Source organism: Duganella fentianensis (assembly GCF_964031615.1).
In the GTDB taxonomy this organism is placed as follows: Bacteria; Pseudomonadota; Gammaproteobacteria; order Burkholderiales; family Burkholderiaceae_D; genus Rugamonas; species Rugamonas fentianensis_A.
On sequence record NZ_CAXIQN010000020.1, the window covers coordinates 401,552 to 459,222 of the forward strand.

Genomic DNA, 57,671 nt, shown 5'->3' on the forward strand with positions numbered 1-57,671 from the left:
GGAACACCATCCTGCCGAGCAGACCCGCAAACTGCGTCTGCTGCGCTTCAAGGATCTGCCGCATGGGGCGGAGCGCTACCTGATGTGCAATCAGGCCACGCCCGATGCTTACATCGAGCGGCTCAACGCGGCCATCGCCAGCTCCGCCCATTAAACCCCAAATAGCGCCCTCAGGCAGCAGACAGCGCCCCCGCTAGCCGTGGCGGAAGCGTTCGATCGCCGCTGCCACCATGCCTTCGGCACTGCCGCTGCGGGCGAACTGCTGGCGCAGGTAATGGGCGTCGCTGCCCTCGTGGGTCACCGCCACCAGATGTTCGAGTCCGGCCGTGCCGCCCAGTGCGGCGCCATACGGCGCCATCCTGCGCAGCGTGGTCAGGATATCTTCGCGCAGTGATAGGCTGTCGTAGCTTTGCGGATGCACCAGCGTACCATCGAGGCCGAAGCGGCAGGCCTGAAAGCGGTTGTAGTTATACACCAGATAGTCGTCCTCCTGCGGCGCGGCCGAGCGCCGTTCCAGCAGATAGGCACACAGCGCCTGCAGATAGCTGGCCAGTGCGGCCGCGCGCGCCACCGTCAGCGGGGTATCGCACACGCGCAGTTCGATGGTGCCGTATTCGGGCTTGGGGCGGATATCCCAGTAGAAGTCCTTCATGCTGCTGATCACGCCCGTGTGTTCCATCTTGGCGAAATAGTCGCGCTCGAAGCTGGCCCAGTCGAGCAGGAACGGCGCGCGCCCGCTCATGGGAAAAGCAAACACGGAGTTCAGCCGCGCCGAGTTAAACAGCGTATCGCTGGCCTGCACGAAGGGCGACGACGACGACAGCGCAATGAAGTGCGGCACGTAGCGGCTCAGTGCATGCAGCAGATACAGCGCATCGTCACCCGACGCGCAGCCGATGTGCACATGCTGGCCGAAGATGGTGAACTGCTTGGCCAGATAGCCATACAGCGCCGAGACCTGCTTGAAGCGGGGCTTGGCATAGATGCGCCGTTCGCTCCATTTCTGGAACGGGTGAGTGCCGCCGCCGCAGATGCCGATATTCAGCCGCTCGCCGGCCTGCACCAGCGTATCGCGCACCAGTTCCAGCTGCGCCAGCAGCGCATCGTGGCCGTGCTGCACATCGCTGTTTATCTCGATCATGCTCTCGGTGATCTCCGGCGTGACATTGCCGGGAAACGGCTTGCGCTCGAGCAGATGCAGCAGGTCGGGGCTGGAGGCGGTCAGGTCATAGTCGGACAGGCTGACTAACTGTAGTTCCAGTTCCACCCCCATGCTGAGCGGAGTGGACGATTTAAACGGTGGTAAAGGCATTCAGTGTTCCTCCTCGGCGGGGGTTTCGTGCGCCCAGATCAGCGCGCGCTGGGTCAGCACGGGGCCCAGCACTTCCAGCAGCAGTGTCATGGCGGCCAGCGCGGCCAGTTCATCCACCAGCACGATGCCCACATAGCGCGTCTGCTCCAGCAGCAGCGTCACGAACACCGACATGGGCGCTAGCGCCACGCCCGTCAGCAAGCCCTTGCGCCAGCTGATGCCGCCCACGCGGGCAAACAGCATCACCGCAGCGGTCTTAACGAGAAAGCGCGCCAGCACCAGCACGGCACCCAGTGCGGCGCCAGCCAGCACGCGCTCCCATTCCAGCGCAGTGGCGGCGAAGACGAACAGCAGCACGGCCAGCAGTTCGCCGATGGCGCCGAAATTGCGCTCGGTGCGGCTCAGCATTACGCGGCTGTGGCGCGCGGCCAGTCCGAACGTCAGCGTGGCCAGTACGGGCGAGACATCGAGTGCATGGGCCAGCAGCACCAGCAGCATCACGCCCATGGCAAAGGCCAGCGTGCCATCGCGCGCCAGAGCCCCGAGCTGGCGCAGCAGCGCCGGCACCAGCCAGCCTAGCAGCCCGCCCAGCACGGCCGCGCCGCCCAGTTCGATCAGACTATGCGACACCGCCTGTGGCAGGCTGCCGGAAGTCTGGAACACCCAGAAGCCCACCACCACTTTGAAGACGAACAGCGCCAGCACGCAGTTGATGGCCACCAGATGCAGCACCCGTTCCGTCACCTGCCCCGCGCTATCGGCTTCGTTAATCACCCGCAGCACCGCAGCCGGCGAGCTGGACATGGCCAGCGCCGCCAGCAGCAGCGAAGTCAGCGGCGGCATCTGGGTCAGATGGGAAATCAGATAGACCACGCCGAAAGTGGCGGCCGATTCGGCCAGTCCGCTGACGGCGATCCACGGATTGATGCGCAGCCAGTGCAGATTGATGCGGTAGCCAAACTCGAACAGAATCAGGCCGAACGCCAGATTGGCCAGCAGCGTCACCGTACTCGAAGCCCCGCTGGCAAAGCTGTCCGGCATCAGCTGCGCCATCACAAAGCCCACCAGCCCGTACAGGCTGATGCGCGGCAGCCGCGTGCAGCGGTGCAGCACTTCGCCGGCCAGCCATGCCAAAATGATGGCCAGCGGCCAGCCCATCGCCGTAATGATGCGGGAAATTTCCGCCATGCCCACCTCCGCCGTTAGAAACTTGTACAATTCTGGCGGGGCGGCAGGGTTTCTACTGTGCGCCAGAATACATATGGAACACAGCAGAGATAAAGGGTAGCCCATGCTTGAACTACTAAGCGAACACGTGTGCTTCGGCGGCGTACAGCGTTTTTACCGGCATACTTCGCAGAGTACCGGCCTGCCTATGCGCTTTGGCGTGTTCCTGCCGCCGGCCGCGCACCATGCGGGCGCACAGGTGCCGGCGCTGTTCTTTCTGGCCGGCCTGACCTGCACCGAAGAGACTTTCATGATCAAGGCGGGTGCCCAGCGCGCCGCGGCCGAAGCGGGCATGGCGCTGATTACGCCCGATACCAGCCCCCGTGGCGCCGGCATTGACGGCGAGGCAGCGCACTGGGATTTCGGCGTCGGTGCCGGCTTCTATCTGGATGCCAGCGTCCAGCCGTGGGCGCAGCACTACCGCATGGAAAGCTATATCCACGAACTGCAGCAGCTGGTGGTGAAGGAACTGCCCATCCATCCGCGCCGCATCGGCATCAGCGGCCATTCCATGGGCGGCCACGGTGCGCTCACGCTGGCGCTGCGCCGGCCCGATATCTTCCGTAGCGTATCGGCCTTCGCGCCGATTGCCGCACCGTCGCGCTGCCCGTGGGGCGTGAAGGCGTTCAGCGGCTATCTGGGCGAGGACCGCAAGCAGTGGGCCGCGCATGACGCCAGCCTGCTGATGGAACAGGAGCAGACGCCCTTCCCCGACGGCATACTGATCGATCAGGGGCTGGGCGATAAATTCCTCGCCGAGCAGCTCTATCCGGAAGAATTCGAAGCGGCCTGCATCAACGCGCGCCAGCCTATCCAGCTGCGCCGCCATGCCGGCTATGACCACGGCTACTATTTCATCGCCAGCTTCATCGAAGACCACATCCGCTTCCACGCCCGCAATCTGGCCGGCAAATAGCGCGAGCCAGCACCAAACAACAGGGGCCGTGATGTCGCCATCACGGCCCCTGCGTATTTTGACTGCGGGCAGGCTTACAGCGCTGCTTTGCTCAGTACGTTACGGATGGTGGTCGCCAGATCTTCTGCCGAGAATTTGGCTACGTAGGCATCGGCGCCCACGCCTTTGACGTGGTCTTCGTTGGTCTTGCCCGACAGCGAAGAGTGGATCACCACGGGAATCTTGGAGAAGCGCGCATCCTGCTTGATCAGACGGGTCAGCGTGAAACCGTCCATTTCCGGCATTTCAAGGTCGGTCAGCACCATGGCGATACGGTCATGGATCTGGATGCCTTCGGCCTTGGTGCCTTCATAGATGGCCTGCAGACGCTCCCACGCTTCCTTGCCGGACTTGGTCATGATGAAGTGCGCGCCCATGGCTTCCAGACCTTTTTCGATCAGGTTACGGGCTACCACCGAATCATCCGCTGCCAGTACCACGGCGCCCTGCTTCATGTGCAGTTTAGGACCGATGGTTTCCGGATCGACGTCATCGCTTTCGGATGGCGTCAGGTCGCGCAGAATGGTTTCCACGTCCAGCACCTGGGCCAGACGGGTGTTCTGCACATCGCCGTCGACGCGGGCGATACTGGTGACCTTGCCGCCGGCCGTACCTTCGGCCGTCAGCACCTGACTCCAGTCCAGACGCACGATCTCATCCACCGATTCCACCGCAAACGCTTGCGTGGTACGGGCAAATTCCGTCACCAGCATGATGTTCAGGCCGGTCTTGGGCTTGACGCCGACGATGCCCGGCAAATCCAGCACGGTGATGATCTGGCCGCGCAGATTGACCACGCCCAGCATGTGCTCGGGCGAACCGGCCACGGCGGTGACTTCCGGCATCGCGACTATCTCGCGGATTTTGAAGACGTTAATACCAAACAACTCAGAATGTTCACCATTGGCATCGGCGCCAAGGCGGAACAATAGCAGTTCGAATTTATTGGAGTTGGTCAGATTACTGCGCTCATCAACTTCCTGCTGAACTGATTTCATAGATTTCGTCTCCGAAGGTGGTCCGCTAACCAGCAGTCGCCCTGATGGGGCAACTCTGCCATTACGCCTCAGTATAACGTTTGCCAGTGGGATAAGTCACATTTTGACCAGCAAAGTATTGATTTACAGCACGATTTACAACGCTGGCAAGGAAATTAGCCAAAAAAAAAGAAGCCCGCAGGCTTCTTTTTTGATGTACTACCGAATTCTGGAGCGGGAGAAGAGTCTCGAACTCTCGACCTCAACCTTGGCAAGGTTGCGCTCTACCAACTGAGCTACTCCCGCAGAAGGCAAGATTATGACAGATGCACGAAAAAAATACCAGCCCCTTTTCCCCGCTTCTCATTGCTGCCTCATCATGGTGTACAGTAAGACCGGTTTTGCAATATTGAAAGTAGTGAAATGGATGCTGTAGAAGTCATTTTGATCATGCTGCTGGCGGTGGTGGCCAGCGCCTATATTTCCCGCCTGCTGCCGCGCGCCGTGCCGCTGCCGCTAGTACAGATCACACTGGGGGCGCTGATCGCCGCCAAATCCAGCCACGGCGTAGAACTCGATCCCGAACTGTTCTTTCTGGCCTTCCTGCCGCCGCTGCTGTTTCTGGACGGCTGGCGCATTCCCAAAAGCGGCCTGCTGCGCGACAAGGGCATGATCCTCGAACTGGCACTGGGGCTGGTGATCTTCACCGTGATCGGCGCCGGTTTCCTGATCCACTGGCTGATACCCGCCATGCCGCTGCCCGTCGCCTTTGCGCTGGCCGCCATCGTTTCGCCCACAGACCCGGTGGCCGTTAGCGCCATCGCCGCCAGCACACCGATTCCGAAACGCCTGATGCACATCCTCGAAGGCGAATCGCTGCTCAACGATGCCAGCGGTCTGGTGTGCTTCCGCTTTGCTGTCGTGGCTGCGCTGACGGGTGCCTTCTCCCCAGCCAGCGCCGCCATGACCTTTGTCTGGCTGGTGCTGGCCGGGATTGCCGCCGGTGTCACCGTGACACTACTGGTAACGGGCGTACAGCGCTGGCTGACGCGCCGCTTCGGCGAACCGGTCGGCTCGCCCATACTGGTCAACCTGCTGCTGCCGTTCGGTGCCTATCTGGTAGCAGAACGCCTGCATGGCTCCGGCATCCTGGCGGCCGTGGCCGCCGGCATCACCATGAGCTATGTGGAACTCAGTGGCCACGCGCTGGCCCACACCCGCATCCAGCGCTCGGCCGTGTGGGACACCGTGCAGTTCGCCCTCAATGGTGTGATGTTTGTGCTGCTGGGCGAACAGCTGCCCGATGTGTTCCGCGATGCCCGCGCCACCATCGCCGAAAGCGGCCACCTCAATCCGTGGTGGCTGGCCGTGTACGCACTGGCCATCAATGCCGGCCTGCTGCTGTTGCGCATGCTGTGGGTGTGGGCTTCGCTGCGCCTGACCATCTTCAAGCAGCGCATGCGCCACCAGCCGCGCATCAAGATCAATCCGCGCCTGCTGCTGGCCACCACACTGGCCGGCGCGCGCGGTACCATCACGCTGGCCGGTGTGCTGACGCTACCCCTGCTGATGCCCGACGGCCGCCCCTTCCCTGCCCGCGCCCTGACGATTTTCCTCGCCTGCTCGGTCATCCTCGTGTCGCTGCTGATCGCCAGCATAGGCCTGCCGCGCCTGCTGGCAGGCGTGAGCTTCCCCGCCGAGACGGAAGAACAGCGCGAAGAAGATTTGGCGCGCCGCGCTGCCGCCAAGGCCGCCATTAGCGCCATCGAACAGACCCAGATCACGCTGATGGAAGCAGAAAGCTGCGTCGATCCGGAAGTCTATCCGCAGGCCGCAGCGCGGGTGATCGCCTTCTACGAGCACCGCCTGAAAGAAGTCGATCCGGCCGCCGAAGCAGCATGGCGCAAGACTGACCATGCCGAGCAGGAGCTGCGCATCGCCGCGCTGACGGCCGAGCGCCAGACCGTCTTCAATCTGGCCCGCCATGACCATATTTCCGATGAAATTTCGCGCAAGCTGGTACGCGAAATCGACCTGATGGAAGCCCGCTTCCGCTAAGCCTATGCAGAAAACCCGCACCATTGTTGCCATCGCCTGGGCCCTGTTCTGGGTGCTGATGATTTCCACCTCGGTGCAGGAATACCTGCGCGGGCACGATGAGGGCGTATGGAAGCCGGTACTGTGGGAGACCACCTCGGCGCTGACCGGCACCATGCTGCTGTTGCTGCAGCGGCGCTACACCCGCCAGTACGATGCTCTGGTTGCCACGCCGCTGCGCTGGTTCTTGCGCCAGCTAGTCTGGCTGCCGGCCTACTGGATAGCCTTCGTGCCGATCGCCTTCGGCATGCGCCATGCAGTCTATGGCCTGATGGGCGAACCCTATCCGCACGAGAGCTGGGCCAGCGTGTATCTGTACGAGGACATCAAGATGACGGTGTTCTTCTCGCTGTTCACGGCGATTACCTTCGGCATCCTGTCGTTCCATGCCATGCTGAACGAGCGGCTGCGGGTGGAGCGTGCCAGCAGCGCGCTACGGCAGGCGCAGTTGCTGCGCCTGAGCCAGCAGATGCAGCCGCACTTCCTGTTCAATGCCCTCAACACCATCTCCTCCCTCATGCATAGTAATGTGGCCAGGGCTGACAGCATGCTGGTGCAGCTATCCGACGTGCTGCGCGCCACGCTGGATGTGGGCGAGCGCCATCTGGTGCCGCTGCAGACGGAGTTGCGCATCGTGCGCGGCTATGCTGCCCTGATGGGCGAACGCTTTGCCGAGAGAGTCAGTATTCGCTGGGAGGTGGACCAGGCGGCACTGGCTTGCGAAGTCCCTGTCATGAGCCTGCAGCCACTGCTGGAAAACGTCTTCAAGCATACGGTGGAACAGCGCCGACAGCCGGTGGCCATCCAGATCACGGCAGTACGCCAGCACGACATGCTGCTGCTCGCCGTGCAGGACGACAGCGGCAGCTTGCCGGCCAATGCTGCGGCAAGCGTTGCGACGGGCGGCATCAGCCTGGGCAATCTGCGCGAGCGGCTGGCCGCACTGTACGGCGAGCGTGCCACGCTAGACCTGCGGCAACTGGCGCCGGCCGGTGTGCGCGCCGAAGTGAGGCTGCCGTGCGCATCCTGATCGTCGACGACGAGCGGCCTGCGCGGGAAAAGCTGCGCCGCATGCTGGCAGCGGAATCCGGCATCAGTGCCATCGAAGAGGCGCGCGATGGCATCGAAGCACTGGAGCGCCTGCCCGCCTTTGCACCCGATCTGCTACTGCTGGATATCCAGATGCCGGAAATCAGCGGCCTCGATGTTGCCGCTTCGCTGCCAGCGCCTGCCCCCTGCGTGGTGTTCGTCACCGCCTACGACGAATATGCCATCCGTGCCTTCGATGCCAACGCCATCGACTACCTGCTCAAGCCCTACGACCAGCCACGCCTGCAACGCGCGCTGCAGCGGGCACGCGACCGCCTCGTTCTGGCAGCAGCGCTGGCGCCGGCGACACCAGTGCATAGCCACGCCGCGCCACAGATGCAGGCGCTGGAACTTGCACCAGCGGCCAGCCCGCCCCTGCCTGCCATCAGCCAGTTGCTGATACCGGAACGCGGCGGCACGCGCGTGCTCAGGATCGACGACATCCTGTGGATAGAAACCGCCGACAATTACGTCATCCTGCATACGCAGGAGGCCGCACCACTGATGCGCCAGACGCTGGCCGGCCTGCTGGACAAGCTCGCCCCCCGCTTCATCCGCTGCCACCGCCGCGCCGCCGTCAGGGTGGATGCCATCGCCAGCATCACCAGCCTTGATAAGGGCGACGGCGAAATCCTGTTGCGCAACGGCAGCCGCGCGCCACTGAGTCGCCAGTACCGCGCCGCCCTCGAAGCCCACCTGAACGGCAACTGAACGGCGCCTGACTGCCAGCCGCGCGCCCATCTATCCGGTTCGCCCCACGCCACACCCGTTTCGCCCCAAACTGTTGGACGCCGAGGTAGGCAGACTCTAATCTGGCGCCATTAACAAGGAGCTAACGATGAACCATAACCGCCTGTATTTCCTCGACTGGATACGCATCTTCGCCTTCTGCCTGCTCATCTTCTATCACACCGGCATGTACTACGTGAGCTGGGACTGGCACGTGAAAAGCCCGTTTGCCAGCGACGCCATCGAACCGCTGATGATCCTGTCCTCGCCTTGGCGGCTAGGTCTGCTGTTCATGATCTCCGGCGTCGCCACCGCCTTCATGCTGCAGAAACTCCGCGTCGGCACGCTACTACGCCAGCGCAGCTGGCGCCTGCTGCTGCCACTGGTATTCGGCATGTTCGTCATCGTGCCGCCGCAAGCGTATTTCGAGGTGGTGGAAAAAGTCGCCTATCAGGGCGGTTATGCCGAATTCATGCGCCTGTATGTGCAGGGTTATCACGGCTTCTGCCGCGGCAGCGATTGCCTGACGATGCCAACCTGGAACCACCTGTGGTTCGTCGCCTACCTGTGGGTCTACACCCTGCTGGGGGGGCTGCTGGTCTGGTTGCTGGGTTCGCGCTGGCAGGCGCTGTCGGATGGGCTGGGCCGCCTGCTGAGCGGCTGGCGCATTGTGGTCCTGCCCGTCGCCGTGCTGGCCGCCGCCCGCTTCGGGCTGGCCGAGCGCTACCCCAGCACCCACGCGCTGGCCGGTGACTGGTACAACCACGCCCAGTATTTCTTCCTGTTTGTGCTGGGGGCGCTGCTGGCCACGCAGACGGGATTGTGGCGTCAGGTAGCCGCATTGCGCTGGACCAGTCTGGGTCTGTGGCTGGCCAGCTGGGCGCTGATCGTGTGCTACTGGTCGATACCGGATGCGCTGGCAGGCAGCGCCGAAGTGCAGCAATGGAAGCCGCTGATGCGCACCATCTACTGCCTTTGCCAGTGGACGCCCATCCTGACCGTGTGCGGCTTCGGCCAGCGCCACCTGAACTTCGACAGCGCCAAACGACGCTATCTGACGCAAGCCGTATTCCCCGTCTACATCCTGCACCAGACCCTGATCGTCAGCATGGCACACTGGCTCAAACCAGTGCAGCTGGCGCCCGCCACCGAAGGCCTGATCCTGCTCGTGCTAACCTTTACCATCAGCTTCGGCGGCTTTGAACTGGTGCGCCGCATCGCGCTGCTGCGCCCCCTGTTCGGCCTCGCTGCGCTTACTTCACAAACGTCAGCGTATGCTGGGCAGGACCCGGCAGCAGCGGCGTCGGGCGGCCATGGACCCAGTCATCCCGACCATCAAGGAAGTATGGCGACAGCGGGTGGCCACTCTGGCCACCGGGCAGGTTGAAGATGCCCTTGTCTTCATGGCCGGGCGAAACCGACAGCCGCTCGGACTGGCCGAAGTTAGGGCCCGATACACGCGGCATGTGCTGGTCGCCGGGCAGCATGTCGGGTGCCACTTTCAGGAAGCGGCCCAGCAGCGGCACGGCAGCTGCCATCGGGTGGGCGCTGCTGGCGGTGTTGCGTTCGCCCCAGCTGGCACTGGCCAGCGGCTTGCCATCCTTGGTCAGACTGGCGACGACGCGATCGATTGCGGCCAGATGCAGCGCCTGCCAGCTGGCGTATTGCGGCGGCAGCCACGCTGCCGGCTGCAGGTCCAGCACGCGCGCCACCACCACCGGCCAGCGCGAGGTGATCGAGGCCACGCTGGCTTTCGGATCGATGGCGGCCAGCTGCTCGTTGGCGTTCTCGAACAGCAGGTCATACAGCGCATACATATAGCCGCGCGTAATACGGTAGCCGACCGAATCCACGCTGGCCTTGCCGGTCCAGCTATCCTTCAGCAGTTTCAGCACTTCGGCCCGCTGCGGCTGGTCAGCAATGGCCCTGGCATCGAGTGCCGCCATGGCACGTTCGCGCCAGCTGGTCATGAAAATGGCGCGGTCATCCAGACCGATCTCGTAGACTTTCTGCACATCGGTTTTGGCGCCCAGCGCCGTCAGGCCTTCGCGCACCTGATGGGTACGGGCACCCAGATCGAAGCCGCCATCGCCCAGCTTGTCCGAACCGGCGTTGAGCAGCTGGCGGCTGTTGGCCGTGTACAGCTGGCCGGAGGCAGGATTGACCACCTTGGGATATTCCTCCGGTGCCAGCCAGCCCGTCCACACGCCGGCTGCTTCGCTAACGGCCATCGGATAGGTGGTGATATTGCCGCTGGCCGCGCGACGCGGCAGCGGGCCGGCGATGGTCCAGCCGATATTGCCCTTGTCGTCACCGCCGACGAAGTTCTGCGCTGGTATGCCCAGCGTAGGCGCTATCGCCAGCGCCTGATCCAGCGTGTCGGCCCATTCCAGCTTTTGCGCATTCACATTGACGGCGCGCGCCGTATGCGCCACCCAGTGCACCGCATAGCTGCGGCCACGCGATACACGGATAGGCCCCAGCGTGGTCTCGCGCACTGCCAGCTTTTCTGCCGGCGCGCCTTTAACGAGGATGGTTTCTTCATGCAGCACCGGGGTTTCCCAGCCTGCCTGGGTGCGCACCTGCCCCGGCTTGGCGGCATCCGTATCGAGCGCAATCAGGTCGACATAATCGCCATAGCTGTTGGTGAAGCCCCACGCTACGTGGCCGTTACTGCCCACCACTACCACGGGCGCACCGGGCAGTGTCACACCGACGATGCGGCGCTGGCCGCCCTTCCCGTCGGGGAATTGCAGCGCGGCGCGGTACCAGATGGCCGGCAGCGAGATGCCGAGGTGCATATCGTCGGCCACGATGGCGGCGCCCGTGTCACTACGGCTACCGGCCACGGCCCAGTTATTGCTGCCTACCGTGTTCAGCATATCTGCGCCAGGTGCGCCGGACGAGATCAGGTCTGCCCGTGCCAGCTTGCTATCAAACAGCGCACGCACGCTGGCCGCCTTCGGATCGGTCAGCGCGGTCACACCTGCCGCCTTCGGTTTGCCCCACCAGACTGGCGGTGCATCGGGGATGGTGCTGGTGCCAGCCAGCGGCGAAACGTCGTCCAGCGGGGCATCCCAGTGGGTCGCTTCGGGCGCGAGGAACACGCGCTGGGCCGGACTGGCGTTTTCGGCCAGCCAGCCGCGCGCCAGTTCGCGTGCCTCCTGACTGCCCTGCAGATCGAAATACATGGCCCAGATCACCAGCAGCGAATCATCGGCCGACCACGGGCGCGGGGTCATGCCGACCAGTGCATATTCGAACGGACGGGCGCGCAGTTGCGCCAGCCCCGCGTTCACGCCTTCGGCATAGCGTTCCAGCAGGGTGCGGTCGGCGGCGGGCAGTTCCTTGAGTGCCTGTGCGGCACGGGCGCGGAAGCGGTGCAGGCGGTGCGATTTGTCCACATTCAGCGCCCGTTCGCCGAACAGCTCCGCCAGTTCACCGGCCGCCACGCGGCGCAGCAGATCCATCTGGAAGTAGCGTTCCTGTGCATGCACAAAGCCCGTGGCGTAGGCCACATCGAGCCGCGAGCCGCCGCTGATCAGCGGAACGCCATGCGCATCGCGCGCTACGCTGGCCGTGGTTTCCAGTCCCGCCACCTGCTGGGTACCGTCCAGCTGCGCCAGACTGCCGCGCAGATACAGCCAGCCACCAGCCACCGACAGGGCTACAACCCCGGTCACACCCACGGCTACCCGCTTGGACCAGCGCGCCACTTTGCTTCGATTCATGCTTACCTCATCCGTTGTCTAACTTACATGACGGTGAGTTTGCCAGAAGCGGCATGCATGGCGCAAGCATGCAGTTTCAGATCACCCCAGCTCGCGCGCCACTTCCCGCACGGACTTCAGCAGCAGGCTGGCGCCGGGCGACATGATATGCCCCTCCACCGTGATGATGCCGTAGGCATCCATGCGGCATGGCAGTTCGATCGGCAGGATATTCAGCACGCCCTGCGATTCGTAGTATTTGGCCACCGCCACCGGCATCACGTTGAGCGCGTCGGTCTGTTGCAGCAGCGGCGTGACCAGCAGCACGGCGGTAGTATCGATCACGTTGATCGGCACTTCGAGGCCGGCGCGGCGGAACATCAGTTCGCAGCGCGCGCGCAGAATACTGCCTTGCGGCGGCAATATCCAGGCCTGACTGGCCAGCTCGCGCAGACTCAGTTTGCGCGCCGACAGCAGCGGGTGGCCGGGGCGCACCACCGCACATGCCGGTTCGTCGCCCAGTTCTTCGTAGCTCAGACCTTCCGAGCTATGCCGCTCGGGAATGCGGCCTATCATGAAGTCCAGCCGGCCCCGTTGTAGCTGTTCGAGCAGGATGTTGGACTGTTCCATCTCCACCCCGATACGCAGGCGCGGTGCCTGCTGCTTGGTGCGGGTGATCGCCTTGGGCAGCAGCTCTATGCCGGGCGTCATGATGGTGCCGATATCCACCTGCCCGGCCAGACCAGCCTTGATGGCGACGATATCTTCGTGCGCCAGCGACAGGCTGGTAAGCGCCATGCGGGCATGGCGGATCATGGTTTCGCCATAGATGGTCGGTTCCATGCCGCGCGGCAGACGGTCGAACAACTGCACGCCCAGCATTTCCTCCAGATCCTTGAGCTGCTTGGAGGCGGCCGGTTGTGTCATGTGCAGCTCTTCCGAGGCACGGTGAATATTGCGTTGTTCGTCCAGCGCGATCAGCAGCAACAGCTGACGCGTTTTCAGGCGCGCGCGCAGGAACCAGTTCGGGTTAGTATCCATGGAAAAATGATATCACAATCAGTATTACTAAAGACCTCTAATATACCGATTGAGTATCACTTGCAGGCAGGCGAAGGATTGGCCGCAGGGCCTTCCTTGGTCTGGGCAATGAACGGAATGGTGCCATCAGCGTTGTACTTGAACTCTTCCACCGCTACCGAACGACGGAACTCGCCGCCACCGGGCAGCTTGGCGTTGTGGTAGAAGATGTAGGATTTGCCGTTGAAGTCGACGATGGCCTGATGGATGGTCTTCACCTTGGCGTTTTTCGACATGATCACACCGCGATAGTGCCATGGGCCGGTCGGGCTAGGCCCCGTCATATACGCTGTCTCCTCAGGGAAGTTGCGCGAGTAGGACAGGTAGTAGGTGCCGTTATGCTTGTGCAGATAGGACGCTTCCGTGAACATATCCATGCCCACGGTCTGGATAGGACCGTCGAATTCGATCATATTCGGTTTCAGCTTGGCGTATTTGAGCACCGTATTGCCCCAGTACAGATAGGCCTGACCGTCGTCATCCTGAAATACGGCGGGATCGATGTCGTCCCATGCAATCGGTGCCTGTAGCGTCATATCGTTGGTCACCAGCGCCGAACCACGCGCGTCCACGAACGGGCCTTCCGGACGGTCAGCCACGGCCACGCCGATGGCATGCCCGGGGATGGTGGCATGGTCCACCGTCGAATAGAAGTAGTACTTGCCGTCGCGCTTGGTGATATCCGCTGCCCACGCATGGCCCTTGGCCCATTTGAAGGTGGCGGCCTGCACGGGCGAGCCGCGATCCGTCCAGTTCTTCATGTCGCAGCTAGTGTAGAGACGCCACTCGTTCATCACGTAATCGGGGCTTTTCGGCGTGGCTTCGTCGTGGCCCACGTACAGATACACCGTGCCGTTCTCCACATAGGCCGACGGGTCAGCCGTGAACAGCTTAGGGAACAGCGGATTGGCCGCCTGCGCCAGCGGCGCAGCCAGCGCCGCTGCGGTCAGCATGGTCAGCGTTATAGGCTTCAGATATTTTTTCAAAACAGTCTCCTTGTAAATCCTAGCGACGTGCGCCCAGCGCCAGTGCGCGCTGAACCACACAGAATACGAACAGCAGTGCACCGATGACGATCTTGGTCCACCACGAACTGAGCGTGCCATCGAAGGCGATCAGGGTCTGGATGGTGCCCAGCACCAGCACACCGGACAGCGCACCGGCCACATAGCCGTAGCCGCCACTGAGCAGCGTACCGCCGATTACCACGGCAGCAATCGCATCGAGTTCCGTGCCCTGCGCGTGCAGGCCGTAGCCCGACAGCATATAGAACGAGAACAGTACACCGGACAGCGCAGCGCAGAAGCCACTGAAAGCGTAGATCAGCACTTTGGTGCGCGCTACGCGCAACCCCATCATGCGGGCCGACTGCTCGTTGCCGCCCACCGCGTAGATGGCGCGCCCGAACGGCGTGCAGTGCGCCACATAGATGGCGGCGGCCAGCGTCAGCAAGGCAATCAGCGCAGATGGCGACAGATAGCCGTCCAGCACCGGCAACTGGGTCTGCGACATGCTGACGAACAGCGGCTGGTCGATGGTGATCGAGTTAATGCTGATCAGGTAGCACAGGCCGCGCGCCAGAAACATGCCGGCCAGCGTGACGATGAAAGGCTGCAGCTTGAAATAATGGATCATGGCGCCCATCAATGCACCGAAGCAGGTGCCGACCAGCAGCACGATGGCAATCGCCAGCAGCGGCGGCCAGTGCCACACCTGCACCATCCATGCGGCCATCATGGTGGTCAGCGCCAGTACGGAACCCACCGACAGGTCGATACCGCCCGAGATAATCACGAAACTCATGCCGACGGCGATCACCAGCAGGAAGGCGTTATCGATCAGCAGATTAAGCAGCACCTGCAGCGACAGGAAGCCCGGATAGGCTGCGCCGCCTGCACCGAGCAGCACTGCCAGCAGGACCACCGTCGCCAGTGAAGTGAAATACGGCGACGCCATCGCCGCACGGCCACGCATTACCAGAGCGCTCATGCTGCGTCCCCTTCCGTTTTAGCGGCGCGCGTGCGCAGTGCGCTCCACATCGTCTTGAATTCAGCCGATTGCGACAGGCAGACCAGGAACACCACCACCGATTTGACCACCATATTGATTTCGGGCGGCAGGCCGAGGGAATAGATGGTGTAGGTCAGCGTCTGGATAATCAGCGCGCCCACCACGCTGCCGACCAGACTGAATTTGCCGCCCGCCAGCGAAGTGCCGCCCAGCGTCACGGCCAGAATCGCATCCAGTTCCAGCAGCAGCCCCGCGTTGTTCGCATCGGCGCTTTTGATATTCGCGCTGATGATCAGTCCAGACAGGCCAGCGCAGGCACTGCAGAATACATACACGAAGAAGATCAGCACCGCCGTGCGCAGACCGGCCAGCCGCGCCGCCACGGGATTGATGCCCACCGTCTGGATGAACAGGCCCAGTGCCGTTTTGCGCATCAGCAGCGCGGTCAGCGCAAACACGCCAGCGACCAGATACAGCGAGAACGGCAACCCGAACAGATAGCCGCTACCGATGAAGAAATACGGCTGGTAGTAGACCGTGATGATCTGGCCGTCCGTGAACAATTGCGCCAAACCGCGCCCGGCCACCATCAGGATCAGCGTGGCGACGATGGGCTGCAGACCGAGACCGGCCACCAGCACGCCGTTCCATGCGCCGCACAGCAGCGCCGCGCCCATGGCGGCACACAGCGCCCATACCATAGGCGTATTCGCCACGTAAGTCGGCACGCCATCCTGCATCACCATGGTGCCGCCGATCAGCATGGAAGCTACGGTGGCGCTGATGGCCACCACGGCACCGACCGAGATATCGATGCCGCGTGTGGCAATCACCAGCGTCATGCCCAGCGCCGCCAGTATCAGCGGCGCGGCGCGGTTGAGGATGTCGATCAGACTGCCGTACAAATGGCCGTCCTTGATTTCGAGGTGGAAGAAGCCGGGAATCAGCAGCAAGTCGAGCAACAGCAGCAAGACCAGCGCCGCCACGGGGCGGAATAAGGGATGGTGCACAAACATAGTGGAGCTTCCGGTTTTCGGCACAGCGGCAGGCTGCCGCAGGGTCAGACTAGGCATGCTGCTCTCCCGCTGCGATTACCTGCAGCACCGAGCTTTCGTCGAGCGCATTACGGGGATATTCGCCGGCCGTCTTGCGGTCGCGCATAACCACAATGCGGTCACTCACGCGCAGCACTTCGGGCAGTTCGGACGAAATGAACAGGATGGACATCCCCTTGCGGCACAGGCCCGCCACGTAATCCATGATTTCCTGCTTGGCACGCACATCGATGCCGCGCGTAGGCTCGTCGAGAATCAGCATCTCCGGCTCATTCACCAGCCAGCGCGCCAGCAGCACTTTCTGCTGGTTGCCGCCGGATAGTGCACCGATCGGGGTTTCGATGCTGGCCGTCTTGATGCCGAGCGCCTTCACATAGTGCTGCGCCAGTTCCTGCTGGCGTTTGAGCGGAATGGCGCGCAGTATGCCCAGGCGCGCCTGCAGTGCCAGCATCATGTTCTCGCGCACCGACAGTTCCAGCACCGCGCCTTCATGCTTGCGGTCTTCCGAGCAGAAGCCTATGCCGGCGGCGATAGCATCGCGTGGCGTGGCGATCTGGCGCTGCTTGCCGTGGATGGCGATCTTGCCGCTATCGGCGCGGTCGGCTCCGAACAGCAATCGTGCCAGCTCGGTGCGGCCGGAACCCAGCAGACCGGCCAGCCCGAGCAACTCACCCTTGCGCACTGCCAGATCGACCGGCGCCAGCGAACCGCGCCGCCCCAGACCCAGCGCCTGCAAAAATGCTGGCAATGCGCCCGTCTGGCTGGGGGGCGCGTCGGGCGCAACACTGCTGGCGGCATCCACTGCTTGCGTCTGTACGGCTGCGGGAGCCCCCACCATCTTGTTGACCAGTTCCACGCGCGACAATTCGCTGCAGGTGTATTCGCCTTCGCGCTCGCCGTTGCGCATCACCGTGATACGGTCGGAAATGGCATAGGTCTGATCGAGGAAATGGGTGACGAACAGAATCGCCATGCCCTGCTGGCGCAGATCGCGCAGCACGGCAAACAGCAGTTCCACTTCCTTCTCGTCGAGACTGGAAGTGGGTTCATCCAGTATCAGCACCTTGGCCGAACCGAGCAAGGCGCGCGAAATCGCCACCATCTGCTGTACGGCCAGCGGATACGAGGCCAGCGCGCGGTTCACATCGATCCGCACTTGCAGCCGTTCCAGCAGCACGCTGGCCTGCTGGCTCATGCCCTGCCAGTCGATGCGGCCAGCCTTGTGCGGATAGCGGCCTATGAAGATATTCTCTGCCACCGACAGATTCGGGCACAGATTCACTTCCTGATACACGGTACTGATGCCCAGATTCTGCGCATCAAGCGTGGAAGCGGGACGAATCGCGCGGCCTTGCAGCAGTATCTCGCCCTGATCTGGCGTGTACACGCCCGTCAGCACCTTGATCAGGGTGGATTTGCCCGCGCCATTCTGCCCCATCAGCGTATGCACTTCGCCCGGATACAGCGTGAGCGAAACCCCGTTCAGCGCCTGCACACCCGTGAACGCCTTGCTGATGCCGCGCAGTTGCAATACTGGCGCCACCGGCGCGGCAGCCGCCATCATTGAGCTACCCATGGTGTCAGTATTTACGGTTCGGGAATTCTTTGGCCGCCACTTCGGCAGGGAACACGCCCTCCACGGTGGTGATACGGCGCGGCACCGGCTTGCCCGCAACGATATCGCGCGCCAGTTGCATCAACTGTGGGCCCAGCAGCGGGCTGCATTCCACCGTGACGTTGAGCTTACCGGCCAGCATAGCCTCGAACGCGCCCTTCACGCCGTCGATGGAGATCACCAGAATGTCCTTGCCCGGTTTCAGGCCCGCTTCTTCGATAGCCTGGATCGCACCAATCGCCATGTCGTCATTGTGCGCATACAGCACGTTGATCTTCTTGCCTTCCGCCTTGAGGAAAGCTTCCATCACTTCCTTGCCCTTGGCGCGCGTGAAGTCGCCCGTCTGCGAGCGGATCACTTTGAGCTTGGCATTACCCGCGATGACTTCCTCGAAGCCTTTCTTGCGGTCCAGCGCCGGTGCCGAACCCACAGTGCCCTGTAGTTCAACGATGTTGATGACGGGATTAGGCAGCTTGGCGGTACGCTCGAGCAGCCAGCGGCCAGCGCGACGACCTTCTTCGACGAAATCGGAACCGATAAAGGTGACGTACAGGCTAGGATCGCTGACATTGACAGCACGATCGGTCAGTACCACGGGAATCTTGGCGGCTTTGGCTTCGCGCAGCACGGTATCCCAGCCCGATTCCACCACCGGCGAGAACGCGATCAGATCGACGCGCTGGGCGATGAACGAGCGGATCGCCTTGACCTGATTTTCCTGCTTCTGCTGGGCGTCGGCAAACTTCAGCGTGATGCCGTCTTTCTTGGCCGCGTCCTTGATCGATACCGTATTGGCGGTGCGCCATTCACTTTCGGCGCCCACCTGCGAGAAGCCGATCACCAGCGGTTTGGCGGCGAATGCGGCTGGGGTGGTGAAGCAGGCGGCCAGACAGGCCGCCGCGAGCAGGGTTCTGCGTTTGGATTGCATAGCAAAGTCTCCAGATGGATTTTTATGTATCTTCTGCCATCCATACTATGAGAATCTCAAATATCTATCCAATCACATTTTCACCAACTTCGATAACATTTTTGATATCATCGTAGCAGGCGCAAACCATACAGGCCACCGGCCAGCGAGCCAGCGCGCGCTTCGAAGCGTACCTCCCACTTTTCTGCTGCCGGCAAGTCGGCAGGCAGCGGATAGTCCACCGTGTAGAACTCTTCCGCCGCGTCAGCCGTCAGCGTCACTTCGGCCAGCACTGCGCCGTTCAGACGGATCGCAAAGCGCCGCCCGGCATCGCCACGGGCAAAAGTCAGTCGCAGCACCCGTGCTTCGCGCTTGGCATCGTTCAGCTGGTAACTGAACCAGCCGCTCGCATGGCGCCAGTGGCGGCCCTGATTGAGTCCCGCGTCGGCGCCTACACCACGGAAACCGTGGTCCGATTCCGGCTGCTGCTCGCCCGGCGCCACCTGATCGATGGTACGGGCATCCAGTGCCAGCCGCGCCGCCTCGTTCTGCGCTGTCTGCTGTCTGAGTCCCGCCAGATCGGCCGGGGTGGAATACGGCCAGTAGATCACGTAGCGCGAGTCGTGCAGGCGATAGAACGGCATAAAGGTGACGCTGGCATCGGGCTTCTGCTGCGCTCCCTGCACCAGTCCCGCCGCGCTAAACGTCAGCGGCTGGCCGGCCACGGGACGCAAGCGCTGCAGGAAATCCTTGCTATCGCTAACCAGCATGGGGCTGGCCTCCAGCGGGCACACGGGCCCCTGTGCCACGTGGCCCATGCGTGATTCGTCGGCGAGGAAATTCAGCTTCTCGTCTCCGAAAGGCTGGGTCTTCGCTGCCAGCACGACGGGGCCGTGCAGTAGCGCATAGTAATTGCTTTTATCCGGCATCTGCTCGAGACGCGTCGTCATCGGCAGCGTCAGTTCGACCTGATCGCCGTCGCGCCACTGGCGCCGCAGGCTGACATAATGGTCGCTATCGAGTTGCACCGGCACGGCCTTGCCATTCACCCGCAACTGCAGGGCGCCGGGCGCCACCCAGGCGGGATAGCGTAGCTTCAGGGTGAAGCGGGCCTTGCCACTGATGCGCAAGGTGCTGCGTTCCTCTTCGGGGAAGCGGCCATACTGGGTCACGCTGATGCCGCGCTCGCGCCAGTTCAGCGTGGATGGGATGAACAGGTTGACATACAGTTCGTCGCCACGGTGGGCATAGATAAATTCGCCATACTTGGCGTGGCTCTCGATACCGGAGCCGACGCAGCACCACATGCCCTTGTCTACCTGCGAATACACGCGGTAGTGATTCGGCCGCATCGGCGTGAAATACACGAAGCCACCCGTATCGGGCCGCTGCGATGACAGGATGTGGTTGTACAGCGCGCGCTCGTAATAATCGGCATAGCTGGCGCGCCCAGTGCGCTGGCCGGACTGGCCGTGCTGATATAGCAGTGCCGTCAGCTTGAGCATATTGTAGGTATTGCAGGTTTCCGGCCCCTCTACCTCGTTAATCATGGGCGAGAAATCGTGCGCATCATGGAAGTGCTCTTTGACGCTGTTGCCGCCGATAGCCACCGTGCGGTGATCGTGCACGGTCTGCCAGAAGAATTGTGCGGCCTGCTGCCATTCTGCGTCGCCCGTCATGCTGGCGATGCGCTGATAGCCGATGACCTTGGGGATCTGGGTATTCGCGTGCATGCCCGTCAGCTGATCCTGCCCATGCGCGAGCGGCTGCATGAGCGCGGGTTGCGAGAAGCGGATCGCCAGATCCAGATATTTACGCTGACCGGTCAGTTGCGCTACGTCGGCCAGCACTTCGTTCATGCCGCCATGTTCGCTGCGCAGCATGGCCTGCATCTGCGCTTCGCTCAGGTGACTGGTCAGTTCCAGCGCCCAGTCGGCCATGGCCACCAGCATCTCGCGCGCATCGGCATTGCCGCCATACTGGTAAGCGTCGCGCAGACCGGCATACAGCTTGTGCAGGTTATACCACGGCACCCACTTGCCGTTGACGGAGAAGTTGTCGGCATGTAGTTCACCGCGCGCAATGGCCTGCCATGCGGCGCTGCCGTCGGGGATGCCGCCGATATAGCCGTTACCGTTCTGCTGCTGGCAGCGTTTCAGTTCGGCCACGAAGTAATTCATCCGCCGCAGCACTTCGGCGTCGCCCGTGGAGGCATACATCAGCGCCAGCGCCGACAGGTAGTGGCCGCCCAGATGGCCATCGAGGCCGCTGGACTCCCAGTTGTCGTAGCTGGCCTGCTTGGGCGGCAGACCCGCTTCGCGCAGGAATGGCGCCAGCAGCCGGTCCGGCTCCATGTCGAGGATGTAGCGCAGGTCGGTACGCTGGGCATCCAGAAACGGGCTGGCGCCCAGCCGCACATCGGCCAGCGGGAATAGCTGCAACGGCGCGGCAGGGCGAGCCACGCTGACACCGGCAGCAGCAGCGGCAGAAGCGCTGCTAGCCGCAACGGGCAGCAGCACTACCAGCAACCATCCCGTGCACAGCGCAAGACGACGCAGTGGCAGCTTCATTTGGGCGCTATGATGCTGCTGCGGTAGCGCTCGAGGTCGGCCGGATCAACCACTGGCCAGCCCGCGCTATCCCAGCGGATTTCCATGACCTTCAGCTTCTGCAGGAAATCGTCCGCTGTTTCATAGGCGTGCATCACCAGATAGTCCTTGCCGTCAAACGTGTAAGTACCGTTGTGACCCAGACCACGCCAGGCCTTGGTGCCAGCGATCACCGTGCTACCGCCGCCCTTCATCATATCTACGCCAGCCTTATCCAGATACGGCCCCGCCACACTCTTAGAGCGCCCCACTACCACATGGTAAGTGCTGTCGCCCTTGCGGCAGCAGTAGCCGAACGAGGCGAACTGATAGAAATATTCGCCCTTGCGGAAAATGAACGGCGCTTCGATATCGTCGCTGCCAGCCGCAGCGCCCGCCGGCGCAGCCGCTGCAGGAACAGTGGTGCGACTGGCAATCGCATGCCACTCCTGCGGTTCGGCCAGTGCCGTGCGCTGTTCGTTCAGCCGCACCAGCTTGATGCCGCTCCAGAACGAACCGAATGCGAGCCATGCACCACCCTTGCCATCTTCAACGATATTCGGGTCGATCGCATTCCAGTTATCGCGTAGCGGCACTGATTGCAGTACCAGCCCCTGATCTTCCCAGCGATAGTCGGGCGAACGGGGATCGAGCGTCTTGTTGACGGTCACCGCGATGCCGGACGTATTCTTGCCAAAGCCGGATACCGAGTAATACAGATAGTAGCGGCCATTATGGAAGTGCACATCGGGCGCCCAGATATGACCGTCAAAGGTCGGTGCTACCTTGCGCGCCCACGCAGGCGGCTGGGCAAATACCTGCCCTTCCGGCTGCCAGTCGCGCATATTCTTCGAGCTGTAGAACGGGATACCGGGCCCCGTGCTGAACAGATACCAGGTGTCGCCCTGCTTGATCATGACGGGATCATGCACGCTGACCTGCTGGCCCACCGCGTTCGGCTGGGTGGCGGCATGGGCCAGCATGGTGCTGGCACCGCCTATGCCGATCAGCACTCCCATGCTGAAAAGTACGGCCAGCGACGATGGCGCCGTCAGCAGTTTGTTTAACAATTTTTGCCGCATCTTAGCTCCCTGTCCGTGCGCCCCAGATCGACACGCCCTCTACCGATTGTGCCGTCCAGGTGACCACAAATGCGCTGGCATTGCTATTCCACTGGCGCGACAGCACGCCATTGAAAGTACCGGCGCTGCCCAGCGCGATGGTGATTTTATTTCCGCCATTATGCTTCCAAGTGCCGCTGGCCGCACCGGACACGGTGCCGTCAGCCGCCAGCCGGATATTCTGCGAAGCCTTGATGCTGGCCGAAATATCCTTGCCGTGATTGATCATCTTGTAGGCACCGGCCGCTTCGGCCGGCGTCACTTCGGCTGCCAGCGGCGTGGCATTCTTGCTCAGCGGCGCGTAGCGGAACGGTGCGACCACCATCCAGCCATCCTCGTTGATAAACATTTCGTGCACGCGGATCTGGTGCAGTTCGCCCGTACCGGGGAAGCGCGTGTGGAAGATCAGGAAGTACTGTCCCGTGGACGCCTCGTAATAGGCCGAGTTATGGCCGGGCGAGACATAGCCCAGTGGCGTGCCCGTTTCGCCGTCCGCCAGTGCGAACTGGTGGTTGCCCATGATCTTCTGGCCGTACGGGGCGATGCTGACGTCATCGAACAGCGGCAGTGCCGGATTCGATTTGACGTTGACCATGTCGTTGCCCTTGGCGTCCAGATACGGCCCGTCCGGATTGAGCGAACGGGCTACTCGCATGTTGTAGGCGCCATTCGCATCGAGTCCGCCGAACGAGGTGAACAAGTAGTAGTACTTGCTCTGCGGGCTGTACAGAATGTAGGCGCCTTCGATGCGGCTGTGATTACCACCCATCAGGCGCTTGCCGTAGCCCTGCCCCGGTTTCTGCAGGCCGGTGGCCGGATCAAGCGCAAGGATGAAGATGCCGCCCGAGTACGAGCCGTACACCATCCACAGCTTGCCGTCCTTATCGAAGAAGGTGGCCGGATCGACCGCATTCGGCATGGTCAGCGCATCGTAGACGTTGACACCGTCTTCGCTGGTCTGGCCCCACATGCCGGATTTCAGCATGATCTGCTTGTTCACATACGGGCCTTCGATCTTGTCGGCCACGGCCACACCCAGCGCCGAGCGGGGCGAATCGCCTTTGCAGGCGTCATAGTAGAAGTAGTACTTGCCATCGGCCAGACGGATCACGTCGGGCGCCCACAAATCGGTCACCTGCGCCCACGAGAAGGTGTCGCCCAGCGCCGTGGTGACGTTGTTGAACAGCGGATTGCTGTTGTTGACACCATCGGCGATTTTGCTCCAGTTCATCAGGTCGGTCGACTTGGCCGCCGCCAGATGGGAACCGAATACGTAGTAGGTGCCATCCACGCGGATCACGGCTGGATCGTGTACCGAGGCGTCGGCGAAGCTGATGCTGGTCGGCGTTGGCGTCGGCGTCGGCGTCGGCGTTGGCGTCGGCGTTGGCGTCGGCGTTACTGCAGCCGTGCTGCCGCCACCACCACCGCCGCAGCCGGCCAGTAGCAGCGCCACGCCGCCAGCGATGGCCTTGCGGCGCGAGAGGCTGATATCGTGCTCGTTCATATTCTTACTCCACTGCGACCACGACCACCGACTTGGCCGGAATCTGCACACTCAGTTTGCCGTCCACTGCCTTGGCGCTGAACGGTGCCGGTTTCACCGCCTGCGGAGCGGCAAAGGTGTTGTGGGCGTCCATCGCCGCCGCTGTCAGCACACGGCCACGCACGCCCTGCACCTGCTGGCCCGGCAGCGCAAGCGCTACATCCGCCGCCTCACGTGGATTGGTATTGACCAGCGCCAGATAGACTTTGCCATCGGTGGCACGGGCCGCCGTCGCGCTAATTTCGGGTATGCTGGCGCCATCGAGTGCGTACTGGCGGTTGTTACTTAGCGTCACCGGCAGGAAGGTGGCGTTCTGGAACGGCACATACATTTCGAACGCGTGGTAGGTCGGCGTCAGCAGCATCTTGTCTTTATCGGTGATGATCATGGCCTGCAGCACATTCACCATCTGGGCGATATTGGTCATACGCACGCGGTCAGCATGGGCATGGAAGATGTTGAAGTTAAGCGCCGCAACAAGCGCATCGCGCAGGGTGTTCTGCTGAAACAGGAAGCCCGCATTGGTGCCCTTCTCGACGTCGTACCAGGTGCCCCACTCGTCCACGAACAGACCCAGTTTCTTCTCCGGATCGTGCTTGTCCATGGCCGCAGCATTGCGCTGCATGTGCTGTTCCATGCGCAGCGTGTTGGCCAGCGTGGAGATCCATTCCTTTTCGGCGAAGCCGGTGGCGGCGCCCTTGACTTCCCATTTACCGGTCGGGATGGTGTAGTAGTGGAAGCTGATGCCGTCGGTCTGGCGCTTGAGGCGCTTGCTCAGCACATCCGACCAGCTAATGTCGTTGTCATTGCCGCCGCTGGCGATCATCTTCGGACGATATTGCGCCGGTGCGCGCAGGAAGGTTTCGACATTGCGGTACAGATCGGCGTAGTGGTCCGGCGACATATTGCCGCCACAGCCCCAGGCTTCGTTACCGATGGCGAAGTAGGCTACCTTGAACGGCTTGTCGCGCCCGTTCTTGCGGCGCAGATTGGCCAGCGTGGACTTGCTATCCGAGGTCATGTACTCGATCCATTCCGACATTTCCTGCGCACTGCCGGTGCCCAGATTGCCGTTCACATAGGCGTCGGCGCCCAGCATTTCCACCAGATCGAAGAACTCGTGGGTACCGACAGCGTTGGATTCCTCTACCCCGCCCCAGTTGGTGTTGACCTTCACGGGGCGCTTGTCGCGCGCGCCGATGCCGTCTTTCCAGTGGTATTCGTCGGCGAAGCAGCCGCCCGGCCAGCGCACCAGTGGCACGTGCATGGCTTTCAGTGCGCCCACAACGTCGTTACGCCAGCCTTTGGTGTTGGGGATCTTCGAGTTCGGGCCGACCCACAGGCCGCCATAGATGCCGGTGCCGAGGTGCTCGGCGAACTGGCCATAGATATCCTTGTTGATGACAGGGCCCGGTTTGGCCGTATCGATGCTGACGCCAACCGGTTCGGCTGCATACACCGCGCCCGCTGCCAGCAGCGACAGAGTCAGTACGCTACGCTTGAAATAGTTCATGCTTGTCTCCTAATTTTAGAGGTTTTGGGATGGCTGTCTTAAAGTTGAATCAGGAAGCCGCCATGCGGCTCGATGGTGATCTCGACCTGCTTGTCATTGCTGATGGGGCGCTGCTCGAAGCTGCGTCCGGCCGCACCGGCACCGGCACCGGCACCGGCACCGGCACCGTCAGTAATGATGCTGCCGTGGCGCTGACCGGCAAACGATAGATCGAGCCGCACCGTACGGGCGCTGTCGCCCGCATTGATACCGGCGATATACCAGTGCTGACCGGCGCGCCGCGCCATCACTACGTACTGGCCCGGATAGCCATCCAGCAGCCGGCTGTCATCCCAGCTACGGGGCAGCTCCTGCAGCAGCGTCTTCACATAGGCCGGCACGGTAGACATGCCTTCCGGCGTCTCGGCAAAGTGCTGGATACCGGACAGGTACAGCACCGAGGTGGCCAGTTCGAAGCCGTTGCTGGCGCTGCGACGGATATTCGGAATCTCGCCAAACACCATGGGCGTGAAATCCATCGGGTCGAACAGGTTGCGCGTGAACGGCAACATCGCAGCGTGGGTCGGCATACGGTCTTCGTCTACCTGCTCGAAGGTGGTGAACTCCATGCCGCGCACGGCTTCCATGGTCATCAGATTCGGATAGGTACGGGCCCAGCCCCGCGGCAGCGTGGCGCCGTGGAAGTTGACCAGCAGTCCCGCATCGGCGGCATCGCGCAGAATATCGACGTAGTAGGCGATCATCGACTGGCCATCGCCGCCGAAGAAGTCGATCTTCACGCCTTTCACGCCCAGCGCGCGCAGGCGGGCAAATTCGGCAACGCGCTGTTCGTGGGTCAGCAGCTTGCTCTTGGGTGAATACTCGGTGGTGTTCCAAGCGCCCGAGGAGTTATACCAGAGCAGGATGCCGACCTGTTTCGCGGCGGCGTACTGCACCAGTTCGCGCACTTTGTCATAGCCTATCTTGCGGTCCCAATCGGCATCGATCAGGGTGTAGTCCCAATGCATATCGGCCGCATAGTCGATGAACTTCTTCTGCACTTCGTACACCGTGGCATCATCCTTGAGCAGCGCCCAGCTCCACGAGGCATGGCCGGGCTGCACCAGCGCGCGCGGGAAGGTAATGGCCGGCGCCGCCAGATCGGTACCCAGCGTGGAATTAGTGACCGTGGCCAGCGAGCCCAGTGCCAGCACGCGCCATGGCGTGGTCAGCGTGCCACTCACGTCGGCCAGCAGGCCGCCGCCGGTATAGACTTCGGCCGCCATTGGCTGGCCGATGCGGTATTCGCCGCCTTCCGAACTGGCAGCCAGACGCGAAGCCTGATAGCTGCCATCCATGCCGGCCTCGCTCACTGCCAGCCAGTTGTCGCCCGTCTTGAACAGCGCGGGGAATACCCAGCCGGCGGCAGTCGGTGCCGGCGTGCCGGCGGCGATGTCCATTTTGTAGTGTTCTTCATACGACGGATTGGTATTGCTCCATCCCGTCTGCGCCACCGACATCGGCTGCAGCCATGCGCGCGCTGCGGCCGGCAGTGCAAAACTGGTCTGCTCGGCGATCAGCTGTTTGCGCGCCAGCGCCGGCTCGCGCACGCGGTAGCGCAACGCCACGCCATCGTTAGAAACGCGCAGGCTGATTTCCATGCGCTGACCGGCAGGATTGCGCACGGTAGCAGTCTGCTCGACGGCACGGTAGCTGATCTTGCGGCGTTTGCCGACGGCCATCTCGTAATCCTCGTGCACCGCCTGCGCGCGACTGACGTGACTCACGCTCAGTTGCTGCGACAGATCGGCGCCCCGCAACTGCAAGCCCAGTCGCGATGGCAGCAGCACGAGCTGGCCGTCGCGCGCCACGCTGTACTGCAGCGTGCCGTTGGCGGCAGTTTCCAGCGTTACGCTGATGTGACGATCGGGGCTGCGCAGCAGCGTGATCGGCGCGGCGCTGGCCGGCACTGCCGTCAAGGCCGCCAGCAGCAGCGCAGGGTAAGCTATCTTCACCATATTGACACCTCGTTGTAGAAAGTGGCCGGCCGCGCAGGCGCGCTGCGTGCCGGATGCCAGGGATTAAACCCAGCCTGCATCGACAATGAATTCCTGCGCCGTACACATGGCGCCATCGTCGGCCGCGAGGAACAGCACCATCGAGGCGATATGCTGCGGCATCAGCTTGGTGGGGATGCACTGATTACGTTTGATTTCAGCTTCGCCGGCGTCATCCAGCCACAGGTCGATCTGGCGCTGGGTCATTACCCAGCCCGGCGTGACGGTGTTGACGCGGATACCGTGCGCGCCGAATTCGCGCGCCAGTCCGCGCGTGAGGCCATGCACGGCCGCCTTGGAGGTGGCGTACACGGGATAGCCGGCATTCTTCACATGCCACGAGATCGAGCCGACGTTAATGATGGAGCCGGCACCCTTCTTTTTCATGCCTTCGTACACGGCCTGACAGGTAAAGAACATGGGACGCTGGTTAATCGCGATGCGCTCGTTCCAGTAGTCGAGCGTGACGTCGGAAGTTTCATGGCGCTGGTCGTTGGCAGCGTTATTCACCAGAATATCGAAGTCGCCGATGAGGCCGGCCAGTTCGGCCATGGTGGCCTGCAACGCGGCGATGTCGGTGATGTCGCACTGACGGAACAGCGGCTCGGGATAACCGGCTTCCCTGACGCGGCGTGCCAGCGCAAAGCTGGCGTCGCGCGCGATGTCGACGAAAGCCACATGGGCGCCCTGCTCTGCAAACGAGATCACCATGGCTTCGCCTATGCCGGTTCCGCCACCGGTGATGAATACACGTTTGCCACGCAGGCTACCGAATTTAGCCAGTTGGGTCATACAGTCTCCGGATATTTTTTTTTAATGTTTTATAGCCACCGGCCCACCATTCGAGTGATGGCAGCGCGGTGGCTAGGTACTACAGGATCAAAGGCAAATTAGCGCGTCAGCACGCCTTCGCGCCGGTGCCAGCGCTGGGCGCCGGCGAGCGATGCATCACCGGCCACGCCACTGTCGCGCAGCACTTCCGGCAGCAGAGCCTGCGCCAGATTCTGGTAGCACACGGGACGCAGGAAGCGGCTGATTGCACCGGTACCCACCGACGTGCTGCGGCCGTCCGAAGTGGACGGGAACGGCCCGCCGTGCACCATGGCGCTGCACACTTCCACGCCAGTCGGATAGCCATTGGCCAGGATCCGGCCAGCTTTACGTTCGAGCAGCGGCAGCAGCGCCTGTGCTGCAGCCAGGTCAGCTTCATCCATCTGCAGCGTGGCCGTCAGCTGGCCTTCCAGACTCTCGGCCACCTGATGCAGTTCGGTCAGATCGCGGCAGGCCACCACCAGCGAGGCCGGGCCGAACACTTCGTCCGACAGCGCATGCTGCGACAGGAAGGCGGCAGCCGTGGTGCGGAACAGCGCCGGTGCGCCCTTGCCCTGCTCCTGTGGCGCCAGCGCCAGCGTGCTCACAGCGTCGTGCTGCTGCAGTTGCTGGATGCCGCGCTGATAGCTGCCGGCGATACCGGACGACAGCATGGCGCAGGCGGCACCACCGGCCAGCGCCTTTGCTGCCGTGTTCGTGAAGCGTTCCAGATCGGGGCCGTCGATGGCGATTACCAGACCGGGGTTGGTACAGAACTGCCCCACGCCCAGCACCAGCGAACCAGCAAAGCCTTGTGCGATGTCTTCGGCGCGCGCGGCCAGTGCCTGCGGCAGCAGGAACACAGGATTAATCGAACTCATTTCGGCATACACGGGAATCGGTACAGGGCGTGCAGCCGCCACCGCCATCAGCGCCGTGCCGCCACTACGCGAGCCGGTAAAACCGACCGCCTTGATGGCCGGATGGCGCACCAGTTCCTGCCCGATGCCATTGCCGCTGCCCGTGAGCAGTGCGAACACGCCGGCCGGCAGGCCGCACAACTGGGCTGCCTTGACGATGGCGCGGCCAACCAGTTCCGAGGTGCCGGGGTGTGCCGAGTGAGCTTTGAGCACCACCGGGCAGCCCGCTGCCAGCGCCGATGCCGTGTCGCCGCCCGCCACCGAGAACGCCAGCGGGAAGTTACTGGCAGCGAAAACTGCCACCGGACCCAGCGGGATCATGCGCATGCGCAGTTCTGGCCGCGGCGGCGTACGTTCCGGCAGTGCGGGATCGACGCGCACGTCATGCCACGAACCTTCGCGCAGCAGGTTGGCGAACAATTTCAGCTGCCCTACGGTGCGGCCACGCTCGCCCTCGATACGCATACGGGGCAGGCCGCTTTCGGCCATCACGCGCTCCACCAGCGTTTCGCCCAGCGCCATGATCTGCTCGGCGATGGTTTCGAGGAACACCGCGCGCTGCTCGTCGCCGAGTGCGCGGAACTGGTCAAACGCTGCGTCGGCCAGACGGCAGGCCTGATCGATCTGGGTCAGATCGACGGCATGGAAAGCCGGCTCGAGCTGCTGCTGGGTCGCAGGGTTGAAGCCGTACACCGCGCTGCCATGGCCCTTGACGGCCACGCCGCCTATCAGGGCATCGCCCGTAATCAGTGCGATATCGCTCATAGTGGCAGCACCTTGGCCACTTCGGTGGCGTACACGGACAGCTTGTTGCGCAGCGCCGGGCCGAACTGGGGCGCTTCGATTTCGAAGGTTTCACCGGGCTGCACCACGATGTTGTCGGCCACGCTCAGCGTAGCAGTGCCAAAGAAATGGATGTGCACATCACCGGCGCGCTTGAACAGCGGGTATTTGAAGTGGTGGTGTTCCAGATTGGCCAGCGTGTGCGACATATTCTGTTCGCCGCTGAAGAAAGCTTTTTCCCAGCGCAGCTTGCCCTCTTTATCGTAGATGCGCGAAGTGCCTTCGATATGCGCCGGCGCTTCGCCCACCAGCAGTGCCGGACCAAGGCCGCAGGCGCGCAGCTTGGAGTGCGCCAGATACAGATAGTTCTGGCGTTCCGTCACGTGGTCGGAGAATTCGTTACCGATGGCATAGCCTACGCGGTAAGGCTGACCGTCGTCGCCGATCACGTACAGACCGGCCACTTCCGGCTCCTCGCCACCGTCGAGCGCGAAGTCCGGCATGGCCAGATCGGCACCGCTAGCCGCGACGATGGAACCGTCACCTTTGTAGAACCATTCAGGCTGCACGCCAGCCACACCGGCAGCGGGCTTGCCGCCTTCCACGCCCATGCGGAACATCTTCATGGAATCACTGAGCGATTCCACATCGCCGCCGATTTTCTTGTGCATGGCGTCGCGCGTATCGGCGCTGCCCAGATGGGTCAGACCCGTACCCGTTACATAGCAGTGCGCCGGGTCGGCATGGTCTATCGGTGGCAGCAGACGGCCCTCTGCCAGCACGGCATCAAAGGCCAGCTCGGTTTTGCCCTGTGCGGCATTGGCCAGCGCGGCCAGACTCTGCTTCTGGCGTATCGCAGCCTGCGCTAAAGCGTAGGTGGTTTCGTAACCTTCGATAACGCGGATGGTGTTCTGTTCCAGCACGCCGATCTGGCGGCCTCCCTGAACATTCTTGAATTGGACGAGCAGCATGACTTCTCCGGATTTCTGTATTCAGTTGATACGATGAGTGTGAGGGTGCAACGCTGGCCCGCTGTGCATCGCCATACGATGGCCTGCCGGCGGGCCGCAAACTTGCAGCGATCAGTGCGAGTGACGCGGCACGGCCGAGCCGCGGTTACCGACCAGGAAGTCGAAGTCGCAGCCTTCGTCGGCCTGCAGCACGTGTTCGATATACAGTTGCTGGTAGCCCGTCTTCGGACCCGGCGCACTGCCGCGCTTGCGCGCTGCCTGACGCTGGGCCATTTCCTCGTCGGAGATTTCCAGATTCAGTACGCCACCGGCACAATCAAGAGTGATCCAGTCGCCATCCTTGACGATGCCCAGCGGGCCACCGGCCATGGCTTCCGGTGCGACGTGCAGTACCACCGTACCGTAGGCCGTGCCGCTCATACGCGCGTCGGAGATACGCACCATGTCTTTCACACCAGCGGCCAGCAGCTTCGGTGGCAAGCCCATATTGCCCACTTCGGCCATGCCGGGATAGCCTTTCGGGCCACAGTTCTTCATCACCAGCACCGAGTTGGCATCCACTTCCAGATTCGGATCGACGATGGCAGCCTTGTAATGCTCGAAGTCTTCGAATACCACGGCACGGCCACGGTGCTGCATCAGTTCCGGCGTTGCTGCCGAAGGTTTCAGCACAGCGCCGCGTGGCGCCAGATTGCCGCGCAGGATGCAGATGCCGCCATCCTTGAGCAGCGGCTTGTCGAGCGGACGCACTACTTCGTCGTCGTAGATAGGCGCGTCCTTGCAGTTTTCCCACAGCGTCTTGCCGTTGACCGTCAGTGCATCCGGATTTGGTACCAGATTGCCCTCGCCCATGCGGCGGATCACGGCAGGCAGACCGCCAGCGTAGTAGAACTCTTCCATCAGGAAGCGGCCCGAAGGCAGCAGATCGACGATGGTCGGCGTACCGCGGCCGACACGGGTCCAGTCTTCCAGCTCCAGATCGACGCCGATACGGCCAGCGATGGCTTTCAGGTGGATCACGGCATTGGTCGAGCCACCGATGGCCGCATTCACGCGGATGGCGTTCTCGAAGTTTTCGCGCTTGAGCACTTTGGACAGCTTCAGGTCTTCCTTGACCATGTCGACGATGCGGATACCGGACATGTGGGCGAGGATGTAGCGGCGCGAATCCACCGCAGGAATCGCGGCATTGTGCGGCAGCGAAGTACCCAGTGCTTCGGCCATGCAGGCCATGGTGGACGCCGTACCCATGGTGTTGCAGGTACCGGCCGAGCGCGAGTGGCCCGATTCCGCCGACATGAATTCGTGCATGGAGATTTCACCAGCCTTGACCTGCTCGTGCAACTGCCATACGGCCGTGCCGGAACCGATGTTCTTGCCGTTCAGCTTACCGTTCAGCATAGGGCCACCGCTCACGACGATGGTAGGAATATCCACCGAAGCTGCACCCATCAGCAGCGCTGGCGTGGTCTTGTCGCAACCGACCAGCAGCACCACGCCGTCCATCGGATTGCCGCGGATCGATTCTTCCACGTCCATACTGGCCAGATTGCGGGTCAGCATGGCGGTCGGGCGCAGATTCGATTCGCCGTTCGAGAATACGGGGAATTCAACGGGGAAGCCACCGGCTTCCAGAATGCCGCGCTTGACGTGCTCGGCCAGTTTGCGGAAATGTGCATTGCAAGGGGTCAGCTCGGACCACGTGTTGCAGATGCCGATGATGGGTTTGCCCTGGAATTCATGATCGGGGATGCCCTGATTCTTCATCCAGCTGCGGTACATGAAACCGTTCTTGTCCTGCGTACCAAACCACTCGGCCGAGCGTAACTTGACCTTCTTGTCGTTCTCAGACATGCATATCTCCTCAGTATGTTTCTGCACGGGGACGTGCTTGTCATGCCCCCGCATCGATAAGCCATACTAAGATGTACAGAGATATCTTTCCAATAAAATATTATTCGACTTTGATATCGAAATTAATATCTCAGGCACCTGCCGCACCCGCCGCCGCATCCGTCGTGAAACGATATTCCATCTGCGTACGGTAGACGGCATCAGGGCGCAGGATGGTGGAGGCAAATTGCGGCTGGTTAGGCGCGTCAGGAAAATGCTGCGGCTCCAGACAGAAACCGCTGCGCAAATCATACACACGACCCTTGCCGCGCACGGCGTCGGAGAGGAAATTGCCGCTGTAGAACTGCACGCCGGGCTCCTGTGTCCAGACTTCCAGTACACGGCCAGACACGGGTTCGCGCACCCGTGCTGCCAGTTCCAGCGCACCATCTTGCTGACGGTTCAGCGCAAAGTTATGGTCATAGCCGGAGCCATGCTGCAGTTGCTGATCACTGGCGCCGATGCGGGCACCAATCGCGTGCGGTGCGCGGAAATCGAACGCCGTGCCCTGCACGGGGCGTAGCTCGCCGGTCGGTATCAATCCCGCATCCACGGGCGTGTAGGCATCGGCCGGTATGGTCAGCTCATGGCCGAGAATATCGCCCTGCCCCGCCAGATTGAAATAGGCGTGGTTGGTCAGGTTGACGGGCGTGGCTTGATCCGTGACAGCATGGAAAGCAATACGCAATGCATTATCGCCACCCAGTTCATAGCGCACCGTCACATCGAGGTTGCCGGGATAACCCTGCTCGCCATCAGGACTACGGTAGCGCAGCGTCAGCGTCGCCGTATCCGCGCTGCTAGCGGCCTCCGCCTGCCACAGCTGGCGATGAAAGCCCTCACGGCCGCCATGCAGATGATTGATACCGTTATTGACATCAAGCTGATAGCGTTTGCCATCCAGTTCGAATTGCCCTTGTGCGATGCGGTTGCCGTAGCGGCCTATCAGCGCGCCGAAATAATGCGATTCCCCCATATAGGCCGTCGCATCATCGAATCCCAGACAGACATCGCCCAGTTGCCCGCTACGGTCAGGCGCCAGTATGGAAGTAATCACGCCACCCAGATCGCTGATGCAGACCTGCATGCCATGCTGGTTGGTCAGCGTATAAAGCGTGGCGGCACGGCCATCCGGCAGTTGGCCAAAAGGAGAACTGGAAATACTTGCTTGCATAGGGAGCTTTCTGGGCGTGCGCGACAGAGGGTCGCGACCTTGGACTAAATGAATGCGTGAGGCATTCGTACTCGTTTGTATGTCTCGTTGTGTCTCGTTCTGTCTCGTTTTGTCGCGTCAGCCCCGCCAGACGGCAGAAGAGACAAAACGAGACAAAACGAGTACAAACGAGACAGCTAAACGAGACAGGATGCTATACGGTTAGGCGATGGATGGCTTGCCGAACACGGGCATGCCTTGCGCATCCCACTTGAGCGGCTTCACATAGGTATGGCGGTCAGGATTCCACAGCGGATCGCCGACGATTTCCGTATAGGTACGGGCGTGGTACACCAGCAGCGTCTCGCCATCTTCACCGGTGGTGAAGCTGTTATGGCCGGGGCCATACACGCCATGCTCGAAGCAGGTCTGCAGCACTGGCTGGGGCAACTTGGTCCACGCAGCCGGATCGAGCAGATCGGCATTCTCGTCCGCCCACAGCAGCCCCATGGCATAGTTCTCGTCGGTGGCGCTGGCCGAATAGCTGATAAAGATCTTGCCATTCTTCTTCAGCACAGACGGTCCTTCATTGACCCAGAAGCCGCGGATTTCCCAGTCAAATTCCGGCTTGCTCAGCATGACAGGCGCACCGCCCAGCTGCCACGGCGTCTTCATTGGAGCGATATACAGATTGGAATTGCCTTCGATCGCCACATCCTTCTGTGCCCACAGATAGTACAGCTGGCCTTTATGCGTGAAAGTGGTGGCATCGAGGCAGAAAGTATCGATGCCCGTATCGATCTGGCCCATGAACTCCCACTGCCCTTCCAGCGGATTGGCATTGGTATTGCGGATCGCATACATACGGTGCTGGAACAGCTTGTACTTGATTTCGCGGCTAGGCGCAGCGGCAAAATACACATACCACGCACCGTCGTTAAAGTGCAATTCCGGTGCCCACACCAGTTCGCTGTATGGCCCCGTCTCCGGCTTATGCCAGACATCCACCTTCTGCGCGTCTACCAGTCCGGCCACCGTGCTAGCGCGACGCAGTTCGATGCGGTCATACTGCGGCACCGAGGCGGTGAAGTAGTAGTATCCGTCGCTGTGACGGTAGATATGGGGATCGGCGCGCTGTTCGATCAGCGGCTTGAGTACATTTACAGTTTCCATGCTTTACAAGATAAAAAAGGTTCAGTGGGTGGCGTAGCCGAGCGCACGCATTTCTTGCTTGACCTGACCGTAATAGCTATCGCTGATGCGGTACTTGAACATCAACAGGCCCATAATCAGATGGAAGCAGCCCGGTATCACCGTCAGCATCAGCGCAATGCCGCTCATGGCCAGTTGCGATTGCGGCTGGTTAGGCACGTACTGGAAATAGGTCAGCAGCACGCCCACCATACCGCCGGCCACGGCCATACCGGCTTTCTGGCAAACGGAAATCCCGCCAAACGCCAGACCCGATACGCGCTTGCCGCTCTGCACCTGACCGTAATCGATGGTTTCCGCGATCGACGACCAGAACACCGGTGCATGCAGATCGACCACGAACGACAGCGCAAAGTACAGCACATAGGCCAGCAGAATATCGCCCGGTTTGACCAGATAGAAGATCGCAATACTGATCACAAACACCAGCAACTGGGTGTTACGGAACAATTTGACCTTGCAGTAGCTCTTGGTAATCCAGGTCGAGGCGACCATCGACAGAATCGCCGCCACCACGCCCAGCGACAGGAAGGTGGACTGCACCGACACATCGCCGCCCAGATAGTATTTGGCGTAATACAGCGCCACCGAGCCGCGGATCACATAACCCACCGTGCCCGTCACGCAAGCGCCGGCCAGCAGCAGCCACTGATCGTTTTTCATCAGCAGCTTGAACTGTGCCAGCAGCGAAGTACGCTCGACCTTGTGCACCACCCGTTCACGCGTGCCGAACACGCAGAACAGGAACAGCAGCACGCCCATCGCTGCCATTACCCCCATCGCGGCCTGATAGCCGGTGGCAGCCTTGCCTTCGCCCCAGTATTCGGCCAGCACAGGCACCACGATGGTCACCATGAACGCGCCTATCTTGGCGAAGAACAGCCGGTAGCCATTGGCCGACAGGCGTTCCTGCGGGTCGCTGGTCAGGCCGGAAATCAGAGAAATATACGGTACACCGACACCTGAAGTCATCAGCGTCATCAGAATATAGGTGCTGTAAGCCCACACCAGCTTGGCGCTATAGGCCCAGTCCGGCGTAGTGAAGACGAAGAACACGCTGATCCCGTAAGGCAGCGCCAGCAGCAACAGCCAGGGCCGGAAGCGGCCCAGCGCGCTGGCATAGCGGTCGGTCAGCTGACCCACGGCCAGATCGGACACCGCGCCCACCACTTTCACCAGCACGAACAGCAAGGCCAGATCCTGCGTATGCAGGCCGTAGATATCCGTGTAGAAGAAAGTAATAATCAGCATCATCGACGAGATGACGACATTCAGTGCCATATCGCCCGCACCGAAGGCGATTTTTTCCAGCGTCGAGAGTTTTTCAGTTGACATTGCTACTATCCAGTAAAAAGCACGGGGTGCCGTCCGCATACTGGCACAGCACCCCCTCCGACAGCCCACGCTTCCAGCGCATGCCGTCATCTAAACAACATTGATCCGACTGGCTTAGTTTCTCCAGCGCAGAGCCACACCGATCACACGGTCATAGCGGCGTACATCGCGTGGTGCAGCCGGCGTACCATGGTAATCGTGGTAGGCAAAGTTGAGCAGGTTGTTAGCATCGACGCTAATGGTCATATCCTTGCTCAGCTTGTACGACACGGAAGCGTCGAGGAACTTGATCGGGTCAACTACCAGATCGCAGCAATTGCGGTAGTTGTACTCGGCCACGAACTTGTCGCGCCAGCTGTAGGCCAGACGGGCCGATAGCTTATCGTTTTCATACAGACCGACCAGATTGTACGAGTTCTTCGACATGCCAGGGAAAGTCGGCGTCGTCGAGCTGCCGTCTTCGTTCTGCAGGCCACCCTTCATATAGGTGTAGTTGGCTTGCATACCCAGACCGCTCATCCAGCCCGGCAGCATGGTGAAGAACTGCTGGTAGGAGATCTCGCCGCCCTGCAGCTTGGCCTTACCCACGTTGTACGGACGGTTGACCAGATAGCTCTTACCGTTGATGGTTTCGCTACGCTGTTTCCACATCTCGTAGTCGGTGAAGCGGTGCTCGAACACCGTACCCGTCAGCGAACTGGCCGGAGCGAAATACCATTCCAGCGACAGATCGACGTTGGCGCTCTGGGTCGGACGCAGATTCGGGTTACCGGCGCTACCGGTGGCCAGCGTGGTGGCGGTCGAATCATGCAGCACCAGACCAGGGTTGAAGTCACCGAAGTTGGCGCGCTGGATGGCCTTACCGGCTACCAGACGCGATTGCAGGGTATCGCTCCACTTGGCGCGCAGCGATGCGCTAGGCAGCACGTTGTTCGTGGTGCTATCGCTATATGCCGGGGTAATGGTGCTGGCACCGGTGGCCGAAGTCACCTGGGTATAGCCATTCACCTTCTGGTTAGTCTGCACATAACGCGCACCCACACTACCATCGACCGGCACACTGCCTACATCGAAGGCCAGTTTGGCTTTCAGGTACAGCGCGCTGGTGGTTTCCGTATCCGAGTAGTAGGACAGCGGATCATCCAGACTGCGGCCTTTCAGGCCCAGTGCCGCACGCAATTCCTGCGTATGGTCCAGCAGATAGCTCTGGCAAGGCGCATAGAACTGGTTCATGCCATAGTTGCCACCGGTGGCCTGGGTCACGCAGTTCAGCGCGCTCGACAGCGAAGTCACAGGAATCGCCGCCACTTTGTTGAAGTTGTTCAGCTCATGCACATAGGTTGCGAAACGCTTGGCGATACGCACACCGCCGGCCAGTTCTTTCAGGATGCCCTGATTTTCCGGTTCCCAGATCACATCACTACGCCAGTCGGTAGCACGCCCCGAGGAAGCATTGTGGTTATCCCAGAATACGTCCGTCACCCATTTGTTCGGGCTGGTCATATCGATGCCGTTGTACTGCAGATAACCGCCACCGTCACGTACGGCCGCCGAAATATTCAGCGGACCCGGCAGCACGGCGTCCAGAATCGGGTTTTCCTGCGTGTAGTTGCTGACGGTGCGGGCCAGTTCCGTGGTCACGCGCAGCGACGGCGTCAGATTGTAGCGGCCACCGATGGCGCCCTGATGACCGGTCGATTCGTCACGCCGTGCCTGAGTCGAGCTCAGGGTGAACAGATCGGTTGCACCGTTCTTGCTGATCGAATCCAGATATTTGGTGCCGGCCTGATTAGTCACGGTGGAACCGGTCTGGAACCATGGCAGTACGCCGACGAAGAATACGCTGGACGAATCGTGGTTGATCTTGGTGCTGAAGCCTTCGGCATACAGTTCCAGATCCGAATTCGGACGCCACTGTGCCGAGAAGTTACCGGCCCAGCGCTTGCGGTCGCCCTGACCCATCACGCGACCCATCGAATCGGCGCCCTGGGTGTTGCCATACAGCGGCCAGTTGATCGGAGGCGCTACCCATGCCGTTTCGTCATGGTAACGGCCACGCTGGTAGGAAATACCACCCAGCAGACCCACTTCGCCATAGGCGGTTTTCCAGCGATCCGACACCATGCCGGACAGGTTAGGATCGGTCGAACCGGCTTTGTCGCGGTGCTCGACACGGGCATTCACGGCCGTCTGCTGGCCCTTGAAGTCGAATGGACGGTTGGTGCGCACATCGATCACGCCTGCCACGCCGCCTTCGTTCATATCGGCGCCCTGCGATTTGTAGACGTCCACACGTTGCAACATGGCAACTGGCACATCGGCCAGGAACAGGCTGCGGCCTGCTGCGGTGAACATTTCGCGGCCGTTCAGGGTGGTGACGATACCGCCCAGACCACGGATAATCACCTGACCGGCTTCGCCATTGTCACGGATAATCTGTACGCCCGGTACGCGACCGAGGATTTCGGCCACGTTCTTATCAGGGAATTTACCGATGTCGTCGGCGACGATGGAATCGATGACCTGCTCAGCATTCTGCTTCAGGTACTGGGCGCTCTGGGCAGCTTTGCGCACGCCCGTCACGGTCACCACGGCATTGCTGTCGACTGCGGCGGTTGCTGGATCTGCAGCAACTTCCTGCGCCAGTACCTGGAAACTGCTCAGCAGGCCAGCGGTAGCCAGCACGGCCACGCCAGTTTTCAGGACCAAGCGGTGCTTATTCTGGGACATGGAAGTCCCGACGATAAAGTCGTTCATACGTCTCCTGTGTTATCTGTTTTATGATGTATTGCGGCTAACTCGGAATTCATCTTATTGGCTGAGCAAAAAACAAACCAATCAATTTTTTCCGGTTTTTGATATCGAAAAAGATATCAACGCAGGAGGCCCATCGATTAAAAAAGCCCGCACGCGGCGGGCTCTGGCAGGCTGCTGCCACCCGCACTACTGGAAGGCGACTTCCGTAAAACTGCGCAATTTGCGGCTATGCAGCTTATCCTCGCCCAGCGCGCGCAACAGATCGAGTGCGCGCATGCCGATGCGCAGGTGCTGGTCGACCCGATCGCGGTAAAACTGGTTAGCCATGCCCGGTAACTTGATTTCACCATGCATGGGCTTGTCGCTCACACACAACAGCGTGCCATACGGTACACGGAAACGGAAACCGTTGGCGGCAATGGTCGCGCTTTCCATGTCCAGCGCGATCGCGCGGCTCTGGCTGAAACGGCGCTCCGGCGTGCGCTGCGGCAGCAGCTCCCAGTTACGGTTATCGGTGCTGGCCACCGTACCCGTGCGCATCACCCGCTTCAGGTCATGCCCCGTCAGCTGGGTCACTTCGGCCACTGCCGCTTCGATCGCCACCTGCACTTCGGCCAGCGGCGGGATAGGCACCCACAGGGGCAGATCCTCGTCCAGCACATGGTCTTCGCGCACATAGCCATGCGCCAGCACATAGTCGCCCAGTTCCTGCGTCGTACGCAGACCGGCGCAATGACCGAGCATCAGCCACGCATGGGGGCGCAGCACGGCAATGTGGTCGGTTATCGTTTTGGCATTGGCAGGGCCCACGCCGATATTCACCATCGAAATCCCCGTGCCATCAGCGCGGATCAGGTGATAGCCGGGCATCTGCGGCAGCCGTGGCGGTGCCGCCCCCAGCGCATCGCTGGCCTGTACCGCCTGCCCCACGCGGCGCGTGACCAGATTGCCCGGCTCGACGAAGGCAATATACTCGTCGCCGTCGCTGGCGGGGCTGGCCATCAGCGCATGCCCCAGTTTAACGAATTCGTCGATATAGAACTGATAATTGGTGAACAGCACAAACTTCTGGAAGTGCTCGCACGAGGTGCCCGTGTAATGGCGCAATCGCTGCAGCGAATAATCAACCCGCGGCGCCGTGAACAGCGACAGCGGCAGTGCTTCGCCTGCGCGCGGCTCGTGGGTGCCGTTGGCGATGCCATCATCCATCGCCGCCAGATCGGGCAAATCGAACACATCGCGCATCAGCAGCCGGCGTTCGGCCGTCAGGCTGCCTTCCAGATGCTCATGCTCGGCGAACGAAAAATGGATGGGAATGGGCTGGGAACTGGTGCCCACTTCCAGCTTGAGACGGTGCTTGCCATGATTTTTCAGCAGCAGCTTGAATTGCTGCTGGTAGTAACGGGCAAACAGATCGGGCCGGGTCAGCGTGGTTTCATAGGTGCCGGGGCCGGCCACGAAGCCGAAAGCCAGAGTGGAATCGGCGCGTGCTACGGTATCCGTATGCACCCGTACAAACGGATAGCAGGCACGTACATGCTCGCCCACCTCCTCACCGGCCACAAAACGCTTCATGGCAGCACGCAGATGGGCGATATTGGCGTCATAGATAGCCAGCACCTGCTGGTAAGCCGCCTGCGCATCTTCGAACTGCATGGGGGCGATAAACGGGCCACTCAACGATGGACGACTCATAAGTTCAGCACTCCTTGAAAACTCGCCGTGCGGCGCAAAACTTTCCTTGCCCCCATTGTACGGGCTGGCCGCCGAGTTTGCATGCAGCGTCCGCCGGGCGGATAACTAGAGCATCGGGCGGCGGTGCCGTACAATGGCGCATCAACGCAAAATAAAGTTTCAGCATGACTCAGCCAGTATCGCCGCAGCAGCCGCCACCGCATCCCGACATCCTGTTCGGGCCGGCACAGAGCGACTTGCTGCGCGAGGAAGTTCTGGCCGATCTGCTACAGGCCAGCGCCGCAAGCCAGCCTGAGCAAATTGCCCTGATCTGCGGCGAACGCCAGCTCAGTTACGCCGAACTCGATGCCCTGTCCAACCGGGTGGCCGCGCGCCTGATCGCCGACGGCGTTAGCGCTGGCCAGATTGTGGGTCTGTGGCTGCCGCGCGGGATCGAACTGCTGGTACTACAGACCGGCATCGCCAAGGCCGGCGCTGCATGGCTGCCGGTCGATCAGGACACGCCGGTAGAACGCTTACAGGTCTGCCTCGACGACGCCAGTGGCGCGGGCGTGCTGACCTGCGCCGCTTTCGCGCCCAGACTGGCGCAACTGGGCCGCCCTGTCTGGACGGCGGAAGACCTGCTGGCCGGCCACTTGGGTGGGCCAGTGCCATCCGCTGCCGACGCCGCTGCGCCGATTGCGGCCGCTGCCGCCGCCGAACTGGTGCGCGCGCGCCGCGCCGAAGTCACGCCCGACATGCCGGCCTACGTGATCTACACCTCGGGCTCCACCGGCAAGCCGAAAGGCATCCTGATCAACCAGCGCAGCATCTGCCATTTCCTGCGCAGCGAAAACGCCGTGCTGGGCGTGCAGGCGGGCGACAAGGTGTATCAGGGCTTTTCCGTGGCCTTCGACATGTCGTTCGAGGAAATCTGGATCGCCTATCTGGTCGGCGCCACGCTGTGGCTGGGCCCCAAGGACATCAGCGGCGATCCGGAAACCCTGCCGCGCATGCTGGCCGAGCAGCAGGTCACCGTGCTGCATGCCGTACCTACCCTGCTGGCCCTGTTCAATCAGGACGTGCCCAGCCTGCGCCTGATCAATCTGGGCGGTGAAATGTGTCCGGAAGCGCTGGTGGAACGCTGGTCGCGGCCGGGGCGGCAGATGTTCAACACCTACGGCCCGACAGAAGCCACGGTATCGGCCAGTCTGGCACGTCTGCAGCCGGGCCAGCCCGTCACCATCGGCACACCGCTGCCCAACTACGGCCTGCTGGTGATCGACGCCGAAGCGGCAGCCAGCGAGCCGCCGCAACTGCGCCTGCTGGCGCGCGGCGCAACGGGCGAACTCTGCATCACCGGCCCCGGGCTGGCCGCTGGCTATCTGGGCCGGCCCGACCTGACGGCGGAAAAATTCCTCGCCAACCCGTGGCGTAGCGGCCCGCATGATGCGCGCCTGTACCGCACGGGCGATCTGGCGCGCATCGGCGCCGATGGTGCAGTAGTCTGTCTGGGTCGGGCCGACGATCAGGTCAAGATCCGCGGCTTCCGCGTCGAGCTGGGCGAAATCGAAGCCGTGCTGGCGCAGCAAGCCGGTGTCGGCACCGTGGCCGTACTGCTGCGCAAGGATGACGGCATCGACCAGCTGGTAGCCTATCTGGTGGCCGAAACCGGCCCAAGCAACGCCGACGCCGACGCCGGCACCAGAGCTGCCGCCACGGCCGATCCGTCTAGCGCAAACAAGCCCTCGCCGCGCACGCTGCGCGCCGCGCTGGCGGCCAGCCTGCCGCCGTATATGGTGCCGGGCCGCTACCAGTTCCTTGACGCCATGCCGCGCCTGACTTCGGGGAAAATCGACCGCAAGGCCCTGAAGGCCCTGCCGCTGCGGCCCGACAACGCCGGCGGCGCGGATGACGCCAGCGCCGATTCCGATCTGGCGGAAACGCCCGCCGAACAGGTGCTGTTTGCCGCACTGGCCACGCTGTTCCCCGGCCAGACTATCTTGCGACAGGCCGATTTCTTCAGCGATCTGGGCGGCCACTCCTTCTTCGCTGCGCGACTGGCCTCGGCCTTGCGGGCCGATCCCCGCTACGCCCACATCACCGTGCGCGACATCTACCAGCAGCGCCAGATCGGCAAGATCGCGCAAGTACTGGCCGACGCGCCGGCCGGCGCTGCGCCCGAGCAGGAAGCCCCATGGGCACCACCCTCGCCCCTGAAACGCTGGCGCTGCGGGCTGGCGCAGGCCGCCGCCATGCCGGTACTAGTGGCGCTGCGCATGGCCCAGTGGCTGGCCCCGTTCTTCACCTACCACTACTTCACGGGCGATCCGGGCGACTCGGTAGCGCGCGCCATCGCCGCCTCGGTGGCGGTATTCCTGCTGGCCACACTGGCCGAATTCGCCATCGCCATCGCCGGCAAATGGCTGATCGCCGGCCGTCTCAAGGCTGGCTCCTACCCGCTGTGGGGCTGGACCTATTACCGCTGGTGGCTGGCCGACCGGCTGGTGGAAGCCGCACCCGCCTATCTGCTATCCGGTTCCTCGCTCAGTAGCTGGTGGCTGCGCGCACTGGGCGCCAAGATCGGCAAAGACGTCATCATCGGTTCGATGACGCTGCGCGCGCCCGATCTGCTGGAAATCGGCGACAACGTCAGCGTCGGCAATGCCGTCAACTTCGAGAACGCCCGCGTCCAGCGCGGCCGCCTGCTGCTGGGCCAGATCACGCTGGAAGCGGATGCCTGCGTCAGCTCCTTCGCCGTCCTCGAAGGCAATACCCGGGTGCAGGCGCTGGGCCATCTGGAAGGCCAGTCGGCACTGGCCGATGGCCAGACCGTCACTGCCGGCCGTATCTGGGCCGGTTCGCCGGCACGTGACACGGGCGCCTTCGATCGCAGCCAGCTGCCCCCCCGTCCGCACGCAGGCGCTCTGCGCCGCAGCGGCGAAGCGCTATTCTTCGTACTGGGCATCGTCCTCATCGTCACGCTCTTCTTCATGCCCGTGTTCCCCAGCTTCGTGCTGATCGACTGGTTCGACGAAGCGGGCTGGCTGCCATGGATACAGGGCGAAGACATGCGCATCCGGCTGCTGCGCTACTTCCTGCTGGCCTTCCCCGCCAGCGCCGTGCTGATCATCCTCACCGCCCTGCTATCAGCCGGCATACGCTGGAGCGTGCTGCCACGCCTGCAGCCGGGCCGCTTCGCTATCCACAGCCGCACTTACTGCGCCAAGTGGCTGGTCAGCCAGATCCAGGAATCCAGCCTGAACGTGCTGCACGGGATCTACGCCACCGTGTTCGCCCCCAACTGGTATCGCCTGCTGGGCGCCAAGGTGGGCAAGGATGCCGAAATCTCCACCGCGCTGGGGGTAGTGCCGGACATGCTGACGCTGGGCGACGAAACCTTTATCGCCGATGCGGTGATGCTGGGCGACGAACAGATCGACGGCGGCTGGATGACCATGCAGCCTACCGTGGTATCGCACCGCAGCTTCGTCGGCAATGGCGCCTACATCCCCGACGGCACCGTGCTGCCCGAGCATGTGCTGATCGGCGTACATTCGCGCGCGCCCGACAACCATCGCATGCAGAGCGGCGATACCTGGCTAGGTTCGCCGCCCATCAATCTGCCCGCGCGCGAGCAGACCAGCGGCTATCCCGAATGGCTGACCTTCCATCCGTCGCCGTTGCGCCGTCTGGGGCGCGGCCTGATCGAGGCCTTCCGCATCGTCGCCCCCCATGCGCTGGTGATCGCGGTCGGCTACACGCTGGTGCTGGCCGTGATGCCCGCAGCCGGTGCTGGCCGCTGGGCCGAAGTAACGTGGGATCTGACGCTGGCCGGGCTAGTTTACGGCATCGGCAATTACGTCTTCGTGGTACTGCTCAAGTGGCTGCTGATCGGGCGCTACCGCAAACAATCGGAACCCATGTGGACCCCGTTTGTGTGGCTGTCCGAAGGCGTGACCAATCTGTACGAGGGCATCGCCGTGCCCAACTTCATGCGCTACCTGCGCGGCACGCCGTGGCTGCCGCTGGCCTTTAATCTGCTGGGCTGCCGCATCGGCAAAGGCGTGTATCTGGACACCACCGACATCACCGAATTCGACTGCGTGCACATCGGCGCCCATAGCGAACTGAATGCCCTCAGCTGCCCGCAAACCCATTTGTTCGAAGACCGCGTGATGAAGATCGATCACGTCCACATCGGCAGCAAAGTGTATATGGGGCCGCGCAGCGCCGTGCTGTATAGCGCCGTGGTGGGCGATCATGCCCGCCTTGGCCCACTCACGCTGGTGATGAAGGGCGAGCAGATTCCACCCCGCAGTTACTGGGCCGGCTGCCCTGCCGCGCCGGCGCGCTAGCCAGGGCTCAACGTCATGCATCAGCCCATCGCCGTACAAGCGTGGCCGGGCCGGCTAAGCTTCGGGCCGGAAGGCATACTGGTGCTGGGACTGGAACTGACGCTGGCGCACAGTAGCGCCGCTGACGCGCGCACACAGGCGCGACTGGCATTGCGGCAGGCGCTGACACAGGCGCTGGCCGCGCTGCTACAGCGCCCGCTTGCCGACCTCCAGATCGACAACCAGCGCGGTCAGCCTCCAAGAATCCGGCTGGCCGACGGCGCCGCATCAGCCCCGACGCCGCAATGCTCGTTTGCCTACAGCGACACCTATGCGCTGGCAGCCGTGAACTTGCACGGGCCGATAGGGGTCGATCTGACCCCCGTAATGGAAATGCCGGACTGGCAGGCGGTCGCGCGCGACTATCTGGGCCCGCAGGAATATATCCGCTTGCAGGCTATGCCCGCAGCGCAACGCCCGCGCGCACTGGCGCAGGCATGGTGCCAGCTGGAAGCGCAACTCAAGTGTCGCGCCGAAGCACTCACGGAATGGCAGGGTGAATGGGAAGGCGCGAGGCTGCACCGGCAGGCCAGCCTGCTGCTGCCGCCATATCAGCAAGCGCCATATCAGCAACAGGCACAGCAGCAGGCACAGCAGCAGGTGCCGCCGCTGGTCGGCCATGTCGTATGGCGCCCCGCTGCAGCCGGGTAAATCCGCCGACTAGAACTTGAATGCCGCCAGCGCGATGCGGGTAGCCTCGGCGATCACCTCGCTGCGCGCCTTGTCCTCGCGTCCCGGCTGGGTAAAGTAGATCGCCATGACGATAGGCGCTTTACCTGCTGGCCAGATGATGCCGATATCGTTGGTGCTGCCATACTCACCGGTGCCGGTCTTGTCGGCCACCAGCCAGCCACGGGGCACACCGGCGCGGATGCGCGTATCGCCCGTGGTATTCCCCAGCAGCCAGTCCTTGAGCTGCCGGCGCGCCGCCGGTGGCAGCGCCTCGCCCAGCACCAGCCGGTTCAGCGTTTCGGCCATTGCGGCGGGCGTGGTGGTATCGCGCAGATCACCCGGCACGGCCGTATTCAGCTGGGTCTCCATCCGGTCCAGCCGGAACGCCTGATCGCCGATGGAACGGGCAAATGCCGTCACCGTGGCCACCCCGCCCAGCCGCTGTATCAGCAGATTGGCCGCCGTGTTATCGCTGTACTGTATGGTCGCCGCGCACAGCGCCGCCACCGTCATGCCCTGCCCCGCGTATTTTTCCGTGATGGGCGAATACGCCACCAGATCACTACGCTCATAGCGGATGCGCTGCTTCTGTAGCGCCGCACCGCGTGCCAGTACAGCACCAGCCAGCAGCATCTTGAAAGTACTGCAGAACGGGAAACGCTCATCGGCACGGTGCTGCACATGCTGGCCGTCGGCAGTGTTGAGCGCGAACACACCAAGCCGCCCGCCGGACTCGCTTTCCAGACGTGCCAGCAGCGCTTCGGCCGACGAGGGCACACCGGCGGCAGGGTTGTCCAGCAGCTCGGCGCCATGCGCCAGCGGCGTAGCAGCCAGCGCCAGTAACAGGGAACGGCGGCGGTGAGAAAACAGCGAAGGCAGAACAGGCAGCGACATGGAAAACCGTGATAATTGATTAACAGATGTAATCATACATGCTGATTCTTAAGAGCCAGTAAGCACGGCACCGGCTAACAATTGACAGCCAGCGGCAGAACCGCTAAGTTCCGCATCGCGCTACTGCACAGCGTCCACCACTCACTGCCGCCCCCAAGGAAGCCATGAAACCTATGCCATCGAGCCTGTCCCGCCGCGAACTGCTGCTTTCCGCCCTGTCTGCCACGGCGCTGGGCGCCCTGCCGGGTTTTGCCAACGCACTGCCGCAGGCCCCCGCCAGCGCTGGCGCGCACAATGATGCTGCGGCAGCCGATGCCGCGCTGAACCGCCTGCTGGCCGGCTTTGCCGACGAAATCCTGCTGCTGACGCCCACTACCGCCAGCGCGCTGGGACTGGACAAAGGCGAGCGCGCTGCGCTCAAGAGCAAACTGGAAGATGCCTCGCCCGCCGGCGACGCTGCATGGGCCGCACAGGTCAACAGCATGCTGCAGCGCCTGAACGGCATCGACCACACAGCCCTCAGCGCCGATGCGCAAGTGCGCTACGATACTGTGCGCTATGCGGCCAGCGAAGGCGTGGCCGGCATCCGCTTCAGCTTTGGCGGCGCCGCCAGCGGCTTCTTTGGCGGCACCGCGCCCTACCCTGTCACCCAGCAGGACGGTGCCATCGTGCGTCTGCCCGAATTCCTCGACAGCCAGCACCAGATTGCCGATGCGGCCGACGCCGAAGCCTATCTGGCGCGCGTCGCCGCACTGGCGACGGTACTGGATCAGGAAACCGCCCGCATCAAGCAGCAGGCAGGTCAGGGCATCATGCCGCCTAACTACATCGCCCGCACGGCACTGGGCCAGCTGGTGGACTACCGCAAAACCAGCGCGGCCCAGCAAAAGCTGGTCACTTCGCTGGCCGAGCGCACGGCCAAGCTGGGCCTGAAAGGCGACTGGCAGCAGCGCGCCCACAAGCTGGTAGAGCGCGCCGTATATCCGGCGCTGGAACGCCAGATCGCCGCCTTGCGCAAGGCCACCGCGCACGCCCCGGCGACGCCGGGCGTGCACCGCCTGCCGGACGGTGCGGCCTACTACGAGTGGGCCCTCAAGCTGGGCACATCGACCAATCAGAGTGCGCGTGAAATCCACGCCATCGGCCTGCAGCAGATCCGCGAAATTCAGGCCCGTATCGACACCATCCTGCAAGCACAGGGCATGACGCAGGGCAGCGTGGGCGCCCGCCTGCAGGCACTGTCCAAAGATCCGGCCCGTTTCTACGCCGACGACGACGCTGGCCGCGCCCAGCTGATCGCCTACTGCAACGAACGGGTGGAAGCCTTCCGCGCGCTGATGCCGCAGATTTCCAAGCTGGGCCTGAAAGTGCCGCTGCAGATCAAACGCGTGCCGGCCGATATCGAAGCGGGGGCAGCACTCGGCTATATGAACTCGGCCTCGCTCGATGGCAGCCGTCCGGCCATCTACTACATCAATCTGAAAACCACCAAGCTGTGGGCCAAACACGAACTGTCCTCGCTGACGGCGCACGAAGGTCTGCCCGGCCATGCCTTCCAGCTGGCCTATATGGCCGAACGCCAGAACGAACTGCCGCTGATTACTTCGCTGATCGGTTTCAACGCCTTCGTCGAAGGCTGGGCCCTGTATTCGGAACAGCTGGTCGATGAATTCGGTCTGTACCAGAACGATCCGTTCGGCCAGATCGGCTATCTGCAAGGCCAGTTGTTCCGCGCCGTGCGGCTGGTGGTCGACACCGGCCTGCACGCCATGCAGTGGACGCGCCAGCAGGCCATCCGCTTCGCGGTCGATAACACGGGACGCGGCGTACAGGCCATGACCAGCGAAATGGACCGTTACGCCGTTTCGCCCGGTCAGGCTTGCGGCTACAAGATGGGCCACAACGAGATCCTGCGCCAGCGCGAACGCGCCAAGGCCGCGCTGGGCAGCAAGTTCGATCTGGCCGCCTTCAACGATGCGCTGGTCAGCAGCTGCGGCGTGCCGCTAACGGTACTGCCTACCGTGGTCGACCGCTACATTGCCCGCGCCTGATGGAGCAGAACGCCGATCTCACGCGTCTGCCGCCGCGCGTGCTGGAAGCCGAAGCCAGCGCACCGGAACTGGCGGCCGTGCGCCAGCAGGCACGCGCCCAGCGCGACGCGGCCGTGCGCGGCGTCACCTCGGTGGCAGCCATGCGCAGCGCCATCCAGCAGGCCACTGCAGCGCTGCCGCTGATCAGCAGCGTGCCGCGCTACCGCCATCTGGATGCCGCCCAGTTCCGCGCGCTGGCCGCGCAGGGCCAGCCTTTCCTGCTGACCGAGCTGGTAGGCCGCTGGCCACTGAGCCAGCTCGATATGACCGTGCTGCGCCAGCAATACGGCCAGATGCCGGTACGCGCGCGGGTGGGCGACTACATCAACACCGCCTTCGCACCGGACCGCGCCATGCAGGACATGAGCATGGGCGCCTATCTGGACCTGATTGCGGCGGGCAACTACGAGCTGCCGCCGTATCTGGGCAATCTGGAACTGCGCGAACTGAACCGCCTGTGTCACTGGCCGACCTATTTCGACAAAATGGGCCCGCCGCGCTTCTGGATCGGACCGGCCGGCACCATCACGCCCCTGCATGCCGATTACGACGACAACATCTTCGCCCAGATCTGGGGCCGCAAGCGCATCATGCTGGCGCCGCCCCACCACGAAGCCTATCTATACGTGAAACCGGCCAACGAAATCCTGATCGGATCGCCCGTCGACGCGGAAGCGCCCGACTACCAGCGCTACCCGCTGGCACAGCAGGCCAGCCTGATCGAATGCATCGTCGAAGCGGGGCAACTGCTCTACATTCCGGCCGGCTGGTACCATCAGGTGCACGCGCTCGACTTCTCGCTGTCCGCCAACCGCTGGGCACGTGCCATGCCGCTGGTACTCAGTCAGGACGATCGCGGCGTGCGCGCCTGACGCGCAGACAGCGCTGGTGCAGCGGCAGAAATTGCGGTAAGCTGCCGTTTTTGCAAGCTGGCCAAAAGCCAAGGCTGTATCGGGAGAGCCTGTAGCGCACCCGCATCCTACAGCGCCGAAGGAGCAACCGCCCCGGAAACTCTCAGGCAAAAGGACCGATACCGCATTTCAAACTCTGAAGAGCAACCGGGCTAGCCGTCGCCCGCTGCACCGAAGGAGCAAGCGACGTCGCTACCCGTGGCCGTCGTGAATCTCTCAGGTCCCGAACAGAGGGGGTGTCGATCCGCATGTCGCGCATCGACCACACCCCCGACGTGTCTGGAGTCCTGCATGAAACACATCGCCATTATCGGCGCCGGCATCACCGGCGTCACCACCGCTTACGCCCTCGCCCGCCGCGGCTTCCGCGTCACCGTACTGGAACGCCACCGCTACGCCGCCATGGAAACCTCGTACGCCAACGGCGGCCAGCTATCGGCTTCCAATGCCGAAGTCTGGAACCACACCAGCACCATCCTCAAAGGCCTGAAATGGATGCTGAAGAACGACGCACCGTTGCTGGTCAACCCCAAGCCTAGCTGGCACAAATTGTCATGGTTCGGCGAATTCATCGCCGCCATTCCCCGCTACGAAGCCAACACCATCGCCACCGCGAAGCTGGCGGTAGCGGCACGCGAGCACCTGTTCAGCTGGGCCGAACAGGAAGGCATCGCATTCGATCTGAAGCGTCAGGGCATTCTGCACATCTACCGCGACCAGGCCGGCTTCGAGCATGCCGGTGCCGTCAGCCGCCTGCTGGCACAGGGCGGCCTGCCGCGCCGCGCCGTCACGCCGGACGAAATGCGCGCCATCGAACCGACGCTGGCCGGCCAGTATTACGGCGGCTACTACACCGAGAGCGATAGCAGCGGCGACATCCACAAATTCACTACGGGGCTGGCACAGGCGGCAGAAAAACTGGGCGTGCAACTACGCTTCGGCCAGCAGATCAGCGCCATGCAGGCCGATGCCAGCGGAGCCGACATCACTTTGCTGCAGGATGGCGCCAGCGTCACCGAACGCTACGACGCCGTGGTGGTGTGCGCCGGCGTGGCCAGCCGCGCATTGGCCGCCATGTTCGGCGACCGCGTCAACGTGTATCCCGTCAAAGGCTATTCCATCACCGTGCACCTCGACGATGAAGCCAGCCGCGCCGCTGCGCCCAACGTCAGCCTGCTGGACGACGCCACCAAACTGGTGGCCAGCCGCTTCGGCGCCGAACGTTTCCGCGTGGCCGGCACGGCCGAATTCAACGGCTATAACCGCGATATCCGCGCCGACCGCATCGCCCCGCTGGTGGCATGGGTACAGCAGTGCTTCCCCTCCGTCAGCACGCGCAATATCACCCCGTGGGCCGGCCTGCGCCCCATGATGCCGGACCTGATGCCGCGGGTCGGCCGCGGCAAGCTGCCCACCGTGTTCTATAACACCGGCCACGGCCATCTGGGCTGGACGCTATCGGCTGCCACGGCCGACCTGATCGCTACCACCGTGGCCACGGCGCTGGGGTCACCAAACGTTACAATTGCCGCCGCACAAGACTTGAAATTGGCATAAACTAGCCCCATTTTCGGCCTGTCCCACATTGGAGATCTGACATGACGGCAAAATCTTTCGCACGTATGACACTGCTGGCAAGCGCTCTGGCGCTGTCCGTGCCGGCGTTCGCAGCTGAACCGACCATACACGAGGTTTATCTGGCCGCCGAAGCAGGCAAATTCACTGAAGCACAGGCCATGATGGATCAGGTGCTGAAAGCGCACCCGAACAGCGCCACTGCCCATTTCGTCGAAGCGGAACTGCTGGCCAAGCAGGGCAAGTTTGTGCAGGCACAGGCCGAACTGGCCAAGGCCGAGCAGCTGGCTCCCGGACTGCCCAAGGTCGATCCTAAAGCCGTGAGCAAGCTGCGCACGCTGCTGGCCGATGGCCAGAAGTCGGCCACCAGCTACAGCCAGCAGGCACCGCGTAACAACGCCGGCTATAGCAACAGCAATTACGGCGCGCCGAAAAGCAGCGGCATCCCTTGGGGCACCGTGCTGATACTGGGCGCCGGTCTGCTGGGCTTTATCTGGCTGGCTACCCGCTTCATGGCCAAGCGCAATCAGGACGCGCAAGCGCAAGCGTATCAGCCGGGCGCCTACAACCCCGGCGCCGCAGCACCGGGCTATGCACCGGGCGCCGCCTATCCGCAGCAAGGCTATCCGCAAGCTGGCTATCCGCAGCAGGGCTATGGTCAGCCGCAGCAAGGCCCTACCATGGGCTCGCGCATCATGGGTGGTCTGGCCACGGGCGCCGCAGTGGGTGCGGGCATCGTCGCCGGTGAAGCACTGGCACGCCAGTTCACCGGCGGCAGCCACGATAGCGGCCATAGCAGCCAGCCCCGCAACGACATCGTCTATGACGATCCGGCGCGTGACGAACTGCTGCGCCGCGACGACATGGGCGGCAACGACTTCGGCGTCAGCGGCGGCTGGGATGATGGCGGCAGCAGCGGCGGCGACAGCGGTGGCGGCGACTGGGACTAAGTCGGCCCTCCCCAACCAAGAAAAAAGAGCGGCCATGCCGCTAATGCCGTTCAGTTAAGACTGAACGGCTTTTTTTTAGCAGTACCACACCTCACTCGAAAGCCACATCTTCTAGTCGATAGCGATATTTGCGGCGTTCAGGTAGATTCCATCCTGGGTTAGGTGTCGTGTCCCGAGGCGGTGTCATGTGCGCCAGCACTGAAGTAACGATAGCTGCCAGCGCTTGCGGCGCCAGACTGGTATCTGACACGGCCGGCAAGGCGTAACTAGGTGTTTCAGGCGAGCAAGCCGAAACCGATGGCAAGGCAGGCGATGAAGGCGTGCTCGGCGCTGGTCCCGCTGAAGTAGCAGTTTCCAAGCGCGCTTGGCGCAACGCTTGCGCTTCCCGCTCGACCTCAAGCCGCACTACACAGGCTTGCTTGAACGTTTTGTCATCTTGCTGCTTTTCCAGCCATAGTGCCACCGCATCGGCTAGAGCCGAGGAAACCTGCCCCAGCCTACCTTGCTGCTTGAGATACTCCCGCAAGGCGGTATAGGTAGGCTGGGGCAGTTCCACACTCTGTGCCGCAAACATTCTATTTCTCCCGATTTGTTGTCCGGCTTTGTTCTATTTAGAACTGCGGGACGGGAAAAGGTTCAATGCAGAGCGAAATAGTAGCGAAATAGTAGATTTGCGATAGGGGCCGGTACCGAGCTCCGGTCCCCATTGGTGGTTCACGCAATGAAAAGTGGCCGATCAACGGCGTGATCGGGCCGACTAGGCATCCTAACTGAACGGCATTACGGCCATGCCGCTCTTTTTTATGCCCGCTCTGCAGCAAGCGCGGGCCGGTGTTAGAATCGCCGCATGCAAACACATACACTCCCGATCCGCACCCAGCAGCAGACGCGCATGCAGCGCGTGCTGATGCTGTTCGTGCTAGTGTTCCTGTCGCTGCAACTGCTAGGAGCTGGCTCGCACCAGCACACTTATACTGAACAACAGAACGATTGCGCCGCCTGCGTGATCGGCCACATGGCGTCGGATGTCCCGCCGCCAGCGCTGGCACTGTTGCCGGTGACGCTGCTCGTCAGCCTTGCTCTGCCCATCCTGCAGCCCTCTGTACGCGTCCTGCGTACTGCATTCTTTACCCCTCCCGCCCACGCGCCGCCCGGCGTTGCTGTGATTTCCTGAGCGCTTAGCGCACATCCCGAATTTCGGCGCTTTTTCACGCCGCTTTTTTTGAATTAACCGGTCGCCCGACTGCGTCTGGCCGCGCCTTGCGCTGCCGGCGTACGTGCGCGCCCCGCCTATTTAGGCCGCATTTTTTAGGAACTGATATGCAACACCAGCCACAACTCCGTACCCTGCCACTGCTGCTGGCCGCCGCCTTCCAGCTGCACCCCGCCCATGCTGACGAAGCCCCTGTGCAGCAAGTAGAAGTCACCGCCACGGCGCTGCGCAATGCCCGCATCGACCTGTCGCCGAATGTGGGAACCACCGTGTATTCGATCGACCGCCACATGATAGAGCAGCTGGCGCAAGGCGATAACACGCCCTTCAACGAAGTGCTGCTGCGCCTGCCCGGAGTGAGTCAGGATTCCAAAGGGTCGGGCGCGCTGCACGTGCGCGACGACCATGCCAACGTCCAGTACCGCATCAACGGTGTGCAACTCCCGGAAAGCATCAGCGGCTTCGGCCAGTCCATCGATACCCGTCTGGTGCAAAGCACCGACTTCATCACGGGTGCCCTGCCCGCCCAGTTCGGCCTGCGCACGGCCGGCATCGTCGATATCCAGACCCGCGAAGGCAATCTCAAAGGGGGCGGCCGTGTCGGTCTGCTGGTCGGTAGCCATGACCACGTCGAGCCTAGCGCGGAATTATTCGGCACGCAGGGCGCCGTCAATTACTACCTGTCCGGCAGCTATCTGTCGAATGGACTGGGAGTGGAAAATCCCCTGCCTAGCCGTAATGCGCTGCATGACCGCACACGCCAGTCCAAATCCTTCGGCACGCTGTCCTGGTTCCTCGACGACCAGACCCGTGTGGGCCTGATGTTCGGCAGCTACAACGGCCGCTTCCAGATCCCTAACAACCCGGATCAGGCTCCCGCCTTCAGCCTGAATGGCGTGAGCGATGCCGCCAGCGGCAGCAGCGCACTGGCCTCGTCACAGCTCGATGAACGCCAGCGCGAGCAGAATCGCTTCGTGGTGCTGTCGCTGCAGAAAAGTCTGGGCGCACTGAATTACCAGCTGTCGGCCTACCAGCAGACTTCGGAACTGCACTACCTGCCCGACCCTATCGGTGATCTGGTCTATAACGGCGTAGCGTCCGATACGCTGCGCGGCAACCGCAGCAGCGGCCTGCAGTTCGATGCCAGTTATGCGCTCAACCCGCAGCACACCCTGCGCGCCGGTCTGGCCTACAACCGCCAGCGCAGCCGCAGCGAGAATGCCGTACAAGTATTCGATACCGATGATAGCGGCACCCAGAGCAGCAGCCTGCCGCGCCTGATCAGCGACAACAGCAGCATGACGGGCCGCACCAGCAGCCTGTATCTGCAGGACGAGTGGCACATCAGCGCGCCACTGACGCTGAACTACGGCCTGCGCTACGACAAGGTCGCCGCCTATATCAACGAACAGCAATGGAGCCCGCGCCTGAATCTGGCCTATCAGCTGGACAAGGATACGGCGCTGCATGCCGGTTATTCGCGCTACTTCACACCACCGCCGCAGGAACTGGCCGCACAGTCCAGCATCGACCTGTATGCGGGCACCAGCAATGCCCCCGAAATCGCCCACTCCGATCCGGTGCGGGCCGAGCGCACCCACTACTACGATCTAGGCTTGCGCCACCAGTTCAGCCCGGCACTGACGCTGACAGCCGACGCCTACTACAAGAAGATTAGCAATATGCTCGATGAAGGCCAGTTCGGGCAGGCTCTGATTCTGACCCCGTTCAACTACCAGTACGGCTATGCCAAAGGGGTGGAACTGTCGGCCATCTATAACCGCAGCCACTGGGGCGGCTTCCTCAATCTGACAGCGCAGCAGGCCAAGGGGCGCAATCTGATCAGCGGCCAGTCGCTGTTCGGCGCCGATGAACTGGCGTACATTGCCAGCCACGCCATCTACGTCGACCATGACCAGACCTACACAATCTCCGGTGGCGCCCACTACCACCTCGCTGGCAGCCGGCTGGGCGCGGATTTCCTGTACGGCAGCGGCCTGCGCATGACGCCGGACGGTGGCGCGCCCAACTCCGGCACGCTGCCGCACTACACCACGGTGAACTTCTCGCTCAGCCACGAATGGCCGTTGCCAGCCGCACGCAAGCTGGAAGCCCGGCTGGCGCTGATCAATGCCTTTGATCAAGTTTATCTGCTGCGCGATGGTTCCGGTGTGGGCGTCGGAGCGCCCCAGTATGGCGCCCGCCGCAGTCTGTACGGGGGCGTCTCACTGAGCTTCTAAGCGGGCCCGCAAAAAGGCGATAGTAAATCGACTACAATGACTGCTCATTTATCTGGGGAAACAAAATGAGCAGCAATGTGGTCTTCGTGGGTAATGTTTCTTACTCTATCAATCCACTGCTGGGTACTGTGCTGCTGAAGGCGGACGAAATCGACAACCGTTCGCTCACCAGCAGCACCGGCACCCTGCGGCTCGAACTGTGGCTCACCACCACCCCATGGAATACCAATGGCAGCAATACGGGCTACGAAATTGCCACCTACCGCATCAGCGGCACCAGCAATGGCACCCTTGGGCCTAACCAGTATTTCTCCAATCTGAGCCAGACTGTCAGCTACGCACCACCGCCAGCCGGCACCTATTTCGTCACCATGGCGGTGGCCGAATATACCGGTACGGCACCGGGCGTGGACAACGGCTATTCGATCGATGACAGCGTCGGCTTCTCCACCTTCCTGACGGTGAATGCGGATGGCAGCATACGCACCAGCAGCTTGGTCACGCCCACCGTCAGCATCCAGTCGCAATCCATCGTCGAAGGCGACAATGGCAGCAAGATGATGGTGTTCACCCTCACGCTGTCGGAAGCCACGCCGTATGTGGCCAGCCTGCAGTTCGACACGGCCGATGAAACCGCCGTGGCAGGACTGGACTACGGCGCCGTGCACCGGATGGTCAGCTTCGCTGCCGGCAGCACCAGCACCACGGTCTCCGTGCCCATCTACGGCAACACGCGGCTGGAACCGGCGCGCGCCTTCGAAGTCAAACTGAGTCAGGCCAGCCACCTGCAGATCAAACCCAATTACACCAGCCCCACCGGCAATGCGGAAAGCCATGCGATGCCCGATGCATGGGGCGTGATCTTTGACGACGATAGCCTGAGCGGCTATCCCCAGCCTAGCGACACCTACCTGCCCTACCAGTGGTATCTATATTCGACCCGCACCGAACTGGCCTGGACCCACGCCACCGGCAAGGGCATCAAGGTGGCGGTCATGGATCAGGGCATCGATGGCAGCAATCCTGAACTGACGGCCAACGACAATCTGGCACTGGGCCGCGTGGCCTACACCCTGCAGACGGGCGGTGCCCCCGTCACCAGTAGCGACAACCACGGCACCAACGTGGCCGGCGTGATCGCTTCCGCGCGCGATGGCAAAGGCACCGTGGGCGTGGCCTACGATGCCCAGCTAGTCTCTATCTACACCCCGTTGACCCTGAACAGCGCCTACCTGACCGAACTGGCAAATGGCTTCCGCTACGCCAAGGCAGTCGATGTCCTGAATAATTCCTGGGGCTTCGGCAACCTGCTCACGGCCGGCACCAACTGGGCATTCCTCGACAATGCCAGCGATGCGCGCTTTGCGCCGGCCTTTGCCGCCCTCAAGGATCTGGTCAGCACGGGCAGGCAGGGACTGGGCACCATCGTCGTACAATCGGCCGGCAATGCCTATACCTACGGCGACGACACCAATCTGCACAACTTCCAGAACAGCCGCTACATCATCACCGTTGGCGCCACCGATTATCAGGGTGGTTCGTCCTACTTCAGCACCACGGGCGCCTCCATCCTCGTCTCCGCACCGGGCGGTGCCGGCCACGGCGACTATGCCAGCATCCTCACCACCGACCGCAGCGGCAGCGCCGGCTACAACAG

The 57,671-nt window shown here is 62.4% G+C and carries 40 protein-coding genes, 1 tRNA gene, 1 pseudogene and 1 riboswitch (2 of these 43 running past the window's edge); of the genes and pseudogenes, 15 read left to right on the forward strand and 27 right to left on the reverse strand.

All coding sequences use genetic code 11. The annotated features are described in order from the left end of the window. Positions 1 to 154 carry the end of a hypothetical protein gene (locus ABNT42_RS16310; protein ID WP_348698705.1) on the forward strand. 587 nt of this gene lie to the left of the window's left edge, so only the last 154 of its 741 coding nucleotides appear in the window; its start codon lies beyond the left edge, outside the window; it ends in the stop codon at positions 152 to 154. 39 nt (positions 155 to 193) lie between these two features. Here the strand turns inward: ABNT42_RS16310 and ABNT42_RS16315 are convergent, their stop codons facing one another. Together ABNT42_RS16315 and ABNT42_RS16320 are read right to left on the reverse strand one after the other, a co-directional pair. Next, a complete protein-coding gene (locus ABNT42_RS16315; protein ID WP_348698707.1) occupies positions 194 to 1,312 on the reverse strand; it encodes a YbdK family carboxylate-amine ligase in 1,119 nt (372 codons plus the stop codon). Further along, complete coding sequence (locus tag ABNT42_RS16320) at positions 1,313 to 2,500, reverse strand: cation:proton antiporter (RefSeq protein WP_348698709.1); 1,188 nt, start codon at positions 2,498 to 2,500, stop codon at positions 1,313 to 1,315. Positions 2,501 to 2,603: 103 nt separating this feature from the next. On the opposite strand from ABNT42_RS16320, the gene fghA reads away from it, so the two are divergent. Continuing rightward, the gene (gene fghA, locus ABNT42_RS16325; protein WP_348698711.1) at positions 2,604 to 3,455 is read left to right on the forward strand and encodes an S-formylglutathione hydrolase; all 852 of its coding nucleotides are present in this window, start codon (positions 2,604 to 2,606) and stop codon (positions 3,453 to 3,455) included. A gap of 74 nt (positions 3,456 to 3,529) precedes the next feature. Here the strand turns inward: fghA and ABNT42_RS16330 are convergent, their stop codons facing one another. Next, positions 3,530 to 4,492: a chemotaxis protein gene (locus ABNT42_RS16330; RefSeq protein WP_348698713.1), complete on the reverse strand. Its 963-nt coding sequence runs from the start codon at positions 4,490 to 4,492 to the stop codon at positions 3,530 to 3,532. 209 nt (positions 4,493 to 4,701) lie between these two features. Then, positions 4,702 to 4,777: transfer RNA gene (locus ABNT42_RS16335), tRNA-Gly, on the reverse strand. Between the two features lie 117 nt (positions 4,778 to 4,894). Between ABNT42_RS16335 and ABNT42_RS16340 the strand changes: the two genes are divergently transcribed. From ABNT42_RS16340 to ABNT42_RS16355, 4 genes and pseudogenes are all read left to right on the forward strand, one after another. Then, on the forward strand, positions 4,895 to 6,529 hold the full coding sequence (locus tag ABNT42_RS16340) for a Na+/H+ antiporter (protein WP_348698714.1): 1,635 nt from the start codon (positions 4,895 to 4,897) through the stop codon (positions 6,527 to 6,529). Positions 6,530 to 6,533: 4 nt separating this feature from the next. After that, the gene (locus tag ABNT42_RS16345; protein ID WP_348698716.1) at positions 6,534 to 7,598 is read left to right on the forward strand and encodes a histidine kinase; all 1,065 of its coding nucleotides are present in this window, start codon (positions 6,534 to 6,536) and stop codon (positions 7,596 to 7,598) included. Continuing rightward, entirely contained in the window at positions 7,586 to 8,368 is a 783-nt protein-coding gene (locus tag ABNT42_RS16350; RefSeq protein WP_348698717.1) for a response regulator, read from the forward strand. Before ABNT42_RS16345 ends, ABNT42_RS16350 begins: the two co-directional genes overlap by 13 nt. 127 nt (positions 8,369 to 8,495) lie before the next feature. Beyond that, positions 8,496 to 9,566: pseudogene (locus tag ABNT42_RS16355) on the forward strand (acyltransferase family protein); the annotation flags it as partial. 73 nt (positions 9,567 to 9,639) lie between these two features. Here ABNT42_RS16355 and ABNT42_RS16360 read toward each other — a convergent pair. The 21 genes from ABNT42_RS16360 to ABNT42_RS16460 form a co-directional block, all read right to left on the reverse strand. Further along, positions 9,640 to 12,117, reverse strand: coding sequence for a penicillin acylase family protein (locus tag ABNT42_RS16360; protein WP_348698719.1), 2,478 nt, complete (start codon positions 12,115 to 12,117; stop codon positions 9,640 to 9,642). 81 nt (positions 12,118 to 12,198) lie between these two features. After that, a complete protein-coding gene (locus tag ABNT42_RS16365; RefSeq protein ID WP_348698721.1) occupies positions 12,199 to 13,137 on the reverse strand; it encodes a LysR family transcriptional regulator in 939 nt (312 codons plus the stop codon). 56 nt (positions 13,138 to 13,193) lie between these two features. Then, complete coding sequence (locus ABNT42_RS16370) at positions 13,194 to 14,129, reverse strand: glycoside hydrolase family 43 protein (protein WP_348698870.1); 936 nt, start codon at positions 14,127 to 14,129, stop codon at positions 13,194 to 13,196. Positions 14,130 to 14,181: 52 nt separating this feature from the next. Continuing rightward, the gene (gene yjfF / locus ABNT42_RS16375) at positions 14,182 to 15,165 is read right to left on the reverse strand and encodes a galactofuranose ABC transporter, permease protein YjfF (protein WP_348698723.1); all 984 of its coding nucleotides are present in this window, start codon (positions 15,163 to 15,165) and stop codon (positions 14,182 to 14,184) included. After that, positions 15,162 to 16,202, reverse strand: a complete 1,041-nt coding sequence (locus ABNT42_RS16380) for an ABC transporter permease (protein WP_348698871.1) — start codon at positions 16,200 to 16,202, stop codon at positions 15,162 to 15,164. Before ABNT42_RS16380 ends, yjfF begins: the two co-directional genes overlap by 4 nt. 49 nt (positions 16,203 to 16,251) lie before the next feature. Continuing rightward, on the reverse strand, positions 16,252 to 17,817 hold the full coding sequence (locus tag ABNT42_RS16385) for a sugar ABC transporter ATP-binding protein (protein WP_348698724.1): 1,566 nt from the start codon (positions 17,815 to 17,817) through the stop codon (positions 16,252 to 16,254). Between the two features lie 4 nt (positions 17,818 to 17,821). After that, the gene (locus ABNT42_RS16390; RefSeq protein ID WP_348698725.1) at positions 17,822 to 18,784 is read right to left on the reverse strand and encodes an ABC transporter substrate-binding protein; all 963 of its coding nucleotides are present in this window, start codon (positions 18,782 to 18,784) and stop codon (positions 17,822 to 17,824) included. A 107-nt stretch (positions 18,785 to 18,891) separates the two neighbouring features. Next, a complete protein-coding gene (locus ABNT42_RS16395) occupies positions 18,892 to 21,333 on the reverse strand; it encodes a glycoside hydrolase family 127 protein (protein WP_348698726.1) in 2,442 nt (813 codons plus the stop codon). Further along, complete coding sequence (locus tag ABNT42_RS16400) at positions 21,330 to 22,421, reverse strand: arabinan endo-1,5-alpha-L-arabinosidase (protein WP_348698727.1); 1,092 nt, start codon at positions 22,419 to 22,421, stop codon at positions 21,330 to 21,332. The genes ABNT42_RS16395 and ABNT42_RS16400 overlap by 4 nt, the downstream gene beginning before the upstream one ends. Before the next feature lie 13 nt (positions 22,422 to 22,434). Then, a complete protein-coding gene (locus ABNT42_RS16405; RefSeq protein WP_348698728.1) occupies positions 22,435 to 23,976 on the reverse strand; it encodes a glycoside hydrolase family 43 protein in 1,542 nt (513 codons plus the stop codon). Between the two features lie 4 nt (positions 23,977 to 23,980). Then, entirely contained in the window at positions 23,981 to 25,528 is a 1,548-nt protein-coding gene (locus tag ABNT42_RS16410; RefSeq protein WP_348698730.1) for an alpha-L-arabinofuranosidase C-terminal domain-containing protein, read from the reverse strand. Between the two features lie 38 nt (positions 25,529 to 25,566). Then, positions 25,567 to 27,525 carry a glycoside hydrolase family 97 catalytic domain-containing protein gene (locus ABNT42_RS16415; RefSeq protein ID WP_348698731.1) on the reverse strand — a complete coding sequence of 653 codons (1,959 nt, stop codon included), beginning with the start codon at positions 27,523 to 27,525 and terminating at the stop codon, positions 25,567 to 25,569. Between the two features lie 63 nt (positions 27,526 to 27,588). Further along, positions 27,589 to 28,356, reverse strand: coding sequence for an SDR family oxidoreductase (locus ABNT42_RS16420; protein ID WP_348698733.1), 768 nt, complete (start codon positions 28,354 to 28,356; stop codon positions 27,589 to 27,591). Positions 28,357 to 28,454: 98 nt separating this feature from the next. Further along, positions 28,455 to 30,059, reverse strand: coding sequence for an aldehyde dehydrogenase (NADP(+)) (locus tag ABNT42_RS16425; protein ID WP_348698734.1), 1,605 nt, complete (start codon positions 30,057 to 30,059; stop codon positions 28,455 to 28,457). Further along, positions 30,056 to 31,048: an AraD1 family protein gene (gene araD1, locus ABNT42_RS16430; protein WP_348698736.1), complete on the reverse strand. Its 993-nt coding sequence runs from the start codon at positions 31,046 to 31,048 to the stop codon at positions 30,056 to 30,058. Before araD1 ends, ABNT42_RS16425 begins: the two co-directional genes overlap by 4 nt. Before the next feature lie 111 nt (positions 31,049 to 31,159). Next, positions 31,160 to 32,902 carry an IlvD/Edd family dehydratase gene (locus ABNT42_RS16435; protein WP_348698738.1) on the reverse strand — a complete coding sequence of 581 codons (1,743 nt, stop codon included), beginning with the start codon at positions 32,900 to 32,902 and terminating at the stop codon, positions 31,160 to 31,162. A 130-nt stretch (positions 32,903 to 33,032) separates the two neighbouring features. Then, positions 33,033 to 34,115, reverse strand: coding sequence for an aldose epimerase family protein (locus tag ABNT42_RS16440; protein ID WP_348698740.1), 1,083 nt, complete (start codon positions 34,113 to 34,115; stop codon positions 33,033 to 33,035). A 201-nt stretch (positions 34,116 to 34,316) separates the two neighbouring features. Beyond that, entirely contained in the window at positions 34,317 to 35,267 is a 951-nt protein-coding gene (locus tag ABNT42_RS16445) for a glycoside hydrolase family 43 protein (RefSeq protein WP_348698741.1), read from the reverse strand. A 21-nt stretch (positions 35,268 to 35,288) separates the two neighbouring features. Further along, a complete protein-coding gene (locus ABNT42_RS16450) occupies positions 35,289 to 36,641 on the reverse strand; it encodes an MFS transporter (RefSeq protein WP_348698743.1) in 1,353 nt (450 codons plus the stop codon). A 114-nt stretch (positions 36,642 to 36,755) separates the two neighbouring features. Further along, positions 36,756 to 39,398 carry a TonB-dependent receptor gene (locus ABNT42_RS16455; RefSeq protein ID WP_348698745.1) on the reverse strand — a complete coding sequence of 881 codons (2,643 nt, stop codon included), beginning with the start codon at positions 39,396 to 39,398 and terminating at the stop codon, positions 36,756 to 36,758. Between the two features lie 186 nt (positions 39,399 to 39,584). Beyond that, on the reverse strand, positions 39,585 to 41,093 hold the full coding sequence (locus tag ABNT42_RS16460) for an AMP nucleosidase (protein WP_348698747.1): 1,509 nt from the start codon (positions 41,091 to 41,093) through the stop codon (positions 39,585 to 39,587). Between the two features lie 164 nt (positions 41,094 to 41,257). On the opposite strand from ABNT42_RS16460, the gene ABNT42_RS16465 reads away from it, so the two are divergent. Continuing rightward, the gene (locus tag ABNT42_RS16465; protein WP_348698749.1) at positions 41,258 to 45,430 is read left to right on the forward strand and encodes a Pls/PosA family non-ribosomal peptide synthetase; all 4,173 of its coding nucleotides are present in this window, start codon (positions 41,258 to 41,260) and stop codon (positions 45,428 to 45,430) included. Between the two features lie 15 nt (positions 45,431 to 45,445). Next, positions 45,446 to 46,120 carry a 4'-phosphopantetheinyl transferase superfamily protein gene (locus tag ABNT42_RS16470; RefSeq protein ID WP_348698750.1) on the forward strand — a complete coding sequence of 225 codons (675 nt, stop codon included), beginning with the start codon at positions 45,446 to 45,448 and terminating at the stop codon, positions 46,118 to 46,120. 9 nt (positions 46,121 to 46,129) lie between these two features. On the opposite strand, the gene bla is transcribed toward ABNT42_RS16470, so the two are convergent. Further along, on the reverse strand, positions 46,130 to 47,035 hold the full coding sequence (gene bla, locus ABNT42_RS16475) for a class A beta-lactamase (RefSeq protein WP_348698751.1): 906 nt from the start codon (positions 47,033 to 47,035) through the stop codon (positions 46,130 to 46,132). A 164-nt stretch (positions 47,036 to 47,199) separates the two neighbouring features. On the opposite strand from bla, the gene ABNT42_RS16480 reads away from it, so the two are divergent. From ABNT42_RS16480 to ABNT42_RS16495, 4 genes are all read left to right on the forward strand, one after another. Continuing rightward, a complete protein-coding gene (locus ABNT42_RS16480; RefSeq protein ID WP_348698752.1) occupies positions 47,200 to 49,086 on the forward strand; it encodes a DUF885 family protein in 1,887 nt (628 codons plus the stop codon). Further along, complete coding sequence (locus ABNT42_RS16485; RefSeq protein WP_348698754.1) at positions 49,086 to 49,997, forward strand: cupin-like domain-containing protein; 912 nt, start codon at positions 49,086 to 49,088, stop codon at positions 49,995 to 49,997. The genes ABNT42_RS16480 and ABNT42_RS16485 overlap by 1 nt, the downstream gene beginning before the upstream one ends. 70 nt (positions 49,998 to 50,067) lie before the next feature. Further along, a riboswitch (glycine riboswitch) is annotated at positions 50,068 to 50,165 on the forward strand. Positions 50,166 to 50,327: 162 nt separating this feature from the next. Further along, positions 50,328 to 51,593, forward strand: a complete 1,266-nt coding sequence (locus tag ABNT42_RS16490; protein ID WP_348698756.1) for a D-amino acid dehydrogenase — start codon at positions 50,328 to 50,330, stop codon at positions 51,591 to 51,593. Between the two features lie 41 nt (positions 51,594 to 51,634). Continuing rightward, the gene (locus ABNT42_RS16495) at positions 51,635 to 52,561 is read left to right on the forward strand and encodes a tetratricopeptide repeat protein (RefSeq protein WP_348698757.1); all 927 of its coding nucleotides are present in this window, start codon (positions 51,635 to 51,637) and stop codon (positions 52,559 to 52,561) included. Between the two features lie 91 nt (positions 52,562 to 52,652). On the opposite strand, the gene ABNT42_RS16500 is transcribed toward ABNT42_RS16495, so the two are convergent. After that, complete coding sequence (locus tag ABNT42_RS16500) at positions 52,653 to 53,135, reverse strand: hypothetical protein (RefSeq protein ID WP_348698759.1); 483 nt, start codon at positions 53,133 to 53,135, stop codon at positions 52,653 to 52,655. Between the two features lie 273 nt (positions 53,136 to 53,408). Here ABNT42_RS16500 and ABNT42_RS16505 point away from each other — a divergent pair, with 273 nt between their 5' ends. From ABNT42_RS16505 to ABNT42_RS16515, 3 genes are all read left to right on the forward strand, one after another. Further along, positions 53,409 to 53,735, forward strand: coding sequence for a hypothetical protein (locus ABNT42_RS16505; protein ID WP_348698760.1), 327 nt, complete (start codon positions 53,409 to 53,411; stop codon positions 53,733 to 53,735). 146 nt (positions 53,736 to 53,881) lie between these two features. Continuing rightward, on the forward strand, positions 53,882 to 56,014 hold the full coding sequence (locus tag ABNT42_RS16510) for a TonB-dependent receptor (RefSeq protein WP_348698762.1): 2,133 nt from the start codon (positions 53,882 to 53,884) through the stop codon (positions 56,012 to 56,014). Positions 56,015 to 56,079: 65 nt separating this feature from the next. Further along, positions 56,080 to 57,671 carry the 5' end (the start) of a S8 family serine peptidase gene (locus tag ABNT42_RS16515; protein ID WP_348698764.1) on the forward strand. It continues 1,609 nt past the right edge of the window, so the window shows 1,592 of its 3,201 coding nt (coding positions 1-1,592); it begins with the start codon at positions 56,080 to 56,082; its stop codon lies beyond the right edge, outside the window.

What these genes read in the sequence shown, in the direction of transcription:
- ABNT42_RS16395 (WP_348698726.1), bottom strand. Translation starts at nt 21,333, where the DNA reads ATGAAGCTGCCACTGCGTCGTCTTGCGCTGTGCACGGGATGGTTGCTG.
- ABNT42_RS16460 (WP_348698747.1), bottom strand. Translation starts at nt 41,093, where the DNA reads ATGAGTCGTCCATCGTTGAGTGGCCCGTTTATCGCCCCCATGCAGTTC.
- ABNT42_RS16505 (WP_348698760.1), top strand. Translation starts at nt 53,409, where the DNA reads ATGCAAACACATACACTCCCGATCCGCACCCAGCAGCAGACGCGCATG.
- ABNT42_RS16495 (WP_348698757.1), top strand. Translation starts at nt 51,635, where the DNA reads ATGACGGCAAAATCTTTCGCACGTATGACACTGCTGGCAAGCGCTCTG.
- ABNT42_RS16345 (WP_348698716.1), top strand. Translation starts at nt 6,534, where the DNA reads ATGCAGAAAACCCGCACCATTGTTGCCATCGCCTGGGCCCTGTTCTGG.
- ABNT42_RS16330 (WP_348698713.1), bottom strand. Translation starts at nt 4,492, where the DNA reads ATGAAATCAGTTCAGCAGGAAGTTGATGAGCGCAGTAATCTGACCAAC.
- ABNT42_RS16320 (WP_348698709.1), bottom strand. Translation starts at nt 2,500, where the DNA reads ATGGCGGAAATTTCCCGCATCATTACGGCGATGGGCTGGCCGCTGGCC.
- ABNT42_RS16425 (WP_348698734.1), bottom strand. Translation starts at nt 30,059, where the DNA reads ATGAGCGATATCGCACTGATTACGGGCGATGCCCTGATAGGCGGCGTG.
- ABNT42_RS16490 (WP_348698756.1), top strand. Translation starts at nt 50,328, where the DNA reads ATGAAACACATCGCCATTATCGGCGCCGGCATCACCGGCGTCACCACC.
- fghA (WP_348698711.1), top strand. Translation starts at nt 2,604, where the DNA reads ATGCTTGAACTACTAAGCGAACACGTGTGCTTCGGCGGCGTACAGCGT.
- yjfF (WP_348698723.1), bottom strand. Translation starts at nt 15,165, where the DNA reads ATGAGCGCTCTGGTAATGCGTGGCCGTGCGGCGATGGCGTCGCCGTAT.
- ABNT42_RS16455 (WP_348698745.1), bottom strand. Translation starts at nt 39,398, where the DNA reads ATGAACGACTTTATCGTCGGGACTTCCATGTCCCAGAATAAGCACCGC.
- ABNT42_RS16510 (WP_348698762.1), top strand. Translation starts at nt 53,882, where the DNA reads ATGCAACACCAGCCACAACTCCGTACCCTGCCACTGCTGCTGGCCGCC.
- ABNT42_RS16465 (WP_348698749.1), top strand. Translation starts at nt 41,258, where the DNA reads ATGACTCAGCCAGTATCGCCGCAGCAGCCGCCACCGCATCCCGACATC.
- bla (WP_348698751.1), bottom strand. Translation starts at nt 47,035, where the DNA reads ATGTCGCTGCCTGTTCTGCCTTCGCTGTTTTCTCACCGCCGCCGTTCC.
- ABNT42_RS16410 (WP_348698730.1), bottom strand. Translation starts at nt 25,528, where the DNA reads ATGAACTATTTCAAGCGTAGCGTACTGACTCTGTCGCTGCTGGCAGCG.
- ABNT42_RS16370 (WP_348698870.1), bottom strand. Translation starts at nt 14,129, where the DNA reads ATGCTGACCGCAGCGGCGCTGGCTGCGCCGCTGGCGCAGGCGGCCAAT.
- ABNT42_RS16340 (WP_348698714.1), top strand. Translation starts at nt 4,895, where the DNA reads ATGGATGCTGTAGAAGTCATTTTGATCATGCTGCTGGCGGTGGTGGCC.
- ABNT42_RS16450 (WP_348698743.1), bottom strand. Translation starts at nt 36,641, where the DNA reads ATGTCAACTGAAAAACTCTCGACGCTGGAAAAAATCGCCTTCGGTGCG.
- ABNT42_RS16435 (WP_348698738.1), bottom strand. Translation starts at nt 32,902, where the DNA reads ATGTCTGAGAACGACAAGAAGGTCAAGTTACGCTCGGCCGAGTGGTTT.
- ABNT42_RS16390 (WP_348698725.1), bottom strand. Translation starts at nt 18,784, where the DNA reads ATGCAATCCAAACGCAGAACCCTGCTCGCGGCGGCCTGTCTGGCCGCC.
- araD1 (WP_348698736.1), bottom strand. Translation starts at nt 31,048, where the DNA reads ATGCTGCTCGTCCAATTCAAGAATGTTCAGGGAGGCCGCCAGATCGGC.
- ABNT42_RS16420 (WP_348698733.1), bottom strand. Translation starts at nt 28,356, where the DNA reads ATGACCCAACTGGCTAAATTCGGTAGCCTGCGTGGCAAACGTGTATTC.
- ABNT42_RS16315 (WP_348698707.1), bottom strand. Translation starts at nt 1,312, where the DNA reads ATGCCTTTACCACCGTTTAAATCGTCCACTCCGCTCAGCATGGGGGTG.
- ABNT42_RS16365 (WP_348698721.1), bottom strand. Translation starts at nt 13,137, where the DNA reads ATGGATACTAACCCGAACTGGTTCCTGCGCGCGCGCCTGAAAACGCGT.
- ABNT42_RS16440 (WP_348698740.1), bottom strand. Translation starts at nt 34,115, where the DNA reads ATGCAAGCAAGTATTTCCAGTTCTCCTTTTGGCCAACTGCCGGATGGC.
- ABNT42_RS16445 (WP_348698741.1), bottom strand. Translation starts at nt 35,267, where the DNA reads ATGGAAACTGTAAATGTACTCAAGCCGCTGATCGAACAGCGCGCCGAT.
- ABNT42_RS16360 (WP_348698719.1), bottom strand. Translation starts at nt 12,117, where the DNA reads ATGAATCGAAGCAAAGTGGCGCGCTGGTCCAAGCGGGTAGCCGTGGGT.
- ABNT42_RS16480 (WP_348698752.1), top strand. Translation starts at nt 47,200, where the DNA reads ATGAAACCTATGCCATCGAGCCTGTCCCGCCGCGAACTGCTGCTTTCC.
- ABNT42_RS16485 (WP_348698754.1), top strand. Translation starts at nt 49,086, where the DNA reads ATGGAGCAGAACGCCGATCTCACGCGTCTGCCGCCGCGCGTGCTGGAA.
- ABNT42_RS16385 (WP_348698724.1), bottom strand. Translation starts at nt 17,817, where the DNA reads ATGGGTAGCTCAATGATGGCGGCTGCCGCGCCGGTGGCGCCAGTATTG.
- ABNT42_RS16470 (WP_348698750.1), top strand. Translation starts at nt 45,446, where the DNA reads ATGCATCAGCCCATCGCCGTACAAGCGTGGCCGGGCCGGCTAAGCTTC.
- ABNT42_RS16415 (WP_348698731.1), bottom strand. Translation starts at nt 27,525, where the DNA reads ATGGTGAAGATAGCTTACCCTGCGCTGCTGCTGGCGGCCTTGACGGCA.
- ABNT42_RS16380 (WP_348698871.1), bottom strand. Translation starts at nt 16,202, where the DNA reads ATGTTTGTGCACCATCCCTTATTCCGCCCCGTGGCGGCGCTGGTCTTG.
- ABNT42_RS16405 (WP_348698728.1), bottom strand. Translation starts at nt 23,976, where the DNA reads ATGAACGAGCACGATATCAGCCTCTCGCGCCGCAAGGCCATCGCTGGC.
- ABNT42_RS16500 (WP_348698759.1), bottom strand. Translation starts at nt 53,135, where the DNA reads ATGTTTGCGGCACAGAGTGTGGAACTGCCCCAGCCTACCTATACCGCC.